This window comes from Actinoplanes sp. NPDC000266 (genome assembly GCF_042899005.1).
GTDB lineage: Bacteria > Actinomycetota > Actinomycetes > Mycobacteriales > Micromonosporaceae > Actinoplanes.
The window spans coordinates 966,198-1,023,868 of record NZ_JBIAZI010000003.1 but is presented as its reverse complement, the minus strand read 5'-3'; the positions used below and the strand labels follow the sequence as shown (position 1 = coordinate 1,023,868).

At 72.4% G+C, this 57,671-nt stretch carries 46 protein-coding genes (1 of these 46 only partly in view); 22 read left to right on the top strand and 24 right to left on the bottom strand.

Annotation, left to right across the window (positions count from 1 at the left end; translation table 11 throughout):
• The 3 genes from ACFY36_RS16185 to ACFY36_RS16175 all read right to left on the bottom strand — a co-directional run.
• On the bottom strand, positions 1 to 1,822 hold the 5' portion of the coding sequence (locus tag ACFY36_RS16185; protein WP_499746744.1) for a rhamnogalacturonan lyase. The gene continues 392 nt to the left of window position 1, outside the view; 1,822 of the gene's 2,214 nt are visible here — the first part of the coding sequence; the start codon lies at positions 1,820 to 1,822; its stop codon lies beyond the left edge, outside the window.
• Between the two features lie 70 nt (positions 1,823 to 1,892).
• Positions 1,893 to 2,390 (bottom strand): VOC family protein, encoded by a 498-nt coding sequence (locus ACFY36_RS16180; RefSeq protein ID WP_499746743.1) that lies wholly within the window; start codon positions 2,388 to 2,390, stop codon positions 1,893 to 1,895.
• Between the two features lie 16 nt (positions 2,391 to 2,406).
• Entirely contained in the window at positions 2,407 to 3,033 is a 627-nt protein-coding gene (locus ACFY36_RS16175; protein ID WP_499746742.1) for a hypothetical protein, read from the bottom strand.
• A gap of 189 nt (positions 3,034 to 3,222) precedes the next feature.
• Between ACFY36_RS16175 and ACFY36_RS16170 the strand changes: the two genes are divergently transcribed.
• The 5 genes from ACFY36_RS16170 to ACFY36_RS16150 are packed head-to-tail and all read left to right on the top strand — an operon-like array spanning position 3,223 to position 10,160.
• The gene (locus ACFY36_RS16170; RefSeq protein ID WP_499746811.1) at positions 3,223 to 3,678 is read left to right on the top strand and encodes a hypothetical protein; all 456 of its coding nucleotides are present in this window, start codon (positions 3,223 to 3,225) and stop codon (positions 3,676 to 3,678) included.
• Complete coding sequence (locus tag ACFY36_RS16165; RefSeq protein WP_499746741.1) at positions 3,678 to 5,006, top strand: hypothetical protein; 1,329 nt, start codon at positions 3,678 to 3,680, stop codon at positions 5,004 to 5,006. The genes ACFY36_RS16170 and ACFY36_RS16165 overlap by 1 nt, the downstream gene beginning before the upstream one ends.
• Positions 5,003 to 6,283 carry a vWA domain-containing protein gene (locus ACFY36_RS16160; protein WP_499746740.1) on the top strand — a complete coding sequence of 427 codons (1,281 nt, stop codon included), beginning with the start codon at positions 5,003 to 5,005 and terminating at the stop codon, positions 6,281 to 6,283. The genes ACFY36_RS16165 and ACFY36_RS16160 overlap by 4 nt, the downstream gene beginning before the upstream one ends.
• Positions 6,284 to 6,294: 11 nt before the next feature.
• Positions 6,295 to 7,407 (top strand): ATP-binding protein, encoded by a 1,113-nt coding sequence (locus ACFY36_RS16155; RefSeq protein WP_499746739.1) that lies wholly within the window; start codon positions 6,295 to 6,297, stop codon positions 7,405 to 7,407.
• Positions 7,404 to 10,160: a DUF5682 family protein gene (locus tag ACFY36_RS16150; protein ID WP_499746738.1), complete on the top strand. Its 2,757-nt coding sequence runs from the start codon at positions 7,404 to 7,406 to the stop codon at positions 10,158 to 10,160. Before ACFY36_RS16155 ends, ACFY36_RS16150 begins: the two co-directional genes overlap by 4 nt.
• Here ACFY36_RS16150 and ACFY36_RS16145 read toward each other — a convergent pair.
• On the bottom strand, positions 10,141 to 11,235 hold the full coding sequence (locus ACFY36_RS16145; RefSeq protein WP_499746737.1) for a TDT family transporter: 1,095 nt from the start codon (positions 11,233 to 11,235) through the stop codon (positions 10,141 to 10,143). The two genes, ACFY36_RS16150 and ACFY36_RS16145, sit on opposite strands and share 20 nt — an antisense overlap.
• Before the next feature lie 93 nt (positions 11,236 to 11,328).
• Between ACFY36_RS16145 and ACFY36_RS16140 the strand changes: the two genes are divergently transcribed.
• A complete protein-coding gene (locus ACFY36_RS16140; RefSeq protein WP_499746736.1) occupies positions 11,329 to 12,264 on the top strand; it encodes a LysR family transcriptional regulator in 936 nt (311 codons plus the stop codon).
• On the opposite strand, the gene ACFY36_RS16135 is transcribed toward ACFY36_RS16140, so the two are convergent.
• Complete coding sequence (locus ACFY36_RS16135) at positions 12,265 to 12,951, bottom strand: response regulator (protein WP_499746735.1); 687 nt, start codon at positions 12,949 to 12,951, stop codon at positions 12,265 to 12,267.
• Positions 12,948 to 14,414, bottom strand: coding sequence for a sensor histidine kinase (locus ACFY36_RS16130; RefSeq protein ID WP_499746734.1), 1,467 nt, complete (start codon positions 14,412 to 14,414; stop codon positions 12,948 to 12,950). The genes ACFY36_RS16135 and ACFY36_RS16130 overlap by 4 nt, the downstream gene beginning before the upstream one ends.
• 108 nt (positions 14,415 to 14,522) lie before the next feature.
• Between ACFY36_RS16130 and ACFY36_RS16125 the strand changes: the two genes are divergently transcribed.
• Together ACFY36_RS16125 and ACFY36_RS16120 are read left to right on the top strand one after the other, a co-directional pair.
• Entirely contained in the window at positions 14,523 to 15,842 is a 1,320-nt protein-coding gene (locus tag ACFY36_RS16125; protein ID WP_499746733.1) for a cation:dicarboxylate symporter family transporter, read from the top strand.
• A gap of 68 nt (positions 15,843 to 15,910) precedes the next feature.
• Entirely contained in the window at positions 15,911 to 17,839 is a 1,929-nt protein-coding gene (locus tag ACFY36_RS16120; RefSeq protein WP_499746732.1) for a serine/threonine-protein kinase, read from the top strand.
• A 12-nt stretch (positions 17,840 to 17,851) separates the two neighbouring features.
• On the opposite strand, the gene ACFY36_RS16115 is transcribed toward ACFY36_RS16120, so the two are convergent.
• The gene (locus ACFY36_RS16115) at positions 17,852 to 18,478 is read right to left on the bottom strand and encodes a maleylpyruvate isomerase family mycothiol-dependent enzyme (RefSeq protein WP_499746731.1); all 627 of its coding nucleotides are present in this window, start codon (positions 18,476 to 18,478) and stop codon (positions 17,852 to 17,854) included.
• Between the two features lie 177 nt (positions 18,479 to 18,655).
• On the opposite strand from ACFY36_RS16115, the gene ACFY36_RS16110 reads away from it, so the two are divergent.
• Positions 18,656 to 19,852 (top strand): epoxide hydrolase family protein, encoded by a 1,197-nt coding sequence (locus ACFY36_RS16110; RefSeq protein ID WP_499746730.1) that lies wholly within the window; start codon positions 18,656 to 18,658, stop codon positions 19,850 to 19,852.
• Here the strand turns inward: ACFY36_RS16110 and ACFY36_RS16105 are convergent.
• The 4 genes from ACFY36_RS16105 to ACFY36_RS16090 all read right to left on the bottom strand — a co-directional run bounded on the left by ACFY36_RS16105 (position 19,849) and on the right by ACFY36_RS16090 (position 24,375).
• A complete protein-coding gene (locus ACFY36_RS16105) occupies positions 19,849 to 20,811 on the bottom strand; it encodes a serine hydrolase domain-containing protein (protein WP_499746729.1) in 963 nt (320 codons plus the stop codon). The two genes, ACFY36_RS16110 and ACFY36_RS16105, sit on opposite strands and share 4 nt — an antisense overlap.
• A gap of 217 nt (positions 20,812 to 21,028) precedes the next feature.
• The gene (locus tag ACFY36_RS16100) at positions 21,029 to 22,126 is read right to left on the bottom strand and encodes a hypothetical protein (RefSeq protein ID WP_499746728.1); all 1,098 of its coding nucleotides are present in this window, start codon (positions 22,124 to 22,126) and stop codon (positions 21,029 to 21,031) included.
• Positions 22,127 to 22,298: 172 nt separating this feature from the next.
• Entirely contained in the window at positions 22,299 to 23,864 is a 1,566-nt protein-coding gene (locus ACFY36_RS16095) for a GGDEF domain-containing protein (protein ID WP_499746727.1), read from the bottom strand.
• A 67-nt stretch (positions 23,865 to 23,931) separates the two neighbouring features.
• A complete protein-coding gene (locus tag ACFY36_RS16090) occupies positions 23,932 to 24,375 on the bottom strand; it encodes a GbsR/MarR family transcriptional regulator (protein WP_499746726.1) in 444 nt (147 codons plus the stop codon).
• 111 nt (positions 24,376 to 24,486) lie between these two features.
• Here ACFY36_RS16090 and ACFY36_RS16085 point away from each other — a divergent pair, with 111 nt between their 5' ends.
• The 5 genes from ACFY36_RS16085 (at position 24,487) to ACFY36_RS16065 (ending at position 31,218) form a co-directional block, all read left to right on the top strand.
• Positions 24,487 to 26,019, top strand: coding sequence for a GMC family oxidoreductase (locus ACFY36_RS16085; RefSeq protein ID WP_499746725.1), 1,533 nt, complete (start codon positions 24,487 to 24,489; stop codon positions 26,017 to 26,019).
• A 14-nt stretch (positions 26,020 to 26,033) separates the two neighbouring features.
• Positions 26,034 to 27,410: an aldehyde dehydrogenase family protein gene (locus ACFY36_RS16080; protein ID WP_499746724.1), complete on the top strand. Its 1,377-nt coding sequence runs from the start codon at positions 26,034 to 26,036 to the stop codon at positions 27,408 to 27,410.
• On the top strand, positions 27,400 to 28,518 hold the full coding sequence (locus tag ACFY36_RS16075; RefSeq protein ID WP_499746723.1) for a M20 family metallopeptidase: 1,119 nt from the start codon (positions 27,400 to 27,402) through the stop codon (positions 28,516 to 28,518). Before ACFY36_RS16080 ends, ACFY36_RS16075 begins: the two co-directional genes overlap by 11 nt.
• 77 nt (positions 28,519 to 28,595) lie before the next feature.
• Positions 28,596 to 29,975 carry a M28 family peptidase gene (locus ACFY36_RS16070; protein ID WP_499746722.1) on the top strand — a complete coding sequence of 460 codons (1,380 nt, stop codon included), beginning with the start codon at positions 28,596 to 28,598 and terminating at the stop codon, positions 29,973 to 29,975.
• Between the two features lie 79 nt (positions 29,976 to 30,054).
• On the top strand, positions 30,055 to 31,218 hold the full coding sequence (locus ACFY36_RS16065) for an acyltransferase family protein (RefSeq protein WP_499746721.1): 1,164 nt from the start codon (positions 30,055 to 30,057) through the stop codon (positions 31,216 to 31,218).
• Positions 31,219 to 31,229: 11 nt separating this feature from the next.
• Here the strand turns inward: ACFY36_RS16065 and ACFY36_RS16060 are convergent, their stop codons facing one another.
• From ACFY36_RS16060 to ACFY36_RS16040, 5 genes are all read right to left on the bottom strand, one after another.
• The gene (locus ACFY36_RS16060) at positions 31,230 to 32,282 is read right to left on the bottom strand and encodes a M48 family metallopeptidase (protein WP_499746720.1); all 1,053 of its coding nucleotides are present in this window, start codon (positions 32,280 to 32,282) and stop codon (positions 31,230 to 31,232) included.
• A gap of 33 nt (positions 32,283 to 32,315) precedes the next feature.
• Positions 32,316 to 33,593 (bottom strand): ABC transporter permease, encoded by a 1,278-nt coding sequence (locus tag ACFY36_RS16055; protein WP_499746719.1) that lies wholly within the window; start codon positions 33,591 to 33,593, stop codon positions 32,316 to 32,318.
• A complete protein-coding gene (locus tag ACFY36_RS16050; RefSeq protein ID WP_499746718.1) occupies positions 33,590 to 34,270 on the bottom strand; it encodes an ABC transporter ATP-binding protein in 681 nt (226 codons plus the stop codon). Before ACFY36_RS16050 ends, ACFY36_RS16055 begins: the two co-directional genes overlap by 4 nt.
• Entirely contained in the window at positions 34,267 to 35,250 is a 984-nt protein-coding gene (locus ACFY36_RS16045) for an efflux RND transporter periplasmic adaptor subunit (RefSeq protein WP_499746717.1), read from the bottom strand. Before ACFY36_RS16045 ends, ACFY36_RS16050 begins: the two co-directional genes overlap by 4 nt.
• Before the next feature lie 114 nt (positions 35,251 to 35,364).
• On the bottom strand, positions 35,365 to 36,279 hold the full coding sequence (locus tag ACFY36_RS16040) for a tetratricopeptide repeat protein (protein ID WP_499746810.1): 915 nt from the start codon (positions 36,277 to 36,279) through the stop codon (positions 35,365 to 35,367).
• An 85-nt stretch (positions 36,280 to 36,364) separates the two neighbouring features.
• Between ACFY36_RS16040 and ACFY36_RS16035 the strand changes: the two genes are divergently transcribed.
• The 3 genes from ACFY36_RS16035 to ACFY36_RS16025 all read left to right on the top strand — a co-directional run bounded on the left by ACFY36_RS16035 (position 36,365) and on the right by ACFY36_RS16025 (position 40,283).
• Positions 36,365 to 38,404, top strand: coding sequence for a phage tail tip lysozyme (locus tag ACFY36_RS16035; protein WP_499746716.1), 2,040 nt, complete (start codon positions 36,365 to 36,367; stop codon positions 38,402 to 38,404).
• A 94-nt stretch (positions 38,405 to 38,498) separates the two neighbouring features.
• Entirely contained in the window at positions 38,499 to 38,960 is a 462-nt protein-coding gene (locus ACFY36_RS16030; protein ID WP_499746715.1) for a hypothetical protein, read from the top strand.
• 9 nt (positions 38,961 to 38,969) lie between these two features.
• Complete coding sequence (locus tag ACFY36_RS16025) at positions 38,970 to 40,283, top strand: sigma 54-interacting transcriptional regulator (protein ID WP_499746714.1); 1,314 nt, start codon at positions 38,970 to 38,972, stop codon at positions 40,281 to 40,283.
• On the opposite strand, the gene ACFY36_RS16020 is transcribed toward ACFY36_RS16025, so the two are convergent.
• From ACFY36_RS16020 to ACFY36_RS16000, 5 genes are all read right to left on the bottom strand, one after another.
• Positions 40,198 to 41,004, bottom strand: coding sequence for an amidohydrolase family protein (locus ACFY36_RS16020; RefSeq protein WP_499746713.1), 807 nt, complete (start codon positions 41,002 to 41,004; stop codon positions 40,198 to 40,200). The genes ACFY36_RS16025 and ACFY36_RS16020 overlap by 86 nt on opposite strands.
• A gap of 2 nt (positions 41,005 to 41,006) precedes the next feature.
• Positions 41,007 to 42,842, bottom strand: coding sequence for a hypothetical protein (locus ACFY36_RS16015; RefSeq protein ID WP_499746712.1), 1,836 nt, complete (start codon positions 42,840 to 42,842; stop codon positions 41,007 to 41,009).
• A 13-nt stretch (positions 42,843 to 42,855) separates the two neighbouring features.
• Positions 42,856 to 44,199 (bottom strand): hypothetical protein, encoded by a 1,344-nt coding sequence (locus tag ACFY36_RS16010; RefSeq protein ID WP_499746711.1) that lies wholly within the window; start codon positions 44,197 to 44,199, stop codon positions 42,856 to 42,858.
• A 3-nt stretch (positions 44,200 to 44,202) separates the two neighbouring features.
• Positions 44,203 to 45,678 carry a hypothetical protein gene (locus tag ACFY36_RS16005; protein ID WP_499746710.1) on the bottom strand — a complete coding sequence of 492 codons (1,476 nt, stop codon included), beginning with the start codon at positions 45,676 to 45,678 and terminating at the stop codon, positions 44,203 to 44,205.
• Positions 45,679 to 45,741: 63 nt separating this feature from the next.
• A complete protein-coding gene (locus ACFY36_RS16000) occupies positions 45,742 to 46,974 on the bottom strand; it encodes an RNA polymerase factor sigma-54 (protein ID WP_499746709.1) in 1,233 nt (410 codons plus the stop codon).
• Positions 46,975 to 47,166: 192 nt separating this feature from the next.
• Between ACFY36_RS16000 and ACFY36_RS15995 the strand changes: the two genes are divergently transcribed.
• The 3 genes from ACFY36_RS15995 to ACFY36_RS15985 are packed head-to-tail and all read left to right on the top strand — an operon-like array spanning position 47,167 to position 49,561.
• Complete coding sequence (locus tag ACFY36_RS15995; protein WP_499746708.1) at positions 47,167 to 47,847, top strand: DUF6345 domain-containing protein; 681 nt, start codon at positions 47,167 to 47,169, stop codon at positions 47,845 to 47,847.
• 25 nt (positions 47,848 to 47,872) lie between these two features.
• The gene (locus tag ACFY36_RS15990; protein ID WP_499746707.1) at positions 47,873 to 48,754 is read left to right on the top strand and encodes a hypothetical protein; all 882 of its coding nucleotides are present in this window, start codon (positions 47,873 to 47,875) and stop codon (positions 48,752 to 48,754) included.
• Between the two features lie 21 nt (positions 48,755 to 48,775).
• Positions 48,776 to 49,561: an alpha/beta fold hydrolase gene (locus ACFY36_RS15985; protein WP_499746706.1), complete on the top strand. Its 786-nt coding sequence runs from the start codon at positions 48,776 to 48,778 to the stop codon at positions 49,559 to 49,561.
• Here the strand turns inward: ACFY36_RS15985 and ACFY36_RS15980 are convergent.
• Together ACFY36_RS15980 and ACFY36_RS15975 are read right to left on the bottom strand one after the other, a co-directional pair.
• Positions 49,533 to 50,123: a TetR/AcrR family transcriptional regulator gene (locus ACFY36_RS15980; protein WP_499746705.1), complete on the bottom strand. Its 591-nt coding sequence runs from the start codon at positions 50,121 to 50,123 to the stop codon at positions 49,533 to 49,535. The genes ACFY36_RS15985 and ACFY36_RS15980 overlap by 29 nt on opposite strands.
• 16 nt (positions 50,124 to 50,139) lie before the next feature.
• Positions 50,140 to 52,143, bottom strand: a complete 2,004-nt coding sequence (locus tag ACFY36_RS15975; protein ID WP_499746704.1) for an MDR family MFS transporter — start codon at positions 52,141 to 52,143, stop codon at positions 50,140 to 50,142.
• 56 nt (positions 52,144 to 52,199) lie between these two features.
• Between ACFY36_RS15975 and ACFY36_RS15970 the strand changes: the two genes are divergently transcribed.
• Together ACFY36_RS15970 and ACFY36_RS15965 are read left to right on the top strand one after the other, a co-directional pair.
• A complete protein-coding gene (locus ACFY36_RS15970; protein ID WP_499746703.1) occupies positions 52,200 to 53,792 on the top strand; it encodes a methyl-accepting chemotaxis protein in 1,593 nt (530 codons plus the stop codon).
• A gap of 35 nt (positions 53,793 to 53,827) precedes the next feature.
• Positions 53,828 to 55,690 carry a sensor domain-containing diguanylate cyclase gene (locus ACFY36_RS15965; RefSeq protein ID WP_499746702.1) on the top strand — a complete coding sequence of 621 codons (1,863 nt, stop codon included), beginning with the start codon at positions 53,828 to 53,830 and terminating at the stop codon, positions 55,688 to 55,690.
• Here the strand turns inward: ACFY36_RS15965 and ACFY36_RS15960 are convergent.
• A complete protein-coding gene (locus ACFY36_RS15960) occupies positions 55,674 to 57,149 on the bottom strand; it encodes a sensor histidine kinase (protein WP_499746701.1) in 1,476 nt (491 codons plus the stop codon). The two genes, ACFY36_RS15965 and ACFY36_RS15960, sit on opposite strands and share 17 nt — an antisense overlap.
• Positions 57,150 to 57,671: the final 522 nt, after the last annotated feature.

Below are 57,671 nucleotides of genomic sequence, written 5' to 3'. Positions count from 1 at the left end.
GGATCACCTGGCCGGTCGCGGTGTGTACGCCCAGGGCCTCCGATCCGCCGGGCATGCTGGCCCACGACTCGAGGCCGCGGGTGCCGGGCAGCACGTCGCCGACCATGCCGCGTCCGGTGTCGCGCCCGGAGTAGGTGCCGAACAGGACCTCGCCGGTGGCGGCGTCGCGCATGGCCATGCCGTACGGGGCGAGGGCCGCGTTCTCGTGCACGGTGAAGATCTCGAGCCCGGGCCGGCCGGGGTCGATGTCGGTGACGTGCATGGCGTCGCCGTGCCCGAGCCGCACCCGCTGGCCGGGGGCGGCACTGCCCTCGGGCAGCACGCCGAAGGAGGAATAGAGCAGGCTGCCGTCGTCGTCGATGGTCGCCGAGCCGTAGACGATCTCGTGCCGCCCGTCGCCGTCCACGTCGGCGGCGCTCAGCGAGTGGAATCCCTGGGTGGTGAGCGTGGCGAACTCCGGGTCGGTGCCGTCGCGGCCGTGCGGGGTGTCGTTGAAGGGGTTGGTCATCGGGGTCCAGCCGCTGTCCACGTGCCAGTTCTCGGTGAGCCGCCGCCCGTCCCAGCGATAGGCGACCAGCGTCGAGCGGGTGTAGTAGCCGCGGGCGAAGACGGCGGAGGGGTGGCGGCCGTCCAGATAGGCCACGCCGGACAGGAAACGGTCGACCCGGTTGCCGGGCTCGATGCGCGGCATGGCGTAATCGCCCCACATGAGGCCGTCGTCGTGCCGGCCCGGGCGGTACGGGATGGTCTGAAGCTCGCGTCCGGTGGCGCCCTCGAAGACGGTCAGATATTCGGGGCCGTCGACGATGAAGCCGTCGAAGGCGCGCAGCGCGTTGCGGGGGCTGCGGGCGGGGGCGTAGACGTCGATGAAGTAGTCGGCCAGGGCGGCGGCGTCGGCGCGGCTCAGCGGATAGGTGTAGGCGGGGGCGATGCCGAAGGCCTGTTCCAGGGTCGCGGGCCACCGGCCGGCCACCACCTCCGGATGCGCGTGCCAGCCCTGGAAGACGCCGACCAGGTGCTCGTAGTATCCGGCGGCGCTGAGCCGGTAGTCGTCGGTGTGCGCGTAACCGGCCCGGATGTCGGCCCGCGGCATGGTGATGTGGCGCTGCGAGAGGACGCGGCCGTCCGGCGCGTAACGGATGATCTTCGTGCCGGGTGCGGTCTTGAACATCATCTCGGAGCGGCCGTCGCCGTCGAAGTCGTAGACCAGGAACTGGGTGTAATGCGCGCCGGCGCGGATGTTGACGCCCAGGTCGATGCGGTGCCGGAGGGTGCCGTCGAGCTCGTAGGTGTCGATGTAGACCGGGCCGGTGTAGCCGACCTGTGAGACGTCCTTGCTGTTGGAGGGATCCCATTTGACGACGTATTCGTACTGACCGTCGCCGTCCACGTCGCCGACGCTCATGTCGTTGGCGGAGTAGGTGTACGCCTCGCCGGCCGGGGTGACGCCGCCGGCCGGCTTGCGCAGCGGCAGGTCGTAGTAGGCGGCGTCCCACGCGGTGGCCGAGCCGGCGGGGCCAGGGCCGGCCGGGGCGACCCGGTAACGCGCGCCGGGCGGGCCCTCGCGGTCCAGGTAGTTGGTGCTGCCGGAGACGGTCGCGATGCGGTGGCCGTCGCGGTAGACGTGGAAGGCCGTGTGCTCGCCCCGGAGCAGCCGCCAGCTCAGGAAGCGCCCCTCGCCGGTCGTGGCGACGACGAGGCCGCGATCGAGCCGTTCCATGGCCGGACGGCCCGGCGCGGCGGCCGTCGCGGGCGCGGGGGCGGTGGCGGCGGCGGTGGCCGTCAGGAGCAGCACTGCGACGTACGCCAAGCGAGAGGTCATGGCGATCTCCGGGGCTAGGTAAGCGCTTTCCCCGGAGAGTGTGCATCGACGAGCGCCGATGGGTCAACTGTCAGAGCACGTGCTGGCCGTACATCTCGCCCAGCGGGTCGGCGATCAGCTCGATGCGGGCGCCGTCGGGGTCGCGGAAGTAGACCGAGACGCCGCTGTGCACCTCGTGCTCGACGCCGGCCTCGGTGAGGCGGCCGATCAGCGCGTGCCATTTCGCCGGCTCGACGCTGATCGCCATGTGGTGCAGGCGGCCGAGGACTTCCGCGTACGGGCCGACGTCGAGGCCGGGGAAGTCGAAGAAGGCGAGCAGGTTGCCGTGGCCGATGTCGAAGAAGAAGTGCGACGAGCCGGGGTAGTCCCTGTTCTCGATCAGCTCGGTCAGCGGGAAGCCCAGCACGTCCTGATAGAACCGGATGGTGCGTTCCACGTCGCTGCTGATCAGCGCGGTGTGGTGCAGTCCACGGGCGGTCGAGGCGGGCCGCGCGCCGGGCGGCTTGAGGTGGGCCTCGCGCAGGCGGGCGCGCTCGGCCTCACGGGCGGCGGGATCGGGGGTTGTCATGGCCCGACTCTAGAGCTCACTTGACGATGCGCAGGTGTGAGCGCTTTCGCGGACCCGGTTTCGGCTCCTCCTTGAAGACCTCGTCGAGGCGGTGGCGCAACGTCTCGCGGGGATTCTCGGCGGGCACCTCACGGATTTCGCGCGGCTTCGGGGCGTACCTCAATTTGATCTCCCGAATGACCACGACCGTCACCGCGACGGCGAGGAAGTCGCGGACCACGGCCCAGCCGGCCGTGCCGAGGGTGAAATCGGAGGCGAACAGGACGCTCTGCAGGACCGCTCCGGCCATCGCGGCGATGGCCGACGCGCCGGCCAGGCGGGCGGGATCGCCCTTGACGCCGTGCCAGTAGAGCGGCAGCCAGCGGTCCAGCAGCCAGGCGAACAGCACCGCCGGCACCACCTGCGGGATGGCCTGGGTCGCGGCTTCGAGAAGGTTGTCGGTGTCGGGCACCAGCGCCGCCACCACCAGCATGGCCAGCGCGTCGAAGCGGCGCGGGCCGTACGCGCCCTGCGCCACCAGCCAGACCGCGCCCACGGCGGCGGCCGGCCAGAGCGCGCCGTCGAGCGCGTGCCCGGCGAGCAGGGCCAACAGGTAGAGCAGGGCGAACCCGGCCGAGCGGGCGCCGTAACGGGCGAGGCTCAAGGCTTGTACCTCCGAGACCGGTCCGGGGGAGGGACCGTTCTGTGGAGATCGGCCGCCGGCCGGCCGAGTTGAGCCTGGTGGCGAAGTTTTGTCGGACCCATCCGATAGAACTACCGCACCTGTTCGTGAGGAGGATCGGTTGTGACAAGTGAGGGCGCCGCGTTCGAGCGGCGCAGCACAGCCCCGGTCATGGCGCCCGTGCGGGCGCGCAAGCTGGCCAAGGTGCCGTTCGTGGAGCTCGCCGAGGGGCGGCTGCAGGGGGTGGTGTCGAGCGGTTCGGACGTCGAGAGGGTGTACGTCTCGTCGATCACCGCGGCCGAGCACGGGCTGAGCTGCAACACCAACAACAACCGTCCGTGCGGGGGCCTCGGCGGCGGCTCCCGGCCCTGCAACCATCTCAAGGCGCTGCTCGAGGCCGCCCTGGCGCAGTACGGGGTGGAGCGCGTGGCCCGCTACCTCAAGGTCGAGCCGCCGTCCGGTGAGACCGACCTGTGGCCGGCGCTGCGGCCGGTGGCCGCGCCCCAGCGGGCGGCCGAGGTGTTCAGCAGCTTCCTGCGCCACCTGGCCTATCTCGAGGTTGCGCCGAGCACCGATCCGCTGCCCGACCTCCAGTGGTTCCCGGCCGCGAGTCAGGCGGTGCGCTGATGCTTCCCGACGCGCTCCCGGCCCGCCCGGCCGGGTTCGACGAGGTGCAGGCCGTGGCCGACGGGCTCGACGACGCCCTCGTGCACGGGCTGGCCCGGCTCGACGACGAGCGGGTGGCCGCCCTCGAGGCCGTGGCCGCCGCCTTCGACTCCTCGCCGCTGGCCGGCCGGGCCGCCGAGGCGGTCGGCAAGATCGTCGCGGGCACGGTGACCGACGAGCATCTGGCCGTCCTGGCCGGGTGCCGGGTGGCGCTGCTCGGTGCCGCCCACGACGCGCTGGTCGCCGGGCTTGACGCCGCCACCGGCCGTGTCCGCGAACCGTGGCCGGCCCCGGCCGGGCCGGCCGAGTCGAGTCACCTGACCGCGGGCAGCCGTTCCTGGCTGCGCGAGCTGGCCATCGCGGGCTGGCGCGGCGTCGACCACGAGCTGGCCGCGGGCGGCGCCGCCGCGGTGCGGGCGCTGCTGGCCGAGCCGTCCGGCCGCCGCCTCGCGGTGCTGCTCGACGGCTTCGCGGCCGAGCTGCGGGCCACCGCGCCGGTCGCCACCCTGCCCCGGGTGCCGGTCCGCCGCTGGGCCGACCTGTGGACCAGGGCGCTGATGCTGTCCCAGGACGGCCTGCCGGCCGCGCCGTCGGCACCGGCCGCCGGGCGGCTGCTGATCCTCGGGGCCGATCTGCACGAGCATCCGACGGTGTTCCGCTGCCAGGTGCACGGCCTGCTCGAGACCGGAACGGGTGTCCGCCTGGTCCGTACGAGCGTGGCCGCGGCCAAGGTCGACACGATCAGCGGCCCGTCGGCCTGGCGCATGCTCGGCGCCTTCCCGATCCTGCTGTCGGCGCTCGCGGAGCACCGCTCGGTCGAGGTGTCGGGCATGACGCTCACCGCCGGGGGCGATCTGATCTGGGACGAGAGCCGGGCGGCGCCGGGCGAGCCGGCCGACCCGTTCACCACCGCCCGGGTCCTGCTGGCCGGCGCCGTCGCGTCCTCGACGGCCCCGCTCGACCGGCATCCGGCGGCGATCGCCGAGCCGGTGCTGCTGGAGGGCGGCGGCTTCGAGGTGGACGCCGGCCGGCTGCCGGCCGCCGGGCCGCTCACCGCCGAGCTGGTCGCGGCGGCCGGCGCGGTGCTCGGGCTGCTGCGCTTCGACGGCGACCGCTGGGTGGTACAGCCGCTCGCTGTGCAGGCGACCGTGCGCAAGAAGCCGGTCACCGTGCACACCGGCGACTGGGCGCTCGGCCCCACCGACGCCAAAGCGGCCAAGGCCGAGGCGGCCGCCGGCGGCGCCGTCGAGGTGCTCCGGGAACGAGCGGGAAGGCTGCTGCGCAAATGACCGCGGAAAACCGGCGACAGGTCCTCTACTGGCGGCTGCTGGCCCGGCTCTTCGACCCCGAGGAGCAGGCCGCGCTCGAGCAGGCCAGCGTCGCGATCGTCGGCGACGAAGGGCTCCCGGCGGCGCTGCTCGACCCCGGCGCCTCGATCGACAACCTCGTGCAGCGCCATCCCCACCTGGCCGCCGAGCTCGAGGGCCTCATGACGCCCGGCGACGACGACCGCGAGGGCGAGGTACGCCGGGCCGCGCTCGCCTCCAAGCTGCTGCTCAACGTCTTCGACACCGGCAGCGGCGACGTCAGCGCCGGTCAGCTCGCGCGGTGGCAGGCCGACGCCGGCTGGTTCGAGCGAGCCCTCGGCGAGGAGCCGGGCCAGCTCCGCGGGCGCCCCGAGGGCAAGGTGCTGGCCGGCATCGAGGGTGACCTGATCAAGCGGATGCGGCTGCGCGAGGTGCTGGCCGACCCGCGCCTGGCCGCGAAGCTCACGCCGAGCATGTCGCTCATCGACCAGTTGCTGCGCGACAAGAACAACCTCGACGGCGTCGCGCTGGCCAACGCCAAGCGGCTGATCCGCCAGTTCGTCGACGAGGTGGCAGCGGTGCTGCGCACCCAGGTGGCGCAGGCCAGCGCGGGCACGATCGACCGCTCGGTCCCGCCCAAACGCGTGTTCCGCAACCTCGACCTCGACCGCACGATCTGGAAGAACCTGCCCAACTACAACCCCGGGGACGAGCGGCTCTACGTCGACCGGCTCTTCTACCGGCAGACCGCCAAGCGGGTCACCCCGGCCCGCATGATCGTGGTGGTCGACCAGTCCGGCTCGATGGTCGACTCGATGGTCAACTGCACGATCCTCGCCTCGATCTTCGCGGGCCTGCCCAAGGTCGACGTGCATCTGATCGCGTACGACACCAGGGCGCTCGACCTGACGCCGTGGGTGCACGACCCGTTCGAGGTGCTGCTGCGCACCAAGCTCGGCGGCGGCAACGACGGCCCGGTCGCGATGGCCATGGCCCGGCCCAAGATCGCCGACCCGCGGAACACGGTGATGGTGTGGATCTCGGACTTCTACGAGTTCGACCGTTCCCAGCCGCTGTTCGACGGGGTCGAGGCGGTGCACCGCTCAGGGGTGCGCTTCATCCCGGTCGGCTCGGTCAACAGCTCCGGCACCCAGAGCGTCAACCCCTGGTTCCGCCAGCGCTTCAAAGATCTCGGCACCCCCGTGATCTCCGGAAAGATCCAGAAGCTCGTCGTCGAGCTCAAGAATTTTGTGGCATAGAGGAGACCTTGATGAGCGAGATGCTGCGACCCCCGGCCGAGATCAAGTACGCCGACGAGCTGGACTGGCTCGAGTCGGTCGACGACGGGCCGAAACCGTTCTCCTGGCGCCTGAGCCCCAAGATGGTGCGCCTGTTCATCCTCGGCTCCGAGCGCGCCGACGGCCTCGACCGCGAGATCGGCCAGAAATGGTACGGCGACCGCAGCTTCGTCGAGCGGTCCATCGTCACCCTCGCCTCCGACCGCGGGCTGCTGCTCATCGGCGACCCCGGCACCGGCAAGAGCTGGCTGGCCGAGCTGCTCGCGGCGGCCATCAGCCGCAACTCGACGCTGGTCGTGCAGGGCACCGCCGGCACCACCGAGGACCACATCAAATATTCGTGGAACGTCTCCATGGTCATCGCCAAGGGCCAGTCGCGGTCCTCGATGATCCCGTCGCCGATCATGACGGCCATGGAGGGCGGCGTCATCGGCCGTTTCGAGGAGCTGACCCGCTCGACCAGCGACGTGCAGGACGCGCTGATCTCGATCCTGTCCGAGAAGTACGTCTCCATCCCCGAGCTCGACGAGGACAACATCGTCTTCGCCCAGCCCGGCTTCTCGATCATCGCCACCGCCAACAGCCGCGACCGCGGCGTCAACGATCTTTCCTCGGCCCTCAAACGCCGCTTCAACTTCGTCCGCATCCCCGTGGTGACGAACAAGAAGAGCGAAGCCGAGATCGTCCGATTCCGTACGGAGGAGTTGCTGCGCCGCCACAACATCGAGCTCGAGGTGCCGCCCACTCTGCTCGACGTTCTCCTGCAGAGCTTCGCCGACCTGCGCGCGGCCGCCGGGTCGGCCGGCAGCGACGACGAGAAGCTCGAGTCGGCGCTGTCCACGGCCGAGCAGATCGGCGTGCTGGAGGACGCGATCCTGCACAGCAACTTCTTCGGCGCCTCCGAGCTGACCGCCGAGACGCTGGCCGGCTCCCTGGTCGGGTCGCTGGCCCGGCGCAGCCCCGAGGACCTCGCGATCCTCAACAAGTACTGGCACGGCGTGATCGAGCCGCGCAGCAAGGAGGACGGCGGCGAGTGGACCGGCTTCCTCGAGGGCGGCCGCCAGGCGATCGAGACTCTCTCATGAGCGGGCCCTTCGACCCGCTGCGGGCGCAGCTGCTGGGCGCGGCCGAGGCGCTGGCCGACGGCCCGGCCGCGCTGCCCGAGATCCTCACCGGCATGGTCGACGACGTCGAGCACGCCCTGCGCGAGCCGCTGGAGATCTTCCCGGTCTGCCACCACTCGCCGGCCTCGGCGCTGGCCATGGTCCGGCGCCTGCGCGAGAAACAGCCCAAGGTGATCTACCTGGAGCTGTGCGAGGACATGACGCCGATCCTCACCGAGCTGCGCAACTGCCGGCTGCCGGTGGCGTTGCAGGCGTTCGCCTCCGAGCTCGAGGGCTTCCCGGTCGCGTCGGCGCCGCTCAGCGTCATCGCCCCGATCACCGAGAGCTCGGCCGAATACCAGGCCATCTCGTACGCCCTGGAGACGCCCGGCGTCGAGCTCGTGCTGGTCGACCGTTCCACCGACCACATCTTCCAGTGGGCGCCGCGCGACGAGAGCGCCCAGCCGGAACAGCACCAGGAGGAGGACCTGCACGGCGACGCGGTCGGCGTCGAGATCGGCGACCTGCGGCCGCGCTTCGCCGAGCTCGAGGAGCACCTGCTGCACCACGGCCGGGTCCGGCACTGGTCGGAGTGGTGGGACCAGTACGTGGAGCAGCCCCTCGCCGGGTGCGACCACGAGACGTACCGCCAAGTCATGATCCTCATCGGCAGCCTGTTCCGCCGGCTGGCGCCGCACGACGGCGCCCGCTGGCGCAGCGACGAGGACCGCGAGCGCTACATGTGGACGCGCATCCGCGAACATCTGGCCGCCGGCGAGATCGACCCGGCTGACTGCCTCTACGTCTGCGGGGCGTTCCACGCGGCGAGCCGGCTGCCCGAGGTCGGCTCGGCCGCCGGCACCCCCGGCTTCGCGATCAGCCCGCGCACCGGCACGACCTGGCTCTACGGCCTCATCCCGTCGAGCCACTCGGCCATCGAGGCCCAGTTCGGCCTGGCGCCGGGCTCGGTCTCGATCGCGGCCGCCACCTGGCAGAAAGGGCTGACCAGGACGCGGCTCACGCCGTTCGAGCTCGACGGGCAGAAAGGCGGGCGCAACAAGAAGACCCGCAAGGCGCTGCCACCGCCGATGGCCGACCCGCCGCCGGCCGACCAGCTGACCGGATATCTCTCCGGGCCGCCCGTGCTCGACGGGCTCGACGAGGCCGAGCTGCGCGGCTGGTGCGTCGACATCGTCCGGCTCGCCCGCCGCAACGGCTACCTGGCCAGCACAGCCGACGCGATCGCCGTCTTCGAGACGTCGATCCTGCTCGCCGGCATGCGCGGGCGGGCGCGGCCCACACCGTACGACTTCGCCGACGCCGCCGTGACCTGCATCGAGAAAGACGTCGTGCCGGGGCGGCGCGACGTGCGGCGGCTCTGCGAGATCCTGCTCGGCGGCGACCGGATCGGCCAGGTCGGCTACGACGCCCTGCCGCCGCTGGCCCGCGACGTGTTCGACCGGCTGGCCCCGCTCGAGCTGAACCTCGAGCAGCGCACCATTCAGCGGGCGCTGCTCGACCTGACCGCCCGGCCCGAGCTGGCCGCCTGCTCCCAGCTGCTCTGGATGCTGCGCTACCTGCTGCCCGACCACGCGGTCCGCCCGATCATGGGCTCGCGCCGGCTGGGCGAGAAACACTTCCAGGAGAGCTGGGACCTCGACCTCGGCCGCCACCAGCGGACGATCATCGAGCTGGGGTACGAGGGCGTCACCGTCGAACAGGTGCTGGAACAGCGCCTGCGCCGCGCGGCCTGGGACAACTCGGCCACGGCGGCCGTCGCGCTCAAGGCGGTCGAGGACTCGCTGCTGTTCCTGTCCAGCCCGCGGCTCACCGACGAGCTCGGCGCCCGCGCGGTCGAGCTGCTCAAGGCCGAGCGCACGGTCGACGAGGCCCCGGTCGTCCTGCGCCGCGTCCGGCGGTTGCTCGCCCACTACCGGAGCGCCGCTCCGGCGCTTCCCGCCTGGTGCGAGCGTTTTGTCACCGAGGGGTACGCCCACTACTGCACCCTGCTGCCGACGGCGTTCGTGGACGACGAGACCGGGGTGCGGCAGGTCGGAGCGATGCTCGGGTTCCTGTTCAGCATGGAGAGCCTGGCCCTGTCGCTCGGCTGCGACCGGGCCCAGCTCGAATTGGCGGTCCGGCAGTCACACCCGGAGTCGCCGGCCAAGGTGGCGCTGCTCTGGGCGGCCCGCCATCAGCTCGGCGCCCTGCCCCTGGCCGGCCTCCGCACGAGAGTGGAGGAGCTGCTGGGCAACCCGCTGGTGGTGCCGTCAGTCCCGCAGTACGTGAGCGGCTTCGTGCAGGCGCTGGAGCCGGTGCCGCGGCTGGCCCCGTTCGTGGTCGAGACGTTGTCCAAGGCGTTCGGCCGCCTGCCCGACCCGGTCCTGCTGCCCTGGCTGCCCACGCTGATCACCACGCTGCGCGACCAGGCGGCCGAGCTGGTCCCGGTGCTGACGAGGGAGGCCGGCCGCACCTTCCCGGCCACGCTGGAGGCGCTCGACGGGTGGACCCCGCCGTGGGACCGCGAGCAGACCCCGAGGCGGCCCGCGGCGCGCCTCGGCGCCGGCCCGGCTTCCGCCTTCCTGGCCGCCCACCCGGCGGCGGCCGACGCCGTGGCCGCCCTGCTCGGCTGCCCGGGGGAGTGGGCGGCGCCCGCGCCTCAGCGGCCGGCCCTGCTCGCCTCGTTCCCCGAGGCGGTGATCGCGGTGGAGGCGCTCATGGGCGGACGCCAGTGACGAACCGGGCGGTTCGGGCGGCCACGACAGCCCAGGCCGCCAGCAGGCCCGCGTAAAGGAGGACGGCGGCGGCTGCCAGCATCGCTGAGCCGGTGTGGGTGGCCAGGGCCGACGTCCCGGTCACGCACGTGCCCACCGGGAACGTGAACGACCACCAGGTCAGTGTGAACGGCAGCCGCTCGCGGGCCGCGCGGACGGTGATCGCCGTGGCCAGGGCCATCCACAGCAGGGCGAAGCCCCAGACGGGTACGCCGAAGACGACGCCCAGCAGGCGCAGCGCGTCCGCGGCCGGTGGTGGCAGCACGTGGGTGGCCGCGCCGCCCAGCAGGTTGACGGCGGTGATCGACTGGCCGAGCGGGCCCAGGACGATCCACAGGGTGGGCACCGCGCGGGCCGGGCCCACCTTGTGCACGGCCAGGCGGTGCCAGATCTGCGGGATGACGGCGAACGACGCGATCAGGCTCAGCCCGAACATCGCGTAGCAGGCCACCAGCATCGTGAGCCGGGGCTGCCCGGCCGGCAGGTACGGGATGAGCAGGGCCCCGGTCGAGGCCGACACCATCGGCGGGACCACCGGCATGAGCCAGCCGCCGAACGGGGCCCGCTCGTCCGTGTCGTGGCGGGTGAACTGGAGGTACGGCACCGCGACGGCCGTGATCAGCCCACCGATCGTGCCGGCCGTCCACAGCACCCCGTCCACGGCCAGGGCCGCCCTCTCTCCGATCACCTGGTGCCCGGCCAGCAGCGTCGCCGCCCCGACCGTCATCAGCGCCATCGGCGGCGCGCCGTAGAAGTGGGCCATCACCGGATCGAGGTGGTGGCCGCGCGCCGTGCCCGGATATCGCCGCCAGTGCAGCACCGTCGCCGTCGTCACGGCCACCAGCAGGACCACCGCGAGCGCCCACACCGCGACCGCGAACGGCCGTAACCCGGGCAGGTGGACCGGCAGCGAGACGGCCGCCGTGGCGACGATGCCGGTGCCCATGACGGACGCGAACCAGTTCGGCCCGAAGCCTTCGAGCAGCGTGCCGGCCCGGGGGCGGCGGAGCGGGGCGGTGGTGACGGTCGCGGTCATACGTCAACGATCGGGCGGGCCCGGCTCGGGCGGTAGGCGCGCCGATCTTGTGAGGTCACAACCTCAGCTTGTACCCGGTTACCATGTTCAGTTGTGGCCCTCAGCGCGCGCATGCCCGATCTGGCAGCCCTCGAAGTCTTCCTGGCCGTCGCCCGCACCGGCAGCCTCAGCGCGGCCGCGCGCGAGACCGGGGTGTCACAGCAGGCGGCGTCGGCGCGGCTGGCCGCGCTGGAGTCGCAGACCGGCATCCGGCTGGCCACCCGCACCACCCGCGGCGCCGAGCTGACACCGGCCGGGGTGGTGGTCGCCCAGTGGGCCGACCGGCTGCTCACCCTCGCCCACGAGATCGACACCGGGCTCGCCTCGCTGCGCGACGACAGCCGCAGCCGCATCCGGGTCAGCGCCAGCCTCACCGTGGCCGAGCAGCTCCTGCCGAGCTGGCTGGTCAGCCTCCAAGCCGACGCCGAGCGGCGCGGTGAGACGCCCGTGCAGGTCGTGCTCACCGCCACCAACAGCGACACCGTGATCGAGCAGGTCCGCTCGGGCGCGGCCGACCTGGGCTTCGTGGAGGGGCCGACCGCCCCGCGCGGCCTGCGCAGCCGGGTCGCCGCCCACGACGACCTGGTCCTGGTCGTCCCACCCGCGCACCGCTGGGCCCGCCGCCCGGGCGGCGTGGACGCCGCCGAACTGGGGGAGACGCCGCTGGTGACCCGCGAGGCCGGCTCGGGAACCCGCGACTTCCTGACCGCCGCCCTGCGCAAGGCCCTGGGCAAGGACTACGTCCCGGCCCGCCCGGCCCTGGAGCTGTCCACCTCCGCCGCGGTGCGCGCCGCCGTCCTGGCCGGCGCCGGCCCGGCCGCCCTGAGCCGCCTGGCCGTCGCCGACGACCTCCGGGCCGGCCGTCTCCGCCCCATCCCGGTCGCCGGCCTCGACCTGCACCGCCCCCTGCGCGCCATCTGGTCGGGCCCCCGCGTCCCTCCGGCCGGCGGCGTCCGCGCCCTGCTGGCCCACATCGGAGCGCTCCCGTAGTCACCTCCGGCGGTACTCGACCTCCGGGCGGCCGGGGCCGCCGTAGCGCGGGCTGCGGGTCACCTGGCCCGTGTCGGCCAGGTGTTCCAGGTAGCGGCGGGCGGTCACCCTCGAAGCGCCCATGCGGGAGGCCACCTCGGCCGCCGACAAGCCTGTGGTGGCGTCGCTCGATCTCAGGACGCCCAGGATCAGGTCGAGGGTGCCCTGGTCGAGGCCCTTGGGCAGCAGGGTGACCGGCGACGTGCCGCGCAGGGAGGCCAGGGCCCGGTCGATCTCGTGCTGGGCGGCCACCGGGGACGTTCCCCGCACCTGGGCGCTGTAGCGGGCGTACCCCAGAAGCTTCTCCCGGAAAGCGGCGTACGTGAACGGTTTCAGCAGGTAGTGCGTGACGCCCAGGGAGACCGCCGAGCGGACCACGGCCAGGTCGCGGGCGGACGTCACGACCAGGACGTCGGTGGTGAGGCCGGCGCCGCGCAGGGTGCGGCACAGGTCGAGGCCGAACATGTCGGGCAGGTGCAGGTCGAGCAGGATCAGGTCGACCGGCGTGGCCCGTAGCGCGGCCAGGGCCTGCTGACCGGTGTGGGCCACACCGGAGACGGCAAAACCCTCGACCCTTCGGGTGTACGCCGCGTGGGCCTCCGCCAGCAGCGGCTCGTCCTCGACCACCAGGACCCGGATGTCGCTCACGACGGCACCGGCAGGCGCACGGTGACGGCCGAACCGTCCACCTCGATGGTGCCGCCGTACCGGTCGGCCACCTGGCGGACCAGGGACAGGCCGATGCCGCGGCCCTCGGCCTTGGTCGACCAGCCCTTGCGGAACGCGCCCTCGGGCAGGCCGGGGCCGGTGTCGGTGACCCGGACGAGGACGACGCCGTCGTCGTTGACGATCAGGACTGTCACCTTTCGTGGTGGTGGGGTCCCGGCGACGGCCTCCAGGGCGTTGTCGACCAGGTTGCCGACCACCGTCAGCAGGTCGCGGCCCGGCAGTGGGGCGCCGGTCATCCGGGACGCCTCGTCGACCACCAGCTCGACGCCGCGCTCGCCGGCCTGGGCCGACTTGCCGAGCAGCAGGGCGGCCAGGGCCGGCTCGTCCAGGGCGCCCACCACCTGGTCGGTCAGCTGCTGGGCGGCCGCCAGCTCGGCCGTGGCCAGGTCGAGGGCCTCCTGGGTGCGGCCGAGCTCGACCAGGGTCAGCACCGTGTGCAGCCGGTTGGCCGCCTCGTGGGCCTGTGCCCGCAGGGCGTCGGTCAGACCTCGTACGGAATCAAGCTCTCCGGTCAGAGCGCGAAGCTCGGTGTGGTCACGCAGGGTCAGTACGGTGCCGATGGTCTGCCCCTCCGAGTGGATCACGCGCTGGTTGGCCACGAGCACCCGATCGCCCGCGAGGACCGGCTCGTCGGCCACTGTGGCCCGGGCCGCGATCAGGTCGCGTACGGCCTCGAGATCGTCGCCCAGCAACCGGCGCCCCTCGTCGTTGATCAGCGTCACGTGCCCGCCGCGGTCGGCCACCACGAGCCCCTCGCGGACGGAGTGGAGCACGGCGTCGTGGTACTCGTACATCCGGGTCATCTCGGCCGGTCCCAGCCCGTGCGTCTGGCGCCGGAGGCGGCGGCTGAGCAGCCAGCTGCCCGCGGCCGCGAGCAGCAGCGCCAGCGCGGCCGGGATCGCGACCGCCGGCGTACGCCCAATCAGCTTTTGATTTATCGCGTCGGTGGTGATGCCGACCGAGACCAGGGCGATCACCCGGTTTTGCGAGTCGCGGACCGGCACGACGGTCCGGACCGACTCGCCGAGCGTGCCCACGCTCTTCTCGACGACCGTGCCGCCTTCGAGGGCCCCGTCGATCGTGCCGATGAACGGCTGGCCGATGAGTGAGGGTGTGCGGTGGGTGAAACGGGTGCGGTCGGTGGCCATGACGACGATGAAGTCGGTCCCGGTGGCGACACGGACGCTTTCGGCGTACGGCTGGAGGACCACCGACGGCGACGGGCCCCGCACCGCGTCGACCACCATGGGGGAGCGGGCCACCGTCTCGGCGATGTCCACGACGTCGTCGATCGCGGCCTGCTCGGCGTCGTCCAGGACGATGAGGACGGTCCCGGCCGTCCCGATCGCGACCAGGGCGGCCACGACCAGCGCCTGCAGCACGAAGAGCTGCCGCGCGATGCTCCAGCCCGTTTCCGTCCTGAAACGCGCCGGTGAACAGAATGAACGCAATGGTGCCCCCGGGGAGAGACGTGGGCCACATTCTGGCGCATGAAGACCTCGAGGGACCGTACCCACTACCTCTATGTGGCGGTGATCGTCGCCGTTGTGGCCGGCATCGCCGTCGGCCTGCTGGTTCCGGACTTCGCCGTCGAACTCAAGCCCGTCGGCACCGCCTTCGTGAACCTGATCAAGATGATGATCGCCCCGGTCATCTTCTGCACCATCGTGCTGGGTGTGGGCTCGATCCGGCAGGCGGCCAAGGTGGGCCGGGTCGGCGGGCTGGCGCTCGGATACTTCCTTCTCATGTCGACCGTCGCCCTCGCGATCGGCCTGGTCGTCGGCAACATCATCCATCCCGGGGCCGGGCTGCACCTGGACCCGTCGATCGCCGAGGCCGGGCAGAAGGCGGCCGGCGACGCGCCCAAGGAGGGCCTGGACGACTTCGTCCTCGGGATCATCCCGACCAGCCTGCTGTCGGCGCTGACCGACGGCGAGGTGCTGCAGACCCTGCTGGTGGCGCTGCTGGTCGGTTTCGCCGTGCAGGCCCTGGGCACCCGCGGCGAGCCCGTGCTGCGCGGCGTCGAGGTCATCCAGCGGCTCGTCTTCAAGATCCTCGCCATGATCATGTGGCTGGCCCCGGTCGGCGCCTTCGGCGCGATGGCGGCGGTGGTCGGCGCGACCGGCGTGGACGCGCTCAAGAGCCTGGCCCAGATCATGCTCGGGTTCTACGTCACCTGCGCGATCTTCGTCTTCGTGGTGCTCGCGGTGATCCTGTGGGCGTTCGCCCGGGTGAACATCTTCGCCCTGCTCAAATATCTGGGCCGCGAGTTCCTGCTGATCCTGTCGACCTCGTCGTCGGAGTCGGCGCTGCCCCGGCTCATCGCCAAGATGGAGCACCTGGGCATCAGCAAGCCGGTCGTGGGCATCACGGTGCCGACCGGATATTCGTTCAACCTCGACGGCACGGCCATCTATCTGACGATGGCCTCGCTGTTCATCGCCGAGGCGATGGGCGACCCGCTGTCCATCGGCGAGCAGATCTCCCTGCTGGTCTTCATGGTCATCGCGTCCAAGGGCGCGGCCGGCATCACCGGGGCCGGCCTGGCCACCCTGGCCGGCGGTCTGCAGAGCCACCGGCCCGACCTGGTCGACGGGGTGGGCCTGATCGTCGGTATCGACCGGTTCATGTCGGAGGCGCGGGCGCTGACCAACTTCGCCGGCAACGCGGTGGCGACCGTGCTGGTCGGCACCTGGACCGGCGAGATCGACCGGGAGAAGACGTCGGCCGTGCTGGCCGGGCACGATCCGTTCGACGAGGCGACGATGCTGGACGAGCGACCCGCCGAATCCGTCTCTTCGCCCAGCTGAAGACCGGCCCGGTCACCTCCCCCCGGTGGCCGGGCCTCCCCCTCGCCGAGTCTGAGTAACATGATCCGGTGCTTTCCCCGGGGACCTTGCTCAGCGAGCGCTACGAACTGACCGAACGCATCGCCGCCGGTGGCATGGGTGAGGTCTGGCGCGGCACCGACCGCATGCTCCACCGCGCCATCGCGGTCAAGGTCGTGCTGCCCGGCCTCATGGCCGACCCCGAGTTCCTCACGCGGTTCCGCTCCGAGGCCCGCATGATGGCCGCCCTGCGCCACCCGGGCATCGTGCAGGTCTACGACTACGGCGAGAACGCGCAGGTCGGCGGCGGCCGCATGGACTACATGGTGATGGAGTTCATCGAGGGCACCCCGCTGTCGAAGCAGATCCAGCAGGCGGGCCGGCTCAGCCCGGCCGAGACGATGCGGATCGTGGCCCAGGTCGCGGACGCGTTGCAGGTGGCGCACGACGCGGGCATCGTGCACCGCGACGTGAAGCCGGCCAACCTGCTGGTCCGCCCCAACGGCGCGCTCGTGCTGGTCGACTTCGGGGTGGCCCGCTCGACCCAGGTGACCGGCATCACCAGCACGAACGTGGTGCTGGGCTCGGCCAACTACATGGCGCCGGAGCAGGCCGAGGGCCATCCGGTGTCCGGTCTCACCGACGTCTACGCGCTGGGCGCGGTCGCGTACTGCTGCCTGACCGGCCGGCCGCCCTACGTCGGCGAAAACCCCCTTCAAGTGCTGGCCCAATTGGTGTACGGCGAACTGCCGCCGCTGCCGCCGGATGTCCCGCCGGCGGTCGCGGCGCTGGTGAACCGGGCGCTGGCCAAGAACCCGCAGCATCGGTTCCCGAGCGCGGCCGCCCTGGCCCAGGCGGCCCGGGGCGCGGGCCGCCCGGGAGCCGGGCAGACCGGCCCTACCGTGCCTTATCAGCGCGGCGGGCAGCCTCCGGCGAACTCGGGCGCTTTCCCGCCGGCCGGCCGACCGCCGGCCTCGGGTGCGTTCCCGCCCGCCGGCCGCGGGCCGGCTTCCGGTGCTTACCCGCCCGGGCGCGCGCAGAGCGGCGCCTACGGCGCTCCGACCGGTCGCGCCGGCGCCGCCGCGGTCCCGCAGACGGGCCAGCCGGGCGGCACCGCGCGCTATCCGGGTGGCAGCGGCTCGTATCCGGGTGGTACCGGCTCGTACCCCTCCGGCAGCGCTTCCGTCCCCTCTTCCGGCGGCTTCGCGGCCGGGGCCGCCTCGGTGTCCCCGGCGGGTCATGGCGCGGGTTCGGGCAGCGGCGGCTACGGCACCCGGCCGCCGGCCGCGGTCGTCACCGGCGGCTACGAGGGCGGCTCCCCGTCCGGCGGCAACCCCCCGGCCGGCAAGAAGCGCGGCACGGTGATCGCCGTGGCCATCGCGGCCGTCGTCCTCGGCGTGGTCGCCGTGACTTTCGCGATCGTCAACGGCAGTTCGGGCGAGACCTCCACCAACAACGCCGCGGCCAACGGCGCCGTCGACCCCGGCGCGGGCGCCACCCCGCCCCCCGTCGAGGAGACCACCAAGAGCAGCAAGCCCAAGCCGACGAAGACCAAGACCACCGAGCCCGCGGACGAGGACACCCAGCCGGTCGAGGAGCCCACCGAGACCGAGGAGACCACCCCGCCCCAGCAGGACGTCACCAACCCGTACACGCCGAAGCAGCTCTGCGGCAGCAACTACTCGATCCTCGAGACGGCCACGCTGAAGGGCAACGCCGGCACGGTCGGCCGCGTCTACCTGATGATCTCGGACGACAAGCAGCAGAACTGCGTGGTCACCCTCCGCAGCAGCGACCTGAACGAGAAGGCCGACGCCTCGGCCTTCCTCGAGGTGCAGGACAAGGACCGCGACACCCAGGACGGCGAGGTCGACTTCTACGCCGGCCCGGTCAAGGCGAGCGCGGCCAAGGCCTGCATCAAGTGGGGCGGCTCGATCGACGACTTCGACTACGAGAGCGACTTCGGCCACTGCGCCTGATCCCCGGCGGGGTCAGGACAGGACGGGGAACAGGTCGGTCGAGGCGCGGCCCGTGGTGGCCTCGATGAAGTCGACCGGTGGGGCGATCTGGGCCAGGACGGCCGCGGTGTGCTGGAGGCTCTCCGCGGGGACGTCCGGCTCGAGGCCGAGGGCCCGTTGCAGGTCGAGCAGGTGGACCGTGGTCTCCAGGATGCCGATGCTCACCGCCTCCTCGAGGGGCATGACGGCCCGGCCGAAGTAGTTCACGCGGACCGGGCCCAGCTTGCGGGCGGCCTCGACGGCGGCCGGGCCGGTCGAGGCGAACTGGGACACCATCTGCTCGACGGTGTATTTTGCGGAGTCCTCGCGGCCGGCCGTCGCCACCTGGCCGCGCATCGTGTTGGCGACGCCGTCGGGGGCGTTGAACTCGGCCATCAGGGCGGCCGCCGTCGGGTGGGTGGGCGGGGCGTCGGTCACCCACTGCTCCACCAGCACGGCGAAGCCGAAGGGCCACTGGGCCGCGTGTGCCCACAGGTGGCGCACCGTCCAGTCGTCGAGGCGGGTCGGCCTGTCCCAGTCCGCGTCGTTCAGGGTGCGCCCGGTCGCCGCCCACACCGACCAGAGCGCGTCGAGCGTGTTCAGCCGGTCATCGATGGTCATGGACCGACTCTACTGAGATTGGCGTCACAACTAGGCCCCACGAAAAACTAGGTTCCTAGGACGCCGTACGGGTGGTGCCGGGCGCCCGGGACACCAGGGCATCACACGGGTCACCGGGAAGCGGGACATGACCAGGCTGGAAAGCGCCCGAAGCTTCCGACAGAGGCGGTGTGTGAGATGACGACCCTCCACCAGCAGACCGAGATCCGGCCGTTCGCCGTTGAACTTCCGGAGGACGCGCTCGACGACCTCCGGCGACGGCTGGCGGCGACGCGCTGGCCGACCCGGGAGATCGTCGGTGATCGCACCCAGGGGGTGCAGCTGGCGACGATCCGGGAGCTGAGCCGGTACTGGGCGGCCGAGTACGACGGCGGCCGCGTCGCGGACCGGCTCAACGCGCTGCCGCAGTTCACCACCGAGATCGACGGCGTGGACATCCACTTCGTGCACGTCCGGTCCCCGCATCCGGGCGCCCTGCCGCTGATCATGACGCACGGCTGGCCCGGTTCGGTGATCGAGATGCTCGACTCGGTGGGGCCGCTCACCGACCCCACCGCGCACGGCGGCGCCGCCGGGGACGCGTTCCACCTCGTGCTGCCGTCGCTGCCGGGGTACGGCTTCTCGGCGGAGCCGTCCGAGACGGGATGGGACCTGGTGCGGACGGCGCGGGCGTGGGCCGAGCTGATGCGGCGGCTGGGCTACGACCGGTACGTCGCCCAGGGCGGCGACGTCGGCGCCGGGGTCACCGACGCGATGGGTCGGCTGGGGCCGGACGGGCTCGCCGGCATCCACACCAACCTGCTCGTGCCGGCCCTCAACGACCCGGCGTCGCTGCCGAACGGCACGGAGGCGGAACGGGCGGCGCTGGCCGCGATCAGGACGTTCCAGAGCAGCGGAAACGGCTACTTCGTGGAGATGGCGACCCGGCCGCAGACCATCGGCTACGCGTTGCAGGACTCGCCGGTCGCCCTGGCCGCCTGGATGATCGACCACGACACGGACGCCTATTACAAGATCGCCGGGGCGTTCGTCGACGGCCGGCCGTCGGGCAACCTCACCCGCGACCACATCCTCGACAACATCACGGCGTACTGGCTGACCGGCACCGGCACGTCGGCGGCCCGCTCCTACTGGGAGGCGTACGGGCCGGACGCCCCGGCCGCGGGCGGGAAGCCGCTGCCGGACCCGCGCGTGCCGGTCGGGTTCAGCGCCTTCCCGGGCGAGATCTGGCGTACGCCCCGCAGCTGGGCCGAGAAGGCGTACCCCACGCTGAATTTCTTCGGCGAAGCCGAGAGGGGCGGGCACTTCGCCGCGTGGGAGGAGCCGGAGTTGTTCGCGGCGCAGCTGCGGGACGCGTTCCGGCCGCTGCGCTAAGCGCTCAGCGTCCGGAGCAGGTCGCCGGCCTGTTTGTCCATGAGGCGCTGGGTGTTGCTGAGCAGCACGACGGCGGTGCGGTGGCCGGGGTCGAAGCCGGCGAACGAGGTGAAACCCGAGGTGCCGCCGTTGTGCCACAGCTGCGTCTGCCCGCCGAGCGTGGGGTGCAGTTGGCGGCCCATCCAGCCCAGATGGACCCAGGAGAAGGCGGTGATCCGGCGCCGCACCGAGCGGGTCAGGTGGATGGCGGGGTCGTCCGGGTCGTCCAGCTGGCGGCGCAGGAAGGCCAGAAGGTCGGCGGCGGTGGAGTGCAGCGCGCCGGCGCCGGCCAGATCGGCCAGGTGCCAGGGCGGGGTCGCGCGTCCGCGGCGGGTGTGACCCTGGATCAGGAGGGAGGGGTCGGGCTGGGGGAGGCCGGTCTCGCGGAGGACCAATTCGCCGTACGGCACCTTGGCGCGCCGGGCCAGGGCGAGGCCCAGGAGCCCGGCGCCGAAGTTCGAGTAGCGGAAGCGTTTGCCGGGAGAGGCCGACAGGCGGGTGCGGGCCAGGGCGGCCAGGAGCATGTCGGTGGTGCAGCCGGCGTACGGGTCGGGGTCGTTGGGGTGCAGCAGAAGGCGCTTGAGCATGCCGGTGGGCAGGCGGGGAAGTCCGGCGGTGTGGGTGGCGAGGTCCTGCAGAGTGATCTGTACGCCGTCACGGGTGGGCACGGAAGCGCCGGACGGCAGCAGATCGGCGAGGGGCTCGTCCAGAGCGACGGTGCCGTCGAGGGTGAGCCGGGCCAGGGCGAGGGCGGTGAAGACTTTGGTGATCGAGCCGATCTCGAAGACGTCATCGGCGGCGGCCCGGCCGGCGGAACGGATCTCGCAGTCATCGCCGGAAATGACCCCGACGACGGCGCCGGCACGGGTCTTGACCAGTTCGTCGGCGGTCCGCTGAGCGAGGCTTCCAAGATCCGTCATGGGTCCATGATGGGCGCCCCGGGCAAGCGCCCAGCTGCCCGCGCCGGCGAACGGTTCGTGGCTCGCGTCGGGCGAACGGCCCGCTGCCCGTGTCGGGCGAACGGCCCGCTGCCCGTGTCGGGCGAACGGCCCGCTGCCCGGGGAGGGCAGCGGGTCGATACCCGAAGCGGACAGGGTCGGTGCCCGATGCGGGATGGTGCCGGGTGCGGCGCGTTTGTCAGGCGGCCGGCGGGGCGGCCTCGACGGTCGCGGCGCCGGTCTCCACGGTTGCGGTGCCGGTGGTCTCCACGGTCGCGGTCGCCTCGCCGGCGGTGACGGCCTCGGCGCCCGGCTCCGTGGCGGTGCCCTCGGCGGCGGGAACCGCCTCGCCAGTGGCAACCTCGGCGGCCGGCGCCGTCGTGGTCTCGTCGGCGGTGGCGGGCGCGGTGGCTTCACCCGCGGTCACGTCGGCAGCGGGCGTGGTGGTCTCCGCGTCGGTGGCCGGCGTGGCGGTGGTGGTCTCGCCGGCGGTGGCGTCGGTGGCCGGCGTGGCGGTGGTGGTCTCGCCGGCGGTGGCGTCGGTGGCCGGCGTGGCGGTGGTGGCTTCACCGGTGGTCACGTCGGTGGCCGGCGCGGTCGCGGTCTCGTCCGTCGCGGTCGGCGCGGTGGTGGCGGGCTCGGTCGCGGTGGCCTCACCAGCGGTGGCGGCGGGCTCAGTCGCGGCCGGCTCAGTGGCGGTCGGCTCGGTGGCGGCGGGCTCGGTCGTAGCGGTTTCGTCCGTCGCGTCGGTGGCGGCGGGCGCGGAGCCGGTGGTGTCGGTAGCGGCGGGCGCGGTGCCGGTGGCGGCGGGCGTGGTGTCGGTGGCGTCAGTGGCGGTGGTGTCGGTGCCCGCAGTGTCGGTGGCGGAGGGCGCGGTCGTGGCGGTGTCGGTCGCAGGCTCGGTCGTGGTGGTGTCGGTGGCCGGCTCAGTGGCGGCGGGCTCGGTGGTGGCCGGGCCGGCCGGTGCGCCGGTCTGGGGGCCGCCGGCCTGGGGGCCACCGGTCTGGGGGCCGCCGGGCTGGCCGGGCTGCTGGCCCTGCCAGGGAGCACCTGAGCCGCCCATCGGCCAGCTGGTGAGGGCGTCCAGGCCGGGCAGGCCGTCGATGGTGAAGATGGCGATCACGAGGCCGGAGATGCCCGGCTTGTGTTCAGGAGGCGGGGCGTAGGCGCCGGCGGCGCTCGCCGTCGCGTCGTCGGGATCGTTGGCGAGTGCGCCCTGTGCGGGGGCCAGCGCCATGGCCGCACCGGTGAACAGGCCCATGCCGGCAAGGGCCATACGGCGGCTTGTCTTACGCATTTCTTTTCCTCCCGGGTCTTTGTTACGACCCGGTCAGCTCAACATATCCGCCGCATTCGAATACGGTGCTCGAACGGATTGGGCGAAAGTTTCTTCTGTGGCCCGTGAAACCGATGGTAATAACCAAAAATTGATAGGTTATTCCGCTGAATAATCGGGTAGGGCGGAAAGATCAGGCCGCCGGGAGCTGCTCGATGTAGTCCTCGCACTCCTCGACGTCGTCGCCGCCGCGCCTTTTCGCCCGGTACATCGCCGCATCGGCGCGGCGCACTATCTGCACCAGATCGACCGCCGGGCCGCCGGCCACGCCGATGCTGAGGGTGGCCGGGCAATCGGGCAGGGCCCGGACCGCGTCGACCATTCTGCGGCCCATTTCGTAGGCCGTGCCGGTGTCCAGGCCGGGCAGCAGGACCGCGAACTCGTCGCCGCCCAGGCGGGCCACCAGGTCCTCGTCGCGGACGTTGGCGGTCAGGGCCGTCGCGATGGCCCGCAGGGCCGCGTCGCCCGCCTCGTGGCCGGCCGTGTCGTTGATCTGTTTGAACTTGTCGGTGTCGATGACCAGCACCGCCACGTCGCCGTCCTGGGTGCGCCGGACCGCCTCGTCGAAGGCGCGCCGGTTGGCGATGCCGGTCAGCGCGTCCAGGTCGGCCGCGCGGGCCGCCTGTTCGTGGCGGCGGCGCAGCAGGTCGAGCGATTTCATCGTGGTGAACGAGTGCAGGGTGCGCTGCCTCTGCTGCCACAGGGCCGCGGCCAGGGTGGCCCCGTAGGCCAGGGCCGCCTTGGCGTCGGCCGAGCCGTGCGCGGCCAGCAGCAGGGCGTGGGTGTGGTGGGTGGCCGAGGTGATCAGGACGCCGGCGTCGCCGGGCAGGGCGTCGACGGCGCGGCCGATCAGGTCGAGGGCCTCGTCGAGGCGGCCGGTGCGGCGCAGGGCGACCGCGTGGAAGGGCTCGCAGAAGGCCACGACCAAGGGGCTCATGCCGTACGCCTGAAGTTTGGCCTGGTGGTGTGAGATCTCGATGGCGGCGGTGGCCGGGTCCTGCCGGTCGGCCTTGGCGCACGCGGCGGCGAGCAGGGCGTAGCTCCGCCACACGTCGGCGGCCGGTCCGCTGACCTCGTCGGCCGCGCGTACGGCGTACACCTCCGCCTGTGCCGTGTGGTTCTCGGCCTGCTGGACCTGGCCGACCTGGTAGAGCTCGAGGGCCCAGTGCAGGTGCAGTTCGGCCAGGTTGATCAGCCACATGGAGCGTTTGCCGCTCTGGCTGTCGTCGTGCAGGCAGATCTCGTAGGCGGCCTCGTAGTGCGGGCCGACCAGTTCGTAGAGGCGCAGCTCCATGAGGGCGAACGCGATGGCGACCCGGGCGTGCACGGCCGCCACCGGCTCGGTCTCGATGACGGCGTACGTCTCGGCCTGCACCAGGTCGCGCATGACGCTGTCGAGGTCGTACTCGACGGCGTGGGTCTCGCCGAGCCGGGCCCGCTGGGAGGCGCGGGTGCCCAGGGCGCAGGCCTGCCAGCCGGGACTGTCCTCGCGTTCGGCGGCCACGAGCATGTCCTCGAGGGCCTGTTCGGAGGAGGCGGGATCGCCGAGCACGTCGTACGCGACCGCCCGCACGAAATGCAGGCACGCGCGGTCACCGGCTTGGAGCAGCAGTGTGCCGGCGCGCTCGAGTGCCTCGTGCGTGCCGCCCGCCTGCGCCTCCTCGAGCAGGCGCATGGCCTCTCGTGTGACGTCGTCCATCGGCCCTCCCTGCCGGGTACATCGGCAACGGGAGGGTGACTTGAGGGTTTGTGCCGTGCGGAGTGGGTCAGCGGCTTGCCTGATATCGGGTGAGCAGCGCGTCGAGCGCCTCGAGCATGAAGACGTAGTAGTCGTGCATCTGCCGTACGCGGGCCCGCTGCACGGTGTCGAGGGTCCGCGCCTGGGTCATCGAGCGCCGGCTGAGCTCCAGCAGTTCGGCGGTCTGGTCGCGCTGGTGTTGCAGGCAGCCGGCCCAGGCGTCGTCGCGCCACTCGAAGACGAACTGGCGTGAGCCCGGCGGTTTGAAGCGGCGGACCGTGCCGTTGGTGATCAGCAGCCGGGTCATCTCGGAGACCGAGCCCTTGCTGGCGTCGAGGATCTCCTGGAGCTCGGCCGTGCCCAGTGGTTTCTCGCTCATCATCAGGACGCCGGCCATCCGGCCGGCCATCGGCGGCCAGCCCATCGCGCGGCCGATGTACTGACCGAAGTCGTCGACGAGCGCCGATTCCACAGCCACTCCACCCGTCACATTCTCAGGAAAAACTGAACTTTCACTATTGACTGAACTTTGAGCCGAGTGCCAGTCTACCGGCCAACACCAGTTCGGGCTTTGGAGGCCGGCATGACGGCAACAGGCTGGGATCTCATCGTCGTAGGGGCCGGCTCGTCGGGGGCGGCGCTCGCCGCCCGTGCGGCCGCGAAGGGCCGGCGGGTGCTGCTGCTGGAGGCGGGCCCCGACTATCGCTCGGCCGACATGCACGAGGCGTGGCGGTCGCCCAACCCGGTCAAGGCGCTGATGGACCCGGCCGCGGTCGACGGCATGGTCTGGGCCGGCCTCGACGCCTCCCGCACCGACAAGCAGGCGCCGGGCCCGTACTGGCGGGGCCGCGGCGCCGGCGGCAGCTCGGCGGTCAACGGGCAGATCGCGATCCGCCCGCCCATGGAGGACTACGCGGACTGGGGACTTCCCGGCTGGGCGCCGGCCGACGTGCTGCCCTACTTCGCGGCTCTGGAGAACGACCTCGAATACGGTGACGCCGGTTATCACGGGCGATCCGGCCCGACACCGATCTTCCGTACGGCGAAGGAGCATTGGGGCCCGGTCGACGCGGTGCTCGCGGCCGAGGCGATCGCGGCCGGGTACGGGTGGGCGCCGGACGTGAACGCGCCCGGAGCGACCGGCACCTCCCCGTATCCGATCAACTCCCGTGACGGCCGCCGCGTCACCGTCAACGACGCCTATCTGGAGCCGGCGCGGGGTCTGCCGAACCTGACGATCCGTGGCGGCGCGCTCGTCGACCGGGTGCTGTTCACCGGCGACCGGGCCGTCGGCGTCGCCGTCCTCGACGGCGATCGGGAGCTGATTCTGCACGCCGACGAGGTCGTTCTCAGCGCGGGCGTCATCCACTCGCCGGCGATCCTGCTGCGCTCCGGCATCGGGCCGGCCGCCCAACTGCGGGGCTTCGACATCGGCGTACGCCAGGACCTGCCGGTCGGGCAGGGCCTCCAGGACCATCCGATGGTCGGCGTGAGCCTGCCGCTGGTCGCGCCGGCCGCCGGTCGCGGCGTGGACGACCGGCACACCAACGTCTGCGTGCGCTACACCAGCGACCCGCGCGGCCCGGTGAACGACATGATGTTCGTGGCGATGAACCGGAACGTGCTGGCGATGGCGAGTGCCGACCCGGGCCTGCCGTCCGGGGCGTTCGGCGTGTGGGTCAACCAGGCCCACTCGCGCGGCGTTCTCACACTGGCGTCGCGCGATCCGCGGGTGCATCCCGAGGTGCGTGAGCGGATGCTCTCCGACGAGCGCGACCTGTCCCGGTTGCGCGACGGCGTGCGCCGGTTGGTCGAGCTGGCCCGCGGGCCGCGGGCGTCGGCGATCCGGCAGGGCTCGCTGGAGGAGCACAACCGGGAGTTGTTCGCCGTGCTCGACGACGACGGCGAGCTCGGCGACTTCCTGCTCGCCACCGCGGTCGACGCCCAGCACGGCACCAGCACCTGCCGGATGGGCGCGGTCGTCGGCCCGGACTGCCGGGTGCTCGGTGTCGAGAGCCTGCGCGTCGTCGACGCGTCGATCTTCCCCTCGGTTCCCCGCGCCAACACCAACCTCGCCGCGATCATGACCGGCGAGCTGATGGCCGACCGGCTCTGACGAAAGGCCTTCCCGTGAAACTCCGCAACTGCATCGGCGGCGAGTGGCGTGACACCCGCGGCGACGCGTTCCTCGACGTCATCGACCCGGCTACGGAACAGACGGTGGCGAGGTTCCCGGCCGGCTCGGCGCGGGACGTCGACGACGCGGTCGCCGCGGCGGTCACGGCCCAGCCGGCCTGGGCCGCGCTGCCGGTGGCCGAGCGGGTCGGGCACCTGCACCGCTGGGCCGACGCGATCGCCGCCCACGCCGAAGAACTGGCCGAGCTGGAACAGCGGGAGATGGGCAAGCCCGCCCCGCTCGGTGTCACCTTCATCCAGGGCGCGGTACAGGGTCTCAAGGGCTCGGCGGCCGAGGCCCTCGACTACGAGTTCGACCGCACGGTCGACGGCCCGGGCGGCAGCCGGACCCGGATCGTGCGCCACCCGCTGGGCGTGACCGCGGTCATCACGCCGTGGAACTTCCCGGTGCCGATGGTGCTGGGCGCGCTCGGGCCGCTGCTCGCCGCGGGCAACACCGTCGTGGTCAAGCCGTCGGAGCGGTCGCCGCTGTCCACGGTACGGCTGTTCGAGCTGGCCGGGCTGCCGGCCGGGGTGGTCAACCTCGTGCTCGGCGACGGCCGCGCGGGAGCGCCGCTGACCGTCCACGACGACGTGAAGCTGGTGCACTTCACCGGCTCGGTCGAGTCGGGCCGCAAGGTCGGCGCGGCCGCCGGAGGCAAGCTGCGCCGGGCCGTGCTGGAGCTGGGCGGCAAGGACCCGGTCGTCGTCGACGCCGGCGTCGACCCGGTCGCCACCGCGCAGGCCGTGGCGTTCGGCGCGTTCGTCAACTCCGGCCAGATCTGCACCTCGATGGAGCGCGTCTACGTCCACCGCGAGGTCGCCGGGCCGTTCGTCGAGGCTCTGGTGGCGGCCGCCGCCGAGTTCCCGCTCGGGCCGATGGCCGACGGACGGCAGCGGGAGATCGTGCGGCGGCACGTCGAGGACGCGGTGCGGCGCGGCGCGACCATCCGGGCCGGCGGGGAGGTGCCGGCCGGGCCCGGGTTCTTCTACCCGGCCACCGTGCTGACCGGGGTGGACGACTCGATGCTCGTGCTCACCGAGGAGACGTTCGGGCCGGTCGCCCCGGTGGTCGTGGTGGACAGCTTCGCCGAGGGCCTGCGCCGCGCGTCGCAGTCCCGGTACGGGCTGGCCGCGACCGTCTACACGCGCGACGAGGCGCACATCGACGCGGCCGCGAGCCTGCCCGCCGGCGTGGTGTGGGTCAACCAGTGGCAGGGTGGGGGACCGGAGCGCGTCTACGAGCCGGCCGGCGACAGCGGCATGGGCGCGACGGGCGCCACCGCCGCGTACGACGCCGCGACCCGGCCGGCCTCGATCCATGTCGCCTGAGGAAGCCGCCGCGGCGGCCGTCAAGCTGAACGCGGAGCGGCTCATCACGTTGTCGCACCGCATCCACGCGTACCCGGAACTGGCCTTCGAGGAGGTGCGGGCCAGCCGCTGGGTCGCCGGGGAACTCGACGCGGCGGGGTTCACCGTCGAGCACGGCTGCTACGGGCTGCCCACGGCGGTGCGGGCCACGATCGGCAGCGGGCCGCGGCACGTGGGGATCTGCGCCGAGTACGACGCGCTGCCCGAGATCGGGCACGCCTGCGGGCACAACATCATCGCGGCCGCCGCCGTCGGCGCCGGCCTCGGCCTGGCCGGTCTCGCCGACGATCTGGGCCTCACCGTGACCGTCCTCGGCACGCCGGCCGAGGAGGGCGGCGGCGGCAAGGTGCTGATGCTCGAGCGCGGCGCCTTCGACGGCCTGCACGCGGCCATGATGGTCCACCCCGGCGCGGTCGAGACGGCCGCCATGCCCGGCACCGCGGTCGCCCAGCTCGAAGTGGACTTCCGCGGCCGGGCCGCGCACGCCGGGGCGTACCCGGAACAAGGGGTCAACGCGGCCGACGCGATGACCGTGGCCCAGGTCGCGATCGGGCTGCTGCGCCAGCAGACGGCCGACACCGACCGGATCTCGGGCATCGTCACCCACGGCGGCGCGGCGGTCAACGTCATCCCCGACTCGGCTCGCGGCCGCTGGGTCGTGCGGTCCGGCACGGCCGAGGCGCTGGCGTCGCTCAAGGACCGGGTGCGGCGCTGCTTCGAGGCGGGCGCGCTGGCCACCGGCTGCCAGCTCAGCGTCACCGCGCCCGCGCCCGACTACATCGACCTGCGCTCGGACGAGGCGCTGCTGGCCTCGTACCGCAAAAGCGCGACGGCGCTGGGCCGGCGCTTCCCGGAGCGGGGCATGTCGGGCGCGGCCACGGACATGGGCAACGTCTCGCACGTCGTGCCCTCGATCCATCCGATCCTCGGGCTCGACTGCCTGCCCGCGGTCAACCATCAGCCGGAGTTCACGGCGGCCTGCGTCACCGGCGCCGCGGACCGGGCCGTGCTCGACGGCGCGGTCGCCATGGCGTGGACCGTCGTCGATTCAACTATTGAAGATCACTGATATTGCCCATAGGTTCATCCGGAACGGGGAACGATGGCCCACGAGGCCGCCGTCCTCGTCTGACGAGGAGGAGACCCATGGACAACTCGGTTACCCGCCGCCGGATGCTGACCGTCGCGCTCGGCGGCGCGGCCACCGTGGCCCTGCCGGCCCCCGCCTGGGCCGTCACCGGCCAGCGGCCCGGCGCCGTGCGGCCGCCCGCGCTCACCGGCCACGACACGCAGGTCGCCCGGCGTGTGTCGGCCGAGCGGGCCCTGCAGCATCTGAAGGTGCTCTCGGTCGACATGGGCCCGCGCATCGGCGGCACCCGCTCCGAGAAGATCGCCGCCGATTACATCGCCAAGACCTTGGACCGTCTGGGATACGACGTCGCGTTGCAGCCGTTCCCCGTCGCCGATAAATTCCTCGCCCAGCTCGACTCGCCGACCGGGCTGCCCCGCGACCTGAACTGGCAGGCCGGCGCGTCCGCCCTGGGTGGTCTCGACACCCGGGTGCGCGCCTCGGTCGTCGACGTCGCGGCGGGCGCGCCGGAGAACTACACGTCCGACGTCACCGGCAAGATCGTGCTGATCGACTACGTGGCCGCGTCCCGCGACGCGCAGGTGGCCACGGCGGTCGAGAAGGGCGCCGCCGCCGTCATCTTCCTGCCGGTCGACCTGGTCGAGCCGCGCCGGGCGTCGGCGTTCAGCCCGGTGCTGGCCACCGCCGTGGCCATCCCGGTCGTCGGCGTCGCCCAGGCCCAGAAGCACCGGCTGCGCGACCTGCTGGCCAAGCGGCGGCTCTACCTGACCGTCACCACGCGGGCCCACCGCAACCTGACGTCGCACAACGTGATCGCGGACGCGCCCCGCCGCAAGCCGACCGGCAGCGAGCCGGTCGTCATGGTGAGCGCCCACTACGACACCGTCATCGGCGCCCCCGGTGCGAACGACGACGGCTCGGGCACCGTACTCAATCTGGAATTGGCCCGTGTGCTGCGGAACCTGCCGACGAAGGCGCGCCTGCGCTTCGCCTTGTGGGGTTCGGAGGAGCAGGGGCTCATCGGGTCGAGGTACTACGTGGCGCAGCTGCCGCAGCCCGAGCGGGACCGGATCCTGGCCGTGTTCCAGAACGACATGGTCGCCACCAGCTGGGATCCGGCGACCCGGTACTGGCTGCTGTCGTACACCGGCCTGGCCAACCGCGCGACCGACGAGGTGGCCGCCGCCGCCGAACGCCTCGGCTACGCTCCGCGCATCTCGCCGGTGACGCTGCGCGGTTCCAGCGACCACCAGTCGTTCCAGGAGGTCGGCATCGCCGCCGCGAACTTCTCGTGGCGCGGCGAGGAGTCGCCGGCCCTGCTGGAGCCGCCGTACCACAGCCCCGAGGACACGATCGCCAAGAACATCAGCCTCGAAAGGCTCCAGGTGTCCCTGGAGCTGATCGGCTCGGCCGCGTACTCCACCGCACAGGGATAGCGGACAGCGCTCCCACAGCACACGGACAAGATCGCTTCATAGCGTGACGGCCTCATCGTGTGCTGTGGGAGGGGCTGTCGTGGCCGAGTCAAGAGCGCCAACGCGCGACCGGTGGTTCGATGCGCTGCGGGTGCTGGCGATCATCCGGGTGTCGGTGTACCACATGTTCCCCTTCGCCGTCCTGGAGCTGGTCTTCCCGTCGATGGGCGTGATGTTCGCGCTCGCCGGCTCGCTGATGGCGAACTCGCTGGCCCGCAAGCCGAACGCGGCCAAGGTGATCTGGGGCCGCGTGCGGCGGCTCCTGCCGGCGTACTGGATCCTGGGTCTTTTCGTCGTTCCGGCCATGCTGCTGCTCGGCTGGGACGAACGCCCGGCGCTGTGGCACCTGATCGCCTGGGTGGTGCCGTTCGTGTCGCCGCCGGCCAGCGACGCCGGCCTGCAGGCGCAGGAGGTCATCTGGTACCTGGTCACCTATCTGTGGCTGGTGGCCCTGTCCCCGGTGATGCTGTGGCTCTACCACCGCGCCCGCCTGGTGATGATCGTGGCGCCGCTGGCGGTGCTGCTGGCGCTGACGGTGTGGCCGGTCTGGCCGTCCAACCCCAACTTCCAGGAGGTCGGGACAGACCTTTTGATGTACGCCGGTTGCTGGATCCTGGGCTTCGCCCATCGCGACGGCACCCTGCGAAAGGTCAACGGCTGGCTGATCACGGCGGTGGCCCTGGTCTGCGCGGTGGGCGCGCTGGCCTGGGCGTGGAAGCACCCGGACGAGGGCGTCCTGCAGGACATGCCGGTGGCGTACGGCGTCTACCAGATCGGCTTCGTGCTGGCCCTGCTGCGCTGGCAGCCGGCCATGTCCTGGCTGACGAAGCGGCGCGGCCTGGACAACTGGGTCACGCTGATCAACGCCCGCGCGGTGACGATCTACCTGTGGAACAACGTGGCCATCGCGCTGTGCTTCCCGATCGGCGACGCCCTCAACACATGGATCTTCGGCGAGACCGGCGAGGAGATCAGCTACTGCGTGATCGCCCTGGCCCTGCTCGTCAACGCGGTCCTGTTCTTCGGCTGGGTCGAGGACCTGGCCGCCAAGCGCAAGCTGCGTTTCCTGCCCTGGCCCCAACCGGCCGCAGCGGCCCCGGCTCCGGCAGCGCCGGTCGGCCGGGCGAGCGTTCCCCACCTCGCCCGGCGCTGGGACGACCCGGTCCCGGCCTACGCCACCGCACGACCCCGCCATCGGGTGTGACAACGCCTGCCTCAGTCGTGGACGATCTCCTTGAGCATGGTGCGGTGCAGGGCCTCGGCGTACGGGGCGATCTCGCGCTCCAGGGCCTCGGGGTCGCTCACGACGACCGCCGCCTCGTGGTGGGGGCGGGCGTTCAGCCATTCGTAGCGGCGGCCGGCGGCGGGGTGAGAGGCGAAGAGCGAGGCCGCCGTACGGATGGACAACTGCCGGCGTGCGGGAGCCAGCTCCGCCTCGCGGTCCTGGACCGAGCGCAGCATCCGGCGCCACGTCGCGGCGGCCTCACCCTTGGGGACGTGGCGCTGCACGCCGCCGGTGAGCTGCCAGAGCGTCAGCCAGATGAGCTGCACGCTGGGGCCCACTTCGAGCGCCGAGACCCGCGGCGGCCGGACGAGCTCGGAGAGCCGGCCGAACGTGAGCCGGGCGGGCATCGTGAGCAGCAGGCGCCGGTTGTCGGCGTACGCCAGGTGGCCCAGCTCGTGCCCGAGCAGCGCGACCACCTCCTCGGCCCGCAGGGCCAGCAGGAGCTGGACGCCGACCACCAGCACCCGCCGCGGGCGCGGGCCGGTGACGGTCACACCCGCGTTCCAGCCGAAGGTGAACAGCACGACGTCGGGCTTCGGCGTGCCCAGCTCGGCCGCGATCCGGTCGATCAGGGCGTGGAATGCGGGCGCGTTCGCGGGCTCGACCCGGTAGCTGGTCTTCAGCATCGGCTTCAACCGGTTGAAGCGGGGGCGGATCGCCCAGGCGAGGCCGAGCAGCGCCAGGCCGAAGACGATCGGCCAGAACGGGCCGCCCGCCACGATCAGCCACAGGGCGGCGGCGATCGCCGTGAGCGTCAGCGCCACGATGGCGGCGGACAGCGCGACCAGGAAGCGGAAACCGTTGCGACCCACCGGTTCCGCGTCGGTGGCGCGCGCCAGCAGCCGGTCGGAGGTGAAGCCCGCCCGCTGCTGGGCGCGGGTGATCCGGTTCCAGATCCAGTTGGCGTGCTCATCGGGCGGGAAATGGTCGAGGTTCCACTCGCACCCGGGCGCACCACGGCGCCTGGCAGGATGGGCATCCATCGTGGACCGTCGTTGTCACGGCGGTCATTATGATCAAGCGCGCATGACCGTGGCGATCGGGATGCCGGCGGCTCGCAAAGCGGGGACGAAACCGCCCAGGACGCCGGCCACCAAGCCCGCGATGATGCCGGCGACGCCGGCCTCCCAGGGGAACTGGACGTTGTCGAGCATCGGGTAGGAGTTGCCGGCCAGCATCGCCGCCGCCTTCAGGCCCAGGGCGCCGGCGCCGATCGCGGCGGCCGCGGTCAGCAAGCCCGTCAGCAGGGTCTCGGCCAGCACGATGCCGGCCAGCAGGGAGCGTGGGGTGCCCACCGCCCGGCGCAGCGCGAACTCCTCGACGCGTTCGCCGACCGTGGCCAGGCCGACGTTCAGGATGCCGGCCACGCCGATCAGCAGGACCAGGCCCGCCATCGAGAAGAACACCAGGCGCATCAGGCGCAGCTGATCCTCCTGCTGTTCGCGGTTGTTGACGTCGGTGACGTACGTTTCCAGGCCGGTCGCCTTGATCTTCGCCGTCAGCACCGGCTCGACCGGAGAGCCCGGCTTGAGCATCACGTTGATCTCGCCGGCCGTGTTCGGGTCGACCAGCTTGCCCGGTGGCAGCCAGGTGGCCAGTTCGTCGATGCGCACGTAGGCGCGGGGTTCGCCGCTGCCGTCATCGACCACGCCGACGAACCGGGGGGTCAGGTTGGCGGTGGCGCCGCGCACCCGCATCTCGGCCGGCACCTGATATTGCCGGAAGCCTTTCGCCGCCTCCTGGTTGAGGACCAGCTTCGGCGCCAGCGACGGCACGGTGGTGAAGTCGAGCCAGGCGCCCGACACCGTGCGGAACGGGCGGAACTGGCGGATGTCGCCGGTCAGCGCGGTCAGGCGTACCTCCACCGCCGCGCCCTTGGGCCCGGTCGGCTCCTCGCAGCGGCCGTCGGCGAAGCAGACCTGCCCGCCGCCCCAGTCCTGGCCGATCGGGGCGCCACCCTCGTTGACCGGGCGCACGCCGGGCTCGCCGATGATGCCCTGCATGGAGATGCCCGCGACCACGTCGGTGCGGCCCTTCACCGAGCTGAGCACCGCGTCGGCCGCCTTCTGCTCCGGCGGCATGCCGATCATCCGGGTGCCGTCGTAGCCGTACGTCAGCTCGAGGTCGGCCAGCAGCGCCCGCTCGGCGATGCTGGCGCCGGCCTGGACGACCACCACGGCCAGCACGCCCAGGAACAGGCTCACCATCGACAGCAGGGTGCGCAGCTTGCGGGCCCGGATGCCCTGCACGCCGATGATCAGGGACGACCGGAACCGGCCCGACAAGCGCCTCATGAGCGCACCCGCTCGCTCAGCACACCGTCGACGAGGTCGTGGATGCGCCCCATCCGGGCCGCGTGGTCACGGTCGTGGGTCACCAGGATCAGCGCGCATCCGCGCTCGGTGGCGCCGAGCAGCGCGTCGATGACGAGCGTGCCCGTCTCGGTGTCGAGCGCGCCGGTCGGCTCATCGGCGAGCAGAACCTGAGGATTGCGTACGAGGGCACGTGCGATCGCCACACGCTGCTGCTCCCCGCCGGACATCTTGGCCGGCCGGTTCTTGGCCAGATGAGCGATGCCGACCTGGTCGAGGGCCTGCATCACCCGCGCTCTGCGGTCCCGGCGCGGCAGCCAGCCCTGGCCGTTGACCAGGGCCATGGCCACGTTCTGGGCCGCCGTCAGATGCTTGAGCAGGAAGAACCGCTGGAACACGAACCCGAAATGGGAGCTGCGCAGCTTCGCCGCCCGCCGCTCCGGCACCCGGCTGATGTCCTGCCCGGCCAGCAGGTAGCGGCCCTGGTCGGGGCGGTCGAACAGGCCGATGACACTGAGCAGTGTGCTCTTGCCGGATCCGGAGCGCCCGACGATGGCCACGCTCTGCCCGGCCGCCACCGACAGATCGACACCGTCGAGGATGGTACGGGGCTCGGACTGCCCCTTGAGGACCTTCGTGATCCCGGTCAGCTCGATCACTTCGGGCCCTCGGCCGGCGCCGGCAGGTCGGGGCCGGGCACGGCGATGTCCTCGTCGCCGCGCAGACCCGACTTGATCTGCACGACCTTGCCGTCGGACAGGCCCAGCACCACGTCGACGGTCTTACGGGTGCGGTCGGGGGTGAGCACGTCGACCTTGCCCTTGCCCTGCGTGCCGGCGACCGCCTCGACCGGCAGCACCATGGCGTTGCCGGCCCGGTCGGTGACGACCGACAGCGTCACGTCGGCGCCGTTGATGAGCTTCACACTGGCCGGCGGCGCGCAGACCAGCTGCAGGCCGGTCGCCTCGGAACCCTCCGGGGCGCTCTGTTCGGCGTTCTCCTCCACCGGGGCGACCGGAGCGAACGACGCCGGGGCGGTGGGTGCGGTCGTGGTGGGCTTCGGGGGCTCGGGGATGGTGCCGGCCGGCAGAGCGGCGATGGTGCCCAGAGCCGTACAGGGGAAAGGCCCTGGACCGTTCTTGATCTGGCCCGTGACGGTCTTGGCGGCGCCGGAGATCCGGTACGCCGACGCGCTGTCGATGTCGGCGACGATGCCGTAGCCGCCGTGCCGCGCCGAGACGATCGGCATGCCCGCGCTGACCTCGGACCGGTCGTCCATGAGCCGGCCGGCCAGCATCGAGCCCTCCGGGATGTTGATCCGCCGCGGCGTGCCGTCGTCCCACACGGTGGCCACCCACAGCGGCTGCGCGGCCGGCGTCTTGTTCGGCTTGCGCTGCACGTAGCGGATCTCCCCGGCGGTCGGCGCGACGATGCCGAACAGCGGATTGATGGCCACCTTGCCGGCCAGGCTGATCTGGTTCGACAGGTTCTGCCGCGCCGGCTTGACGGTGGTCAGCACCGTGCCGCGATCCTCGAGCCCCGGAACCGGCGCGGCCTCGTCCTTCGCCGAACACCCCGAGAGCGCCGCCGCGGCCGCGACCACCGCCGCCCCGCCGAGCACAAGCCCGCGTCTGTCCACCCCAAGTCCCCTTTTCCCACCGGCCCGGGCACGTTCCCGCCCGGCGCGGCGAACCCTACAGGGATCACGCAACCCGGTAGGGGATCGATCACGGTGAGCGCCGGTGAGGGACTTTCACGAGGACGAGGCGTAACCGGCGAGAGTGCTCCGGTACGGCTCCGGCACCTGCGGCGCCACCTCGTCGAACCGGTGCCGGTCGGCTGCTGAGCCGGTCGCCCGCGCGCGGTAGGCGGCCGCGGCCGCGCGCATCGTCACGTCGTGCGGCTCCAGCTCCTCGCCGCGACTCGCCTGCGCGGCCGCCTCCGCGAAGTCGCCCTGCTCGGCGGCCAGATCGGCCAGGTCGAGATGAAGCGACCAGTTGCCCGGCTCCAGTTCCAGCGCGCGCTGGAAGGCGGCGGCCGCCTGCGCGGGAACGCCCAGCCGGCGCCAGGTGCCGGCCCGCACGACCTCGGTGAACATCACCGGCCGCACCGCGTCGGCGCGGTCGCACAGGGCGAACGAGTCGGTGGTGCGCCCGCAGGCGCGCAGCAGGATCGCCATGCGGGCCATCTGCTCCGGGACGGGGTCTCGATCGCACACGCTCGCGATGGCCGCGAACCACGGGTCCAGACAGTCCAGAGCGCGCGTGGTCGTCAGGTCACGGCCAGGGTCACAGATGCGCATGGTGGCCTCGGCCAGGGCGGCCGGTGTCACCGCGGCCAGAAAACGCGGGTCGCCGAACCAGGGAGCGCGTGCCCACGCCACCTCGGGCGAATGGCCGCTCGCCGGGCCGAGCCACATGACGGCCTCGTCCATGTCGCCGTCGGCGTAGGCGAAGTAGGCGCCCGCGACCACCGGGCCCACAGTGTCCGCTTCGGCGAGGGCGGCGGCGATCTCGGTGGGCAGCTCCCGCCGCAACTCGCCGAGTGCCGCGTAAGGCGCGGGGTCGCGCGGATCGGCGGAGATCTCTTTCGCTATGTAGCTCAGCGCGGCCGACGGCGAACCGCCACAGTGGGCCATCACCTTGGCGAACGCCAGCGTTCCCTTCATCGGCACGCGAACACCCTAGCGCCGGACCGGGCTGGCCCGGTTCTTGCTGGCTCTCTGGCGGGAGCTATCGGCAGGAGGGTCGGCGATGACGGCTTCGACCGCGGTGCTCGAACACCGCGAGGTGCGGCGGCAGGCCATGCCCGGGCGGCTGGTGGTCGGGCGGCTGCCACAGCTTGCCCGGCACGTCGGCAGCCCGCCCGATCTGGTGCTGCGGTGGAACCGGGTGCCGGCCGGGGCGCGGGTCGACGTGGTGGTTCATCTGCACGGGTTCTCGGCCCGGGGGCGGGGGATGAACCTCGTCCGCGACAAACTTCCGGTCAGCGGGCTCGACCTGAGCGGGCGGCCGGGGCCGGCGCTGGGGGTGCTGCCGCGCGGGCACTTCTTCGGCGGGCGGTCGGGACACGGGTTCAGCTTTCCGGCTCTGCGCCGGCGTGGGGCCCTCGGTGAGCTGGTCGACGATGCTCTGCGGCGCTTCAACGGGGTGACCGGGGCCGGGGCCACCAAGGGGCGGCTGATCCTCACGGCGCACTCCGGCGGCGGGGCCGCCCTGATGCAGATCCTCGGCGAGGCCGACCCGGACGAGGTGTACGCGTTCGACGCGCTCTACACCGACCCGGCGCCGCTGATCGCCTGGGCCCGGCGCAAAGGCGGGAACGGCGCCATGCGGGTGATCTACCGGGCCGGGGAGGGCACGGCGGCCAACAGCCTGCGGGTGGGCCGGGAGGTGCCGAGGTCGGCCCGGTTCCGGGTCGAGGACACGGCAACACCCCACAACGACATTCCCCGGATGTACGGCGCAAGGCTGCTGGCCGACCCGGCGGCCGACCTCTCGCAGGGGCCGCCCAGTGGGCCGCCGGCGACTCAGCTGAGTGAGCGGATCGCCCAGGTCGCGCGGGCCGAGTTCCGCCGGTGGCGGCCGGGTGGCGGGGCGGCGCTGACCGAGATGACGCCGGCGGCGAGCCCGATCCTGCGCGAGTACTACCAGGCCGGCGTGGGTGTCCCGGTCACCGATGCCCAGCTGCGAAGCGCGGCCTATCAGAGCGTGCACCCCTGGAGCGCGGTCTTCATCTCGTACGTCATGCGGACCGCCGGCGCCGGGGCGCACTTCGCCTATTCGCCGGCGCATCAGACGTACATCCGGGCGGCCCGCCGCAACCGGCTCGGCAATCTCACCGGGAACCCGTTCTGGGCCTACCGGGTGGACGAGGTCGCGCCCCGGGTCGGCGACCTGGTGTGCAACGCCCGGGCCGGCAGCGGGGCCACCTACGACAACATCGGGGACGCGCAGACCCGGGCCACCCACTGCGACGTGGTCACCGAGATCCAGCAGGGCCGGATCCGGGTGATCGGCGGCAACGTGGGGCAGACCGTCGGCGAGAAGTGGCTGACCACCCGGCCCGACGGACGGCTGAGCACGGCCGGGCGGCAGAGCACGTTCTTCGCGATCATCAGCACGAGAGGCCCGCGCCGAGCAGACCCGGCGGCACCGGCCGCACCGGCGGCGTCACCCGCGCCGGCCGCGCCGGCCGCGCCGGGTGATGTGAACGCCCGGGCCGCGCGGGTCATGGAACTGCTCGTTCAGCGGTACCGCTATCCGGTCGCCGGGGCGGCGGGCCTGGTCGGCAACCTCATGGCCGAGTCGGGAGTGATCCCGGAACGGATCGAGGGCAGCGCCGAGAACACGCCGACCCGGGCGCGGGGCTTCGACGGGCAGGTGCGGACCTTCACGCCGGAGCAGATCCGCGACCGGGACAAGACCCGCGGCCTCGGCCCCCAACTGCCCGGCGTCGGGCTGGCCCAGTGGACCAGCGCCAACCGGCGGGCCGGGCTGTTCACGCACACCTTCGACGGGCGCCGCCCCGGCGCCGGCATCCTGTCCGATCTGGCGGCCCAGGTCGACTATCTGGTCACCGAGCTCGGCCGTGACTATCAGGCCGTCGACGCGGTCCTGCGGACGCCGGCGGTCACTGTGGACCAGGCCTCCGACATCGTGCTGCTGCGCTTCGAGGTGCCCGCCGTGGTGTTCAACGGCAAGCCCGGCGATCCCGCCGTGCAGGCCGAGCTGGCCCGGCGGCGCGGGTTCGGGCAGCGGGCCCTGTCGGCCTACCAGCGCGGGCGCCCCTAGTGGGAAACGTCGGAAGAATCGGCTTCATGACATTGTCCTCTCCCTTTCCCGACCTGCTCGTCCACGATGAGAAAGCTGTTACGGAGGTATCGCCGTGAACCCCTTCTACTTCGAGATCGTCCGGGGCCGGACCCACCGCTACTCCTGGCAATTGGTGACCTACTCCGGAGGCGATCGCCGGCTGATCGCCAAGTCGTCGCGCGACTGGCACACCGCCGACGAGGCCCGCGCCTCGGCCGAGGCCACCAAGCAGGCGGTCTGCGACGCGCGGGTCGTCACCAAGCCGGCGCAGCCCGGCGACATCCAGTTCGAGGTGATCGAGGACGTGCTGGCGCTGGAGGTCACCGGGCACGGCGACTTCGACACCGGCCACGACCACGACCGTGAGCGCGACGGCAACGGGGACCGCCCGGCGACCACCGTGACCCCGGCCAAGCAGACGCCGGCGCCGGTGGCCCGCGCCGAGGACGGCAAGTCCAACGGCGAGGCCCGGCCCAAGGCCCGGCCCCGCAAAGCTCCGGCGAAAGCCACCAGGGCCGGCGCCTCGAGAAGCTGAGGCGCGGGCATGAGTCCGGAAAGCACCGCGCCGGTCGAGGCCCGCCTGGAGATCGCCCAGCTGCCCGCGGCGGCGGCGCTGCGCGACGCCGGAGTGAAAGCGTCGCCCGGCGCGCGCAACACCGTGCTGGCCCTCGACGCGTCCGACCCGGGCGCCGCCGACCGGGTGCGCCGGCTCGCCGGGCCGGGCCGGCTGCTGGTGCTCTCGACCGTGCCGATACCGGCCGGCGACACCGGCTGGGCGCTGCTGCGGGCCGGAGCCTCCGACGTGGTCGTGTGGGACGGCGCCGGCACGGCCGAGCTGGTCGCCCGGCGGCTGCGGCGCTGGCACAGCGTCGACGTGCTGCTCGACCGGCCGTACGTGCGGGAGTTCCTGGTCGGCGACAGCCCGGTGTGGCGGGCCGTGCTGCGCGAGGCGGTCGAGGCGGCCCGGTTCACCGCGGCCGCCGTGCTGATCACCGGGGAGAGCGGCACCGGCAAGGAACGCCTGGCCCAGCTCATCCACGACCTCGACGCCCGGCCGGCCAAGAAGAAACTGGTCATCCTCGACTGCAGCACCATCGTGCCGACCCTGTCCGGCTCGGAGTTCTTCGGGCACGAGAAGGGCGCCTTCACCGGCGCCTCGGCCCCGCGCACGGGCGCGTTCGAGCTGGCCGACGGGGGCACCCTGTTCCTCGACGAGGTGGGCGAGCTGCCGGTGACGCTGCAGGCCGAGCTGCTGCGGGTCATCCAGGAGGGCACGTTCAAACGGGTCGGCAGCAACGTGTGGCGCAAGAGCTCGTTCCGGCTGATCTGCGCCACCAACCGCGACCTGGCCGCGGGCCAGGCCACGGGCGCGTTCCGGCCCGACTTCTTCCACCGCATCTCCGGTTGTACGCTGCGGCTGCCCAGTCTGCGCGAACGGCTCGACGACGTGATCCCGCTGGTCGAGCACTTCTTCAAAGAAGCGGAGAAGGTGCCACCGCGGCTGTCGCCGGCGGTGCGTGAGCTGCTGCTGGCCAGGGACTATCCGGGCAACGTCCGGGATCTGCGGGCGCTCGCCCTGCGCATCGTCCACCGGCATCTGGGCGGCGACGAGATCACCCTCGGCGACGTGCCCGAGGCGGAACGGCCCGGGCCCGGCGCGCCGGCCGGTGACACCCGCCTCGAGGGGTGGGTCCGTGACCGGCTGCGCCGCGGCGCCACCCTGGCCGACCTGACGGTCGGCGTCGAGGAGGAGGCGCTGCGCTCGGCCCTGCTCAGCGCGGACGGGGATGCGGGCCGGGCAGCGCGAACGCTGGGGATACCGGTGCCGCGGGCCGCGGGCGCCGTGCCCGCGAGGTGAGCCGCCGGAACGTGCCGCCGAGGACCAGTTCCTCGGCGGCCGGCGGCAGCCCCAGCAGCCGCACCTTGGCCAGTTCCAGGCCCGGGTGCAGCCACGGGCCGTCCGAGCCGAACAGCACCTTGTGCGCCCCGGCCCGGCGCACCGCCCGTACGAGAAGATCGAATCTCCGGATCCCCGAGGTGTCGGTGTAGACGTTGGGGTGCTCGGCCAGGACGCTGATGAACGCGGTCTGCGCCGACCAGTCGTCGGCGAAGCTGCCCAGGTGCGGGATGACGAAGTCGACGTCGGGGAACTCGGCCGCGAACAGGGCGACCGTGCTGGTCTCGCCGGCCGGGTCGTAGAGCACCGGCAGCCGCCACCGCCGCGCCGCCAGGCAGATCTCGCGGCTGAGCCGGGCGTCGTGCCGGTGCACCTTGATACCGAGGAAACCCAGGCCCTCCACGGCCCGGGCGATCATCGCGGCCACCCGGCCCCGGTCCCGGTCGGCGTGCACCATGGCGAATCCGGTGAACCGGCCGGGCCGGGCGGCCACGATCCGGGCCACCCCCTCGTTGGCCGCCGCGTAGTCGGAGTGGAACGCCGCGAACAGGTTCGAGCCGGTGATGCCGGCCTCGTCGCACCGGCGCAGATACGCTCCGAGCGGCGCCGCCGTGTCCCAGGGCCCGGTGAACCCGTCACCGGGCCCCGCGTGACAGTGCGCGTCGATGATCGGCGGGCCCATGGTCAGCCGGGGAACACCGACTGCTGCGGGCGCCGTGCGTAGCCGTTGGACGCCTCACGTCCCAGCGCCGCCGGCGAGTGCGCCCGCCGGTGCACGCCCTGCCCGGTCACCGCCTGGTACGCGTGGCAGTACTGCTGCACCTCGCGCCGGAAGTAGCGGGCCCAGTTGGCGGCCTGATCCGGGTCGTTGACCGACGTCCACGCACCGAACCGGATGCCCAGCAGCAACTGCTCGGCGAACTCGGCCAGGTCGCGGTAGTGCTGGGCCGACACGTCGGACCAGCGCTGGAGCCGGTTCATCGAGTCGACCGAGCGCATCCAGGTCTCCGGGGTGTCCACCATGATCTGGTGCGGCAGGAAGTCCCGGATCTCGGCCCGGCTCAGGATCCACTGCGCCATCAGGAACTCGTGCCGGGCCGTCCACGGCAGGTCGCCGTACTGGTTGTGCGCGCCCTGGGTGAGCAGCAGGTGGGTCTCCTTCAGGCTGTTGAGCACGTCGAAACCGTTGGCGATCTTCACGGTCAGGTCGTCGTCCTCGTAGAAGCGCAGGCACTCGGCGAGCAGGCTGTGGAAGGCGCCCATGAATCGGGTCCGGGTGTCGGCCAGCCGGCGGTCGGACGGGCCGGGCGGCAGGCCGTAGTGGTGCTTGTACTCGTCGCGGCGCTGGGCCTCGGTCAGCCGGTGGTCGGCGTCGCGCAGCCAGCCCCAGAGCACGTTGTTCAGCGGCCGCAGCGGGTCGATGTCGACGCCGGCCAGCGGGTCGCGCCCCGGATGGGGGTTGGCCCGGTTCTGGAACCGCCAGGTGATGGCGTTTATCGTGCGCATCAGGCCGCCGCATTCCAGCCAGTACTCGTGGATCGGCTCGATCAGCACGGGCCGGGTCAGCTTCTCGGCCAGGATCCCGTAGGCCAGCGACGCCTCGTCGTGGTGGCCGTCGAGGCCCACCACCGGCACGTCGCCCAGCGCCCGGCGCACCAGGTCGAGATAGGGCAGCACGTCCAGGTCGCCGCCGTCGCCGGTCGGGGTGCCGACCAGATAGCGGCGGAACTGCTCCTCGAGCTCGCCCGGGCGCACGTCGCGGTTGAGCCGGGCGCTCTCCTGCTCCAGGTCGACGTGCCGGAAGTCGCCGGGATCGGTCCGCACGTTGATCATGAGGAAGACCTCGGTGGCCGCCTTGAGCAGCCGGTAGCGCTCGACGTGCGGGAACGGCAGGGCCGTACGCCGCTCGACGCGCCGCAGCTGCGAGCGATGGCCGTTGAGCGCGCTGCGCGCCGGGTCGCTCTCGCGCCAGACCCGGTCGATGAAATCGATGTAGGGGTTGAAGCTGATGTTGGCCGTGCTGTTGCGGATCGAGACCCACAGCGCCTGGTCGGTGGTCGGCGTCACGGCGGCGCGCCGCATCGACACCGAGACGTCGTCGCCGGCGGTGAACGGCCGCGGCGACACCCGGAACCGGTCGCTGGCCCACACCGGGTGCCGGCGGCTCACCTCCCCGTCTTCGACGAAACCAGTGCGTTCCAGATCGATGCGTACGGTCCACTGGCCCACCGCCAGCGCGGAGGTGTCCAGGGTGGCCCGGATGACCGGGCCGTCGCCCTCCTCGTCCTCGCCGTCGCCGAAATCGTGGTGGCGGCCGGTGATGCTGGTGATGCCCAGGCCGCCCTCGGGCAGCGTGACCGGGCCCTCCACCCGCCAGGTGACGTCGTACTCGCCGGTCAGCCTGGCCGAGGTGGCGATGAGCTGCACGACGCCGCCGGCGGTGATGTTGTCCGGGCTCGCGGTGAGCGTCAGTTGCCGTTCCGCGCTCAGGCTGCCGACCCGGATGGTGTCTTCCGACATGGTTCTTCTCCGATCAGATCGCGAGGGAAAGGTGATGGCCGGTCCTGCGGGGATCCGCCCAGATCGTGGGCTGGCCCACGAAAGTCGGCACCGCGGCCCGCGCGGTGGCCAGCGTGCTGGTGATCGCCCAGTCGGTGATCAGCTCGCGCAGCAGCCACGCCTCGCGGGCCGCGCCGAGCAGCCCGGCCGCGCGGGCCTGGCCGATCAGGGCGAACGCCAGCGTGGGAGGAGCGCCGGCCAGCCGCCGCGGGTCCGCGCCGCCGTCGTGGAAGCGGCGCAGCAGGGCCGCCGGGTGCACCTCCGGGTTGTGCAGCACCTCGCCGAGCGGCCGCCCGCGCAGCGCCGGCGAACGGTGCCGCACCAGCAGCGTGACCAGGTCCGGCATGGTCTCCTCCAGGTCGGCGAGCATCCGGGCGGTGTCCGGCGGCAGGTCGCCGGGCGGGTACATCCGCCGCCAGACCGCGGCCAGCCGCCGCCACTGCGGATCCGGGTAGAGCCGGTCGCCGATCGCGCAGCTGAGCAGCACCCGGATCCACGGCACCGGATGCGGATCGTCGTCGGCCGGACGGAAGACGAACCCCGGCGGCAGGCTGACCAGGGCGATCAGCCCGAGCGTGGAACCGACGCCGATGCGGCCCACGGCCCAGTAGTCGGCCACGATCTCCGAGATCCAGGAGTCCCAGCGCCGCCACGCGGCCCGGTGCCGGGCGCCCATGGTGTGCCGGCGCAATCCGGTGCGCAGCGAGTCGACCAGCCCGAGCAGCGCCGCTCCCTGATGGCCGACCTCGTGCACCAGCGACGACGCGACGCCGAAACCGATGATCCGCTCCCGGGGGATCCGGATGATCGCGACCGGGTTCTCGCCGCCGCCGGGCAGCCTCGTGCGTACCCGGCGGATCGCCCCGCCCAGCCCGCGGTGCAGCGCGCACACCACCGGCGGCCCCTCGACCAGCCCGCCGGGCAGGCGCAGCGCCTCGGCCGCGGCCACGTCGAGCCCGGAGAGCATGACGCCGTTGCCCGTCTCGCTGCGCTGGGTGATCACCTCGGAGAACAGGTCGAACTGCGACAGGGCGTTCTGAAAGGCGATCCGCAACGTCCAGAACCGGCGTTGCTGCTCGGCCGCCGGCGCCGCCGCGCCCGGGCCGGCCAGCCAGCGCAGGAAGTCCTCGCCGCGCCGGCCCACGTCGCGCCGGCCGGCCACGAGGTGATCCTCGATGCCGGCGAGCGCGGCCGGTGACAGCGCCGCGGCGGCGACCGAGGTCTCCTGGAGGACGAACGGCCGGACCAGGCTCAGCCGGGTCAGCAGCGCGCGCGTCTCCTCCTCGACGAACCGGGTGGCGGACGGGTGAACGGTCATCGCTCAGGCGCCCAGCAGCTCGATCTTGCCGCCCCGGCGGACCCAGCGGCCCCCGCCGTCGCCGTGCCCGTTCTGCGGCGCTTCCCATTCGCCCTGCGGATATTCGGGCTGGAACTCGCCGTACTGGGTCTCCCCGTACTGGGTCTCGCCGTACTGCATCTCGCCGTACTGCATCTCGCCGTACGGGCCGGGGGGCGTCTCGCCGTACTGGCTCTCCCACTCGCCCGACGTGGGCCCGGGGGGAGGCGGCGCGTCCGGGGGAGCTCCGCCGGAGGGCGGTGCGGGCGGCGTGGCCGCGGGCTCGGGCGGGACGCTCGGCGGCGGGGGCGCGCCGATCGGCACGGCGACCCAGCGGAAGCCGGGCTGCGGCGGCTCGGGTGGCGACGACGGCGGTCCGGCCGGCGGTCCGGCCGGCGGCGGGCCCGAGGGCTCGGGCGGCGGCGGGCCATCGACGTAGCCGGGACCATAGCTGTAGCCGGGACCGTAGCGGTGACCGCGGTAGCCCCACGGCCGACCGTAACGGCGGTAGGGGTGCCCGTAGCGGTAGCCACCTCGGTAACCGCCGCGGTAACCGGGCCGGAAGCCGCGATAGCCGGGGCGGTAGCCGAACCGGGAACGGCCGCCGAAGACGCGGCGCACCGCCCGGCCCAGGAACGGCCGCGCGAACCGCGACGCCGCCCGGATCAGGCCCAGCTCACCGACCAGCTCGGCCGGCGCACCCGGGGGAGCGGCCGCCGCGTGCTGGGCGGTCGCCGCCGTCAGGCGTACGGCCTGCCGTGCCGTTTCGAAGATCTCCTGCTCCTGGCTCATGCCGCCGGTCTCGGACTCGAAGATCTCGCCGGGCTCGCTGTTGCCCGGCATGGCGGCCTGGATGACCGGGGTGACCGCGTTGATCACCGCGCGGCCCTGCGGCGTCCGGGCGGCGTTCTGCACACCCTGGGCGGCCCGGCCGACCACGTTGACGATGCTGCCGAGCAGCCGGCCCAGCTCCTCCTCGCTGTTCACCTCGAGCAGCCGCGAGGCCATCTCCGCCTCCTGCTGAGGGCTGAGCACGGGCCCGCTCTCCCGCTCCGGCGCCTCGCCGAGCACGCCCTTGAGGAGCTTGCCGAGGATGAACTGCTCTTCGCCCTCGCCCTCGCCGAGTACGCCTTTGAGGAGTTTGCCGAGGATGAACTGCTCCTCGCCCTCGTCCTCACCCTCGTCCTCGTACTCGTACTCCGCCTCGCGCTTGCCGCCGCCGAGCGCGCCCAGCACCGCCGGCACCACGTTGGCCAGCAGCGGCAGCAACGGCAGGAACTGCTCCTCGGACTGCGCGGACTGCGACTCGTCATCGTCGTCGTAGTCGTAGTGGCGGCGCCGCCGGCGCCAGTGCCGCCGCCGGCGGCCCCACTCGTCCTCGCCCTGCGGCGCCGCCGGATATTCGCTCTGGTTCATCTCGGCCTCGGCGGTGTACTCGCCGGCCGTCCCGGTCTCGAACATCGAGCTCTCCCATCGTCATGCGGATGCACCGGGGAGAACTGCAAGAACCGGGCCAGCCCGCGCTCAGCGCAGCGCGGCCGCCGTGAAACCCAGCCGCGCGCGGTGTTTGGCGACCGTGCGGCGGGCCATGCTGAACCCCTCGGCCCGCAGCTTCTCGGCCACCTGCTGATCGGAGAGCCGCCCCCGCGACGCGCTCAGGATGCGGCGCAGCGCCTCGTCGGCCCCGCCGCAGCCGGAGAAGAACGCGGACAGCGGGCTGGTCGTCCCGTCCGGCATGAGCGCGTACTTGTCCGCCACGGCACGGCTCACCGTCGACTCGTGCACGTCCAGCGCCACCGCGACCTCGGCCCGGGTCAGCGGCACCAGATGGGCCGCGCCGTGTGACAGGAACGCGTGCTGGCGCCGGGCCACATGCTCGACGACACGCCGCAGCGTGGCCCACCGGTCGCGCAGCTGGGACAGGAACATCCGGGCCGCGGCCGACCCGGGACCGCCCGGCCGGGCCCGCAGCCGCAGCAGGGCCGCCTCGACCAGCTCGACCCGGAACTCGTCCCCGTCGGCCCGGATCACCACGTCCGGCACCACGTAGGACGCGGGCGGCGCGGCGCCGCCGTCGAACGCCGGATAGGGCCGCAGCCGCCGCCGGATCAGCTCGAGCACCGCGCGGACCTGCTCCCGGCTGGTGCCCAGGGCCTCCGCGATCGCCGCGAAATGCCCGCGGCCCAGCGCGGCCAGATGATCGGCGATCACCCGCCGGGCGATCGCGTCGTCCGGCAGGCGCAGAGCCTCCAACTGCAGCAGCAGGCACTCGGCGGCGCCGGTCGCGCCCACCCCCGGCGGACCGCAGCGGCGGATCACCGCGACCACCCCGGCCACCCGGTCGGCGCCGAGGCCGGCCGCGAGCGACACCGGATCGCGGTCGAACAGCCCGTGCTGGTCGAGACAGTCGACCAGATAGTCGGCCAGCGGCCGGTCGGCCGCCGGCACCTCGGCCAGCACCAGACGGCGCAGGGCGGCCACGTCGGTGTCGCGGTCCGGCATGTCCGGCGGCCCCACGTCCGTGCCACCGCGGGACGGCACCCCGCAGAGCGGGCAGCGGGCCGCCCACGAGCCCCGGCAGACCGGGCACTCGCCCGTCTCCAGGCGTTCCAGCTCGGCGTTGGCGCTCAGCTCGTCCTCGACGGTGTCGCGCAGCGCCGCGTACGGCAGCATCAGCAGCTCACCGAAGGCGATCAGCGCGGGCGACACCTCCAGCCCGAAGCGTGGCGTCATGGCGAGCTCGAACGAGACGGACACCGTGCACCTCCCGGCCCGACTCCCAGCAGGATCCGTGCCAGGTCGGGCCGCCGGGCCGTTGCCGTCCGTGATCCGACACCGGCGGCCGCGAACCCCCCGTCGGTTTGACGACTGGCCGGTACGGGCCGCCCGCGCCCGGCGTGACGATGACAGCGCCTGGCGGGAAACGGCAATCGACGGGAGGCACCGGCGGTGACGATCGGGATCGAGTGGGTCAACGACTACCACTCCGCGAGCTCGAATCTGTCGAACAACGACAACAACGCCCGGGGGTTCTACAACCGGCTGCAGGGACTGCGCCGGTTCGAGTACGGCGACGACCTGGCCTGGGACCAGGACTTCGAGGAGAGCGGCGCGGGCAAGCCCGCGGCCGGCACCGACCAGCTCTACGCCGACAACGTCGACATCGTCTTCTTCTCCGGGCACGGCTCCCGCTCGGGCGCCTCGTTCGGGGTGAAGACGTTCGACGACGGCACGGCCCGGGCCTCGAACATGCGGCTGGGCAACCAGGACCTCGAGTGGCTGGTGATCGACGGGTGCGAGATGCTCGCCCACGACAACGGGTTCGTCTTCCAGCGGTGGGGCTGGCCGACGCTCAAGGGCGCGCACTACATCCTCGGTTTCCACACCACGGCGTACGACGTGAAGGACCGCGGCGAGAAGTTCGCCGACCGCCTCAACCAGGGCTGGACCGTCCGCGAGGCGTGGATCCGGGCCTGCGTCGAGACCGAGGACGACGACGTGTCGTGGGCCTATCTGCGCGCCGACGGCGAGGGCACCAACACCTACAACGACCACTGGCACGGCAAGGGCTTCGTCAGCCCGGACCCGTCGACCCCGACCATGCTCGCGTACGCGCGCGGCACCTGCTGAGGGAACGGAGACCGAGATGCCGACCGTGACCAAGAGAGTCCACGTCGAGCCCGAGCTCGAGCGGCCGCCCGGCCCGGTGACCGTCTACCGCGCCGAGGGCGAGACGTCGTCCCGGCAGCTGCGCGACGACCTGATGCGCCGGGCCGAGCGCTGGCGCGAGCACTTCGGCCTGCGCGGCGAGCCGGCCGACCTGGGCGAGCGGATCGTCTATCTGACCGAGACCGCGGCCCTGGAGGTCTACCTGGCCACCGACTCGGTCTGGTGGACCGACCGGTCGCGGGCCTATCAGGAGATCACCAGCGACCGGGTGCCCGGCGACGAGCAGGCGGCCGAGCTGGCCCGCCGGTTCGTGGCCGGCACCTTCGAGCCGCGGGCCGAGCTGCGGGTCGCGCACGTCGGCGAGCAGGTGGCCTCGTTCAGCGACGGGCCGGACACCGAGGCCCGCTCGCAGCGCGTCGGTGTCGCCGTGACGCTGCGGCCCACCCTGGACGAGCTGGAGGTCTTCGGGCCCGGGGCCAAGGTGCGGATCGCGTTCAGTGACTACGAGGAGCCCAGCGACGTCGCCTACTTCTCCCGGCCCGTGCAGCCCGACGGGCAGGTCGACGTGATCCACCCGTACCAGGCGGTCGAACGGCTCAGCCGCGACCGTCGCTTCACCGGCGTCCTCGAGGCCGGGATGCAGCTGCGGATCCGGCGGCTGGAGCTGGGCTACTACTCGGCCGGGCCGAGCATGTCGCAGCGCTATCTGGTGCCGGTCTATCTGGCGGCGGGCCAGGTCGAGGGCTCCGAGCTCGACGCCGACGTCTTCCGCCTCTACCTGCCGGCCGTCGATCTGAGCTCGAAGGACATGAAAGAACTGGGTGTACGGGCGAACCCCACCGTCGTCACGTCCTTCACCGGCTTCTGACGGGAGACTTATGATCTTTTGATGTACGTCGAACGTCGTGGGCACGGAACGCCGGTGCTCCTCCTGCACGGGTTCGGGGTCGACCACCGGATCCTGCTGCCGCTCGAGGAGGTCTTCGACGGGGAGCCCGGCTGGGAGCGGATCTATCCGGATCTGCCGGGCTTCGGCCGTACGCCGGGACGCGCCGACCTGAACGGCAGCGGCGACGTGGTGGACGAGCTGGTGCGGTTCATCGGCGCCGAGCTCGGTGACCAGCGGTTCGCGCTGGTCGGCAACTCGTGGGGCGGCATGCTGGCCCGGGCGCTGGCGTCCCGCATGCCGCAGCGGGTGCTCGGGCTGTGCCTGCTGTGCCCGGCGATCGTGGCGGAGCGCGGCGACCGGGATCTGCCCCCACGGACCGTACTCAAAGAAGATCGTGAATTGATGTCTTCTCTGCCGGCCACCGAGCGGGAGCTCTACCAGCAGGAGGCGGTCGTCGAGTCGGCCGGGGACTGGGAGCGGTTCCGCGAGTTCGTGCTGCCCGGGATCCTCGCCGCCGACCCCGCGGCGGCCCAGCGGATCGAAGCCGCCTACGGCGTCCGTCCCGGGCCCGGGAGCGGCCGGTACGACGGTCCCACGCTGTTGCTGACCGGCCGCCAGGACGCCATCGTCGGCTATCGGGACGCGTGGCGGGTGCTCGAGGACTATCCGCGGGCCACGTTCGCCGTGCTCGACGCGGCCGGGCACAACGCCCCGCTGGAGCGCCCCGAGGTGACCGGGCCGCTGGTCGCGGACTGGCTCAGGAGGGTGCGCGCAGAAGAGCGTTGATCACGTCGGTCAGCGGCGGGGTCAGCTCCCGCTCGCCGGCCGAGGTCAGCGGCTCGACCCGCAGCGAGGACCGCAGCACCACGATGCCCAGCGAGGTGGCCAGCACCAGCTGCGCCCGCAGCAGGCCGTCGGGGGCGGTGGGGGAGCAGGCCGCGGCCAGCCGCTCGCTGATCGCCTGGATGACGCCGCGGCGCATCTGCTCGGCCCGCTCGTCGCCCGAGGTGCGCAGCAGCAGGAGCATCGACTCGGTCATGCTCTGGTCGTCGCGGGAGGTGGTGATGCGCCGGGCGATGTCGGCCGCCACGTCGTCGAGGGCGATCTCGCCCGAGTCGCGGCGCAGCTCGCTGACCGCGCTCGACAGGCAGGCCTCGAACAGGCCCTCCTTCGAGGAGAAGTAGCGGCTGATCAGCGCCACGTTGACGCCGGCCTCGTCGGCGATGTCGCGGACCGTCGTGGCCGAGTATCCGTCGCGGGCGAACAGCTTCTTGGCGACGTCGAGCAGCAGCTGCCGGGTGCGGGTCGCGTCCCGGCGCCGGGGCGCTGCTGGCTCGGGCGTTTCCACGCCCGAAGCCTATCCGTCAGCGCGCCGAAGTGTCCCGTGAGGGCTCCTCGTCGGCCAGGCGCCGGGCCACGTTGTGCAGGGCCTGGTCCATCAGGGCCCGGTCCTCCGGGCCGGCCAGCGTGATGTCGTCGAGGTTGGCGTCGATCCAGTTGCGCCAGGCGCCCTTGACCCGCTCCAGCTGCTCCTCGCCGTTCGGGGTCAGGGTGACCGTGTCGCCGTCGCGGCGCGCGTAGCCGGCGTCGCACAGGTCGGCGAAGGTCGGTTCGAGGACCTCCGGCGGGACCCGGTGGGCGCGGGCTATGGACTCCAGGCCGGCCTGTCCGGCCGTACGGCTGCGCATGTGGGTCTGTCCCATCGCCCAGGCCTGCGCCGGCCGCAGATCGGCGCCCGAGGAGGTGAGGATGGTGTCGAGCACGGCCCGGTCGCGCACGGCGTCGCCGATGGCCCGTTCCAGCTTGGCCACCCGGTCGTCGGGCTGCGGCGGCGAGAAGCCCTCGCCCACGTCGGTCGCGGCCGCCTTGGCGCTGTCGCGCAGCGGCACCTCCTTGAGCAGCCAGGCGATGAGGAAGCCGAGCACGGCGACCGGCACGACCCAGCGGAAGACGTACCCGATCGTCTCGGCGTAGGCGTTGATGATCGGCGCGGCCTGGGCCGCGGTGAGCGCGTGCAGGGCCTCGGGACTGGCCGCGGCCGAGGGCGACACTCCCGGATCGGCGGCGAGAGCCGACTCCAGCGACGGGGTCAGCTTGTTGTTGAACAGGGTCCCGAAGATCGCGGTGCCGAAAGAGCTTCCGAGCGTACGGAAGAAGGTGACACCCGAGGTCGCGGTCCCGAGATCGGCGTACGGGACGGTGTTCTGCACAGCGATCGTCAGCACCTGCATGGACAGGCCGATGCCGGCGCCCAGCACGAACATGTAGAGCGACTCCAGCCACGTGCTGGTCGCCGCGTCCATGGTGGACATCAGGAACAGCCCGAGGGCCAGGATCGCCCCGCCGGCGATCGGGAAGGCCTTGTAGCGGCCGGTGCGCGAGACGACGATGCCGGAGCCGATCGAGGTCAGGAACAGCCCGGCCACCATCGGCAGGGTGCGTACGCCGGACGCGGTGGCCGAGACGCCGTTGACGTACTGCAGATAGGTCGGCAGGAACGTCATGGCCCCGAGCATGGCGAAGCCGACGATGAAGCTCAGCGTCGAGCAGACCGTGAAGACCGAATTGCGGAACAGGTGCATCGGCAGCATCGGCTCGACCGCGCGCAGCTCGACCATGACGAAGGCGCTCAGCAGCACGACTGCGGCCGCGAACAGGCCGATGATGATCGGCGAGCCCCACGCGTACTCGTTGCCGCCCCAGGACAGGGCCAGGATCATGCTGGAGGAGCCGAGTGCGACCAGCGCGATGCCGGCGTAGTCGATGATCGGCCGCGACGCCGTACGGACGGCCGGGATGGCCCGCGCGGCCATGATCAGCACGACCACGGCCAGCGGCACGTTGATGTAGAACGCCCACCGCCAGCTCAGGTGGTCGGTGAACAGGCCGCCCAGGGTCGGGCCGACGACCGTGGTGACGCCGAAGACCGCGCCCAGCGCGCCCTGATAGCGGCCGCGGTCGCGCAGCGGGATGACGTCGGCGATCAGCGCCATCGCGGTGACCATCAGGCCGCCCGCGCCGACGCCCTGCACCACCCGGGCCGCGATCAGCACCAGCATGTCGTTCGCGATGCCGCACAGCGCCGAGCCGAGGATGAACACCACCGTGCTGACCTGGAAGACCAGCTTGCGGCCGAACAGGTCGCCGAACTTGCCGGCCAGCACCGTGGCCACCGTCTCGGCCAGCAGATAGGCGGTGACGACCCACGCCATGTGCCCGGCCCCGCCCAGGTCGGCGACGATGGTCGGCAGGGCGGTCGACACGATCGTCTGGTCGAGCGCGGCCAGCAGCATGCCGAGCAGGATGGCGACGAAGACGACGTTGACCTGCCGCCGGCTCAGCACCGGGGGCGCGGTGGCGGTGGACATGCCCTAAGTTTCACGTTTCGTGGCGTTTCGCGCCGGAATATCGCTAGCTTTCTCCCATGGCAAGCGCTGTGCTCGCGGACCTGAGCGTCAAGACGAAGATCCTGGGCGCCGTCTGCGTGGCGATCCTGCTCGCCGTCGTCGTCGGTGTCGGCAGCCTGATCGGGCTCAGCAACACCAGCGCCTCGGCCGAGCAGATCTACACCAGCAACGTCTCCGGCGTGAACTACGTCGGCGAGATCCGCAGCGAGCTGGCCCAGTCCCGGCTGGACGTCACCAACCACATGCTGTCCGACACCGCCGCGCAGAAGAAGCAGTACAGCGACGCCTTCGACAAGGACTACGAGGCGCTGACCGACGCGCTCGCGTCGTACCGGACCAGCGGACCGGCCGTGCCCGACGCCGAGCTGGCCGAGCTCGCCGACGACTTCGACGCCTATCACACGCTGGTCACCGGCAAGCTGCTGCCGGCCGGCGACAAGAACGACCTCGACGCCTGGCAGAGCGCCCGCGACACCGACGTCATCCCTCTCATGGAGGAGGTCTCCGGCGACCTCGACCGGATGCGCACGGCCGAGAACGCCGACGCGAAGACCAACGCCGACGGCGCCCGCTCCGAGTACGGCACGAGCCGCACCATCACCATCGTGCTCCTGGTCGTCGGCTCGGTGACCGCGCTGGCCATGGGGTGGGTGGTGGCCCGTCAGATCGTGCGGTCGATGGCCAAGGTCAAGCACGTCTGCGACGGCCTGGCCGAGGGCGACCTGACCCGCACGGCCGGCCTGAGCACGAACGACGAGCCCGGCCAGATGGGCCGCTCGCTGGACGTCGCCGTGGCCCGGCTGCGCGAGACGGTCCGGACCATCGACTCCTCGGCGGCCGCCCTGGGCAGCGCCTCCGACCGGATGTCGCAGGCCAGCGGCGAGATCGCGCTGTCCGCCGACGAGTCCTCGGCGCAGGCCGAGACGGTCTCGGCCGCGGCCGAGCAGATCTCCCGCAGCGTCGACGCGGTCAGCGCCGGCAGCGACGAGATGGGCGCCGCGATCCGGGAGATCTCGCAGAACGCGGCCGAGGCGGCCCAGGTCGCCAACGAGGCCGTCGGCCTGGCCGCCAGCACCTCGCAGACCATGACCAAGCTGGGCGAGTCGTCGGCCGAGATCGGGGACGTGATCAAGGTGATCACCTCGATCGCCGAGCAGACCAACCTGCTCGCCCTCAACGCCACCATCGAGGCCGCGCGGGCCGGTGAGGCCGGCAAGGGCTTCGCCGTGGTCGCCTCCGAGGTCAAGGACCTGGCCCAGGAGACCGGCCGGGCCACCGAGAACATCTCGGCCCGGGTCGAGACGATCCAGGCCGACACCGGGGGAGCGGTCACCGCGATCGAGGAGATCAGCCGGGTCATCGCCCGGATCAGCGACTTCCAGACCACCATCGCCTCGGCCGTCGAGGAGCAGACGGCCACCACGGCCGAGATGAACCGCAGCGTCACCGAGGCCGCCTCGGGCACCGGCCAGATCGCCGAGAACATCACCGGCGTGGCCGATGCCGCCCGAAGGACCACCGAGGGCATCGCCCGCTCCCGGGAGGCGACGGCCGAACTGGCCACCATGTCGACCGATCTGAGCGCTCTCGTGTCCCGGTTCCGTTATTGAGTCAGTAATCGGGATCGGCTGCCGACGAGGTAGGTGTGACGCGGTCGCTGGACGCCGGCAGCACGAGATGGGTGCTGGGGTCGTTGGCTGCCTTCTTCATGCTGCTGGCCGTGGTCGACGTCATGATCTTCGACGGCACCGCGCAGGTCGTCCTGTCCGGGCTCGCCTGGTGCAGCGCGGCCGTCCTGGCCGTCGGCGCCGCGATCGTGCGGCGGCCCCGCAAGGGCCGGCAGCCGGCCGCGCTCAGCCTGTTCGGTTTCATCCCGGTCCTCAACGGCCTGGTGCCGCTGTTCGTGACCGGTGAGCTGCACCAGACCAGCATGCTCATGCTGATCATGGTGGGGCTCGGCGTGGCCGTCAGCTCGACCGGCATCGCCGTCGCGGCCGCGGCCACCGCCACCGTGGGCTGGATCGTCGCCGTGCTGCTGCGCGACGACCTGCACACCGACGAGCTGACCTACTACGGCATCCAGTTCGGGCTGGCGCTGACCATGGGGACCCTGTTGCGGCTGAGCCTGATCCGCCGGCAGCGGCAGATCCGGGCCATGCGCGACGAGCTGACCGCGGCCGCCGAGCGCTTCCGCGGCATCTTCGAGGCGTCACCGGCGGGCATCGGCCTGTCCGGGCCCGACGGCCGGTTCCTCACGGTCAACCCGGCCCTGTGCCGGCTGCTCGCCCGTGACCAGGACGAGGTGGTCGGCGCGGAGGTCTTCACGCACGCCCACCCGGACGACCGCTTCGACCTCGACGAGATCGCCCGCCGGATCGCGGCCGCGGCCGACGGCGTGGCCCGCATGGAGGTCCGGTTCTGCCGGCCGGACGACGACACGCGCTGGGTGTGGATCACGCTCAGCCGCACCGACGCCGACCTCATCCTCGTGCAGATGCAGGACGTCACCGCGCGCTATCAGGCCGAGCGGGCCACACGTGACTCGGAACGGCTGCTGACGGCCGTGGCCGGCGTCGCCCGGCGTATCCGCACCGGTGAGGACGCGCGCACCAACATCGTCGACGCCGTCCGCCAGCTCGCCGCCTCCGACGGCGTCATGCTGCTGGAGCCGGCCACCGCCACCGAGGAACTCGTGATCACCGCGGCGTCGAGCCCGCACCTGGTCGGCACCCGCATCTCGATGGCCCTGACCTCGATGAGCGCCCAGGTCTACCGCACCGGCGAGCCGGTCTTCCGGGCCGACCCGGCGGCCGACCCGATCGTCTCCCCGGCGCTGCTCGAACTCACCCGGGCCCGGTCGCTGCTGTGGCAGCCGGTCATCGCCGACGGCTCGGTCATCGCCGTGCTCTGCGTGTCGTGGGCCCACCGCCTCGACGACGTCGGGGACCGGCGGGCCCGTGCGGTGTCGCTGCTGGCCGACGAGACGGCGCTCGCGCTGGAACACGAGCAGTTGCTGCGCCACCTGGAACGGATGGCCTACACCGACACGCTGACCGGGCTGGCCAACCGTCGCGCCTGGCAGGCCCAGCTGCCCCGGCTCATCGCGCAGGCCCGGCGCACCGGCGCCCCGCTGACCGTGGCCATCGCCGACCTCGACCACTTCAAGCGCTACAACGACACCTACGGGCACCCGGCCGGCGACGACCTGCTGCGGCACACGGCGGTCGCGTTCACCGACGCGCTGCGCGACAGCGACCTGATCGCGCGGTGGGGTGGCGAGGAGTTCGCGATGGCCCTGCCCGACTGCCCGGCGCCGGACGCGGCCCAGGTGCTCGACCGGGTCCGTGAGGCGACGCCGGGGGCGGAGACCTGCTCCATCGGGTACGCCACGTGGGACGGCCACGAGACCGTCGAGCAGCTGCTGTCGCGGGCCGACGACGCGCTCTACCAGGCGAAAGAGGGCGGCCGTAACGCCGTACGGGAAGCCGTGGTCATTTTGTCAGCGTAAGTTCGAAGCGGGCACCGTCCGTGAAGGCGGTGTCCAGCCTCATCTGCCCGCCGTGGTGCTCGACGATCTTCTTGCAGATGGCCAGGCCGATGCCCGTGCCCGAGTAGACGTCGCGCGGATGCAGGCGCTGGAAGATGACGAAGATCTTCTCGGCGAACTCGGGCTCGATGCCGATGCCGTTGTCCTGTACGGCGAACGTGAACTTCTCGTCGTCCTCGTCCACGGTGATGACGACCCGGGGCGGCACGTCCGGGCGGCGGAACTTGATGGCGTTGCCGAGCAGGTTCTGCCACAGCTGGGTCATGAGGGTGGCGTCGGCGGGCACGGTCGGCAGCTTCGGGCGTACGACCTCGGCCCCGGTCTCCTCGATCGTCAGCGCGAGCGTGTCCTCGACCCGGCCCACCAGCTCGTTCAGGTCCACCGGCTCCCGCTCGTCGTACATCCGCCCGATCCGGGAGAACGCCAGCAGATCGTTGATCAGCTGCTGCATGCGGGTGGCGCCGTCGACGGCAAAACCGATGTACTGCTGGGCCCGGTCGTCGAGCTGCCCGGCGTAGCGGCGCTGAAGCATCTGGCAGAACGACGCCACCTTGCGCAGCGGCTCCTGAAGGTCGTGCGAGGCGACGTAGGCGAACTGCTCCAGGTCGGCGTTCGAGCGGTGCAGCTCGGCCGCCTGCTGCTGGCTGGCCGCGAGACTGTCGGCCAGCTTGCCGCGCATCGCCTCCACGTCCTCGGCCAGCCGGGCCACATCGGCCGGGCCGCGCGGGGTGACCCGGTGCCCGAAGTCGCCACCGGCGACCTTGCGCACCGAGCCGCTGAGCTCGTTGAGCGGCCGCAGGACGACCACGCGCAGCAGGACGGCGATCGACGCGATGAGCAGCAGCAGGGCGACGACCAGGCCGAGGAAGGCGTTGTTGCGCAGCTGCCGGCTGTCCTGCAGGTCGGCGCGGCCCTGCGCGCGCAGCTCGACCAGGCGCTGATCCAGATCGGCCAGCGGGTCCCGGACGGCGTCGAAGGCGGTCTTGCTCTGGGTGACCAGGGCGAGATCGTCGCGGCCGGACCGGACCAGGGGCTCGGCCGCGGTCTCGCGCCAGGAGGCCATCCGCTGCTCGACCAGATCGAGGTCGGCCAGGGCCTCACGGTGCCCGTCGAGCAGGCCGCGCAGCTGCCCGACGAGGCGGGTCTCGTCGGCCCGGCCCTGCTCGTACGGGTCGAGGAACTGCTGCTCGCCGCTGAGCACGAAACCCCGCACACCGGTCTCCTGCCCGACGACGGCGGCGGTCAGCTCGGCCACGGCGGTGCGGGCCGGCGCGATCCGGTCGTTGAGACGGTCGGAGACCTCGGTGGTACGGGAGAGGAGCTCCGCACCGACCACAGTGGCCACGGCGATGAGCGCCACCATGGCGATGAGGACGGACGCGAACCAGCGCTGACTGGTCCACCGGGCATGCGTGATCACGCAAGCAAGGTACGCGAGCCCGGCCGCAGCCCGTGATCACGGATGCGCCACGACCCCACGGGGCACGGAACGATCAGGGCATCAGCGGCGGAACAGGACAACCCGGCCGACCCGCCGCGCCGTCCCGGACCTTTCCCGACTTCCCGACTTCCCGACTTCCCGACTTCCCGTCCTTCCCGCCCTTCCCGCCCTTCCCTCCGGAAAGCCTGCGCCTGGCCCGCATGCCTTTCCCCGGCGTTTTCCGCGTCCGCCACCTTTTCCCGGCGCATTCCGCGCCCGCCACCTTTTCCCGGGCGTCTTCCACGCCCGCCGCCTCCCTGCCCGGTCCTCCGTCGGGGGATCTTCCGCCTCCGCGCCCGGTTCCTCCCTCTCCAGCCTTTCCGTCTCCGCGCCCGGCCCTCCGTTTCCGGTCTTTCCGCGAAGCGCCCTCCGCGCCGGACGGACCTTGCATGCCGGACGGGCCTTGCGCCGGACGGGCCTTGCGCCGGACGGGCCTTGCGCGCCGGACGAGCCTTCCGGCGC

Excerpts from the sequence above, each read along its gene's own strand:
- ACFY36_RS16180 (WP_499746743.1), bottom strand. The coding sequence starts at position 2,390 with ATGACAACCCCCGATCCCGCCGCCCGTGAGGCCGAGCGCGCCCGCCTG.
- ACFY36_RS16170 (WP_499746811.1), top strand. The coding sequence starts at position 3,223 with ATGGCGCCCGTGCGGGCGCGCAAGCTGGCCAAGGTGCCGTTCGTGGAG.
- ACFY36_RS16165 (WP_499746741.1), top strand. The coding sequence starts at position 3,678 with ATGCTTCCCGACGCGCTCCCGGCCCGCCCGGCCGGGTTCGACGAGGTG.
- ACFY36_RS16160 (WP_499746740.1), top strand. The coding sequence starts at position 5,003 with ATGACCGCGGAAAACCGGCGACAGGTCCTCTACTGGCGGCTGCTGGCC.
- ACFY36_RS16155 (WP_499746739.1), top strand. The coding sequence starts at position 6,295 with ATGAGCGAGATGCTGCGACCCCCGGCCGAGATCAAGTACGCCGACGAG.
- ACFY36_RS16150 (WP_499746738.1), top strand. The coding sequence starts at position 7,404 with ATGAGCGGGCCCTTCGACCCGCTGCGGGCGCAGCTGCTGGGCGCGGCC.
- ACFY36_RS16145 (WP_499746737.1), bottom strand. The coding sequence starts at position 11,235 with ATGACCGCGACCGTCACCACCGCCCCGCTCCGCCGCCCCCGGGCCGGC.
- ACFY36_RS16125 (WP_499746733.1), top strand. The coding sequence starts at position 14,523 with ATGAAGACCTCGAGGGACCGTACCCACTACCTCTATGTGGCGGTGATC.
- ACFY36_RS16115 (WP_499746731.1), bottom strand. The coding sequence starts at position 18,478 with ATGACCATCGATGACCGGCTGAACACGCTCGACGCGCTCTGGTCGGTG.
- ACFY36_RS16110 (WP_499746730.1), top strand. The coding sequence starts at position 18,656 with ATGACGACCCTCCACCAGCAGACCGAGATCCGGCCGTTCGCCGTTGAA.
- ACFY36_RS16105 (WP_499746729.1), bottom strand. The coding sequence starts at position 20,811 with ATGACGGATCTTGGAAGCCTCGCTCAGCGGACCGCCGACGAACTGGTC.
- ACFY36_RS16100 (WP_499746728.1), bottom strand. The coding sequence starts at position 22,126 with ATGCGTAAGACAAGCCGCCGTATGGCCCTTGCCGGCATGGGCCTGTTC.
- ACFY36_RS16095 (WP_499746727.1), bottom strand. The coding sequence starts at position 23,864 with ATGGACGACGTCACACGAGAGGCCATGCGCCTGCTCGAGGAGGCGCAG.
- ACFY36_RS16085 (WP_499746725.1), top strand. The coding sequence starts at position 24,487 with ATGACGGCAACAGGCTGGGATCTCATCGTCGTAGGGGCCGGCTCGTCG.
- ACFY36_RS16075 (WP_499746723.1), top strand. The coding sequence starts at position 27,400 with ATGTCGCCTGAGGAAGCCGCCGCGGCGGCCGTCAAGCTGAACGCGGAG.
- ACFY36_RS16070 (WP_499746722.1), top strand. The coding sequence starts at position 28,596 with ATGGACAACTCGGTTACCCGCCGCCGGATGCTGACCGTCGCGCTCGGC.
- ACFY36_RS16060 (WP_499746720.1), bottom strand. The coding sequence starts at position 32,282 with ATGGATGCCCATCCTGCCAGGCGCCGTGGTGCGCCCGGGTGCGAGTGG.
- ACFY36_RS16055 (WP_499746719.1), bottom strand. The coding sequence starts at position 33,593 with ATGAGGCGCTTGTCGGGCCGGTTCCGGTCGTCCCTGATCATCGGCGTG.
- ACFY36_RS16040 (WP_499746810.1), bottom strand. The coding sequence starts at position 36,279 with ATGAAGGGAACGCTGGCGTTCGCCAAGGTGATGGCCCACTGTGGCGGT.
- ACFY36_RS16035 (WP_499746716.1), top strand. The coding sequence starts at position 36,365 with ATGACGGCTTCGACCGCGGTGCTCGAACACCGCGAGGTGCGGCGGCAG.
- ACFY36_RS16025 (WP_499746714.1), top strand. The coding sequence starts at position 38,970 with ATGAGTCCGGAAAGCACCGCGCCGGTCGAGGCCCGCCTGGAGATCGCC.
- ACFY36_RS16020 (WP_499746713.1), bottom strand. The coding sequence starts at position 41,004 with ATGGGCCCGCCGATCATCGACGCGCACTGTCACGCGGGGCCCGGTGAC.
- ACFY36_RS16015 (WP_499746712.1), bottom strand. The coding sequence starts at position 42,842 with ATGTCGGAAGACACCATCCGGGTCGGCAGCCTGAGCGCGGAACGGCAA.
- ACFY36_RS16010 (WP_499746711.1), bottom strand. The coding sequence starts at position 44,199 with ATGACCGTTCACCCGTCCGCCACCCGGTTCGTCGAGGAGGAGACGCGC.
- ACFY36_RS16005 (WP_499746710.1), bottom strand. The coding sequence starts at position 45,678 with ATGTTCGAGACCGGGACGGCCGGCGAGTACACCGCCGAGGCCGAGATG.
- ACFY36_RS15985 (WP_499746706.1), top strand. The coding sequence starts at position 48,776 with ATGTACGTCGAACGTCGTGGGCACGGAACGCCGGTGCTCCTCCTGCAC.
- ACFY36_RS15975 (WP_499746704.1), bottom strand. The coding sequence starts at position 52,143 with ATGTCCACCGCCACCGCGCCCCCGGTGCTGAGCCGGCGGCAGGTCAAC.
- ACFY36_RS15970 (WP_499746703.1), top strand. The coding sequence starts at position 52,200 with ATGGCAAGCGCTGTGCTCGCGGACCTGAGCGTCAAGACGAAGATCCTG.